Origin of the sequence: Micromonospora sp. CPCC 205739 (genome assembly GCF_036906795.1) — a bacterium.
Classification (GTDB): Bacteria; Actinomycetota; Actinomycetes; order Mycobacteriales; family Micromonosporaceae; genus Micromonospora.
This window is the reverse complement of sequence record NZ_JBAKHS010000022.1, coordinates 1-55,517: the sequence shown is the minus strand read 5'-3', so window position 1 is coordinate 55,517 and position 55,517 is coordinate 1. Positions and strand designations below refer to the sequence as shown.

Annotated in this window: 56 protein-coding genes and 3 pseudogenes (1 of these 59 running past the window's edge); 36 read left to right on the top strand and 23 right to left on the bottom strand. The window is 69.5% G+C overall.

Going from position 1 to position 55,517, the window contains the following annotated elements; all coding sequences use genetic code 11:
- On the top strand, positions 1-44 hold the end of the coding sequence (locus tag V6U88_RS25185) for a GerMN domain-containing protein (RefSeq protein ID WP_334456681.1). Its footprint begins 520 nt before the window's first position; only the last 44 of its 564 coding nucleotides appear in the window; its start codon lies off the left edge, out of view; its stop codon occupies positions 42-44.
- Positions 45-684: 640 nt separating this feature from the next.
- Here the strand turns inward: V6U88_RS25185 and V6U88_RS30370 are convergent.
- Positions 685-1,074, bottom strand: a complete 390-nt coding sequence (locus V6U88_RS30370; RefSeq protein ID WP_442934689.1) for a DUF2254 family protein — start codon at positions 1,072-1,074, stop codon at positions 685-687.
- A gap of 194 nt (positions 1,075-1,268) precedes the next feature.
- Between V6U88_RS30370 and V6U88_RS25175 the strand changes: the two genes are divergently transcribed.
- Positions 1,269-1,658 (top strand): hypothetical protein, encoded by a 390-nt coding sequence (locus V6U88_RS25175; protein WP_334456734.1) that lies wholly within the window; start codon positions 1,269-1,271, stop codon positions 1,656-1,658.
- A 153-nt stretch (positions 1,659-1,811) separates the two neighbouring features.
- On the opposite strand, the pseudogene V6U88_RS25170 reads toward V6U88_RS25175, so the two are convergent.
- Both V6U88_RS25170 and V6U88_RS25165 read right to left on the bottom strand, forming a co-directional pair.
- Positions 1,812-2,352, bottom strand: a pseudogene (locus tag V6U88_RS25170) (SPFH domain-containing protein); the annotation flags it as partial.
- 8 nt (positions 2,353-2,360) lie between these two features.
- Positions 2,361-2,948, bottom strand: a complete 588-nt coding sequence (locus V6U88_RS25165; protein WP_334456678.1) for a DUF5994 family protein — start codon at positions 2,946-2,948, stop codon at positions 2,361-2,363.
- A gap of 542 nt (positions 2,949-3,490) precedes the next feature.
- On the opposite strand from V6U88_RS25165, the gene V6U88_RS25160 reads away from it, so the two are divergent.
- The 4 genes from V6U88_RS25160 to V6U88_RS25145 all read left to right on the top strand — a co-directional run bounded on the left by V6U88_RS25160 (position 3,491) and on the right by V6U88_RS25145 (position 6,243).
- On the top strand, positions 3,491-4,222 hold the full coding sequence (locus tag V6U88_RS25160) for a GAF and ANTAR domain-containing protein (protein ID WP_334456677.1): 732 nt from the start codon (positions 3,491-3,493) through the stop codon (positions 4,220-4,222).
- 94 nt (positions 4,223-4,316) lie between these two features.
- Positions 4,317-5,045, top strand: coding sequence for a GAF and ANTAR domain-containing protein (locus V6U88_RS25155; protein WP_334456676.1), 729 nt, complete (start codon positions 4,317-4,319; stop codon positions 5,043-5,045).
- Positions 5,046-5,208: 163 nt separating this feature from the next.
- Positions 5,209-5,994 carry a SigB/SigF/SigG family RNA polymerase sigma factor gene (locus V6U88_RS25150; protein WP_334456675.1) on the top strand — a complete coding sequence of 262 codons (786 nt, stop codon included), beginning with the start codon at positions 5,209-5,211 and terminating at the stop codon, positions 5,992-5,994.
- A 63-nt stretch (positions 5,995-6,057) separates the two neighbouring features.
- The gene (locus V6U88_RS25145; protein WP_334456674.1) at positions 6,058-6,243 is read left to right on the top strand and encodes a hypothetical protein; all 186 of its coding nucleotides are present in this window, start codon (positions 6,058-6,060) and stop codon (positions 6,241-6,243) included.
- An 852-nt stretch (positions 6,244-7,095) separates the two neighbouring features.
- Here the strand turns inward: V6U88_RS25145 and V6U88_RS25140 are convergent.
- On the bottom strand, positions 7,096-7,518 hold the full coding sequence (locus V6U88_RS25140) for a hypothetical protein (RefSeq protein ID WP_334456673.1): 423 nt from the start codon (positions 7,516-7,518) through the stop codon (positions 7,096-7,098).
- Between the two features lie 604 nt (positions 7,519-8,122).
- Between V6U88_RS25140 and V6U88_RS25135 the strand changes: the two genes are divergently transcribed.
- The 4 genes from V6U88_RS25135 to V6U88_RS25120 all read left to right on the top strand — a co-directional run bounded on the left by V6U88_RS25135 (position 8,123) and on the right by V6U88_RS25120 (position 11,870).
- On the top strand, positions 8,123-9,316 hold the full coding sequence (locus V6U88_RS25135; RefSeq protein ID WP_334456672.1) for an NAD(P)/FAD-dependent oxidoreductase: 1,194 nt from the start codon (positions 8,123-8,125) through the stop codon (positions 9,314-9,316).
- Positions 9,313-10,230, top strand: coding sequence for an RNA polymerase sigma-70 factor (locus V6U88_RS25130; RefSeq protein WP_334456671.1), 918 nt, complete (start codon positions 9,313-9,315; stop codon positions 10,228-10,230). Before V6U88_RS25135 ends, V6U88_RS25130 begins: the two co-directional genes overlap by 4 nt.
- 36 nt (positions 10,231-10,266) lie before the next feature.
- Positions 10,267-11,538 (top strand): IS630 family transposase, encoded by a 1,272-nt coding sequence (locus V6U88_RS25125; protein ID WP_334456670.1) that lies wholly within the window; start codon positions 10,267-10,269, stop codon positions 11,536-11,538.
- Between the two features lie 77 nt (positions 11,539-11,615).
- Positions 11,616-11,870, top strand: coding sequence for a hypothetical protein (locus V6U88_RS25120; protein WP_334456669.1), 255 nt, complete (start codon positions 11,616-11,618; stop codon positions 11,868-11,870).
- 174 nt (positions 11,871-12,044) lie between these two features.
- Here V6U88_RS25120 and V6U88_RS25115 read toward each other — a convergent pair whose 3' ends face one another.
- Both V6U88_RS25115 and V6U88_RS25110 read right to left on the bottom strand, forming a co-directional pair.
- On the bottom strand, positions 12,045-12,272 hold the full coding sequence (locus tag V6U88_RS25115; RefSeq protein WP_334456668.1) for a hypothetical protein: 228 nt from the start codon (positions 12,270-12,272) through the stop codon (positions 12,045-12,047).
- 331 nt (positions 12,273-12,603) lie between these two features.
- Complete coding sequence (locus V6U88_RS25110) at positions 12,604-12,957, bottom strand: hypothetical protein (protein WP_334456667.1); 354 nt, start codon at positions 12,955-12,957, stop codon at positions 12,604-12,606.
- 603 nt (positions 12,958-13,560) lie between these two features.
- Here V6U88_RS25110 and V6U88_RS25105 point away from each other — a divergent pair.
- A complete protein-coding gene (locus V6U88_RS25105) occupies positions 13,561-13,908 on the top strand; it encodes a DoxX family protein (protein WP_334456666.1) in 348 nt (115 codons plus the stop codon).
- Positions 13,869-13,991 (top strand): annotated as a pseudogene (locus V6U88_RS30365) (transposase); the annotation flags it as partial. The gene V6U88_RS25105 and the pseudogene V6U88_RS30365, both read left to right, overlap by 40 nt.
- A gap of 23 nt (positions 13,992-14,014) precedes the next feature.
- Here V6U88_RS30365 and V6U88_RS25095 read toward each other — a convergent pair.
- From V6U88_RS25095 to V6U88_RS25080, 4 genes are all read right to left on the bottom strand, one after another.
- A complete protein-coding gene (locus V6U88_RS25095) occupies positions 14,015-15,481 on the bottom strand; it encodes a carboxyl transferase domain-containing protein (protein WP_334456665.1) in 1,467 nt (488 codons plus the stop codon).
- A complete protein-coding gene (locus V6U88_RS25090) occupies positions 15,478-15,630 on the bottom strand; it encodes a hypothetical protein (RefSeq protein WP_334456663.1) in 153 nt (50 codons plus the stop codon). Before V6U88_RS25090 ends, V6U88_RS25095 begins: the two co-directional genes overlap by 4 nt.
- A gap of 119 nt (positions 15,631-15,749) precedes the next feature.
- Complete coding sequence (locus V6U88_RS25085) at positions 15,750-16,775, bottom strand: LLM class F420-dependent oxidoreductase (protein WP_334456662.1); 1,026 nt, start codon at positions 16,773-16,775, stop codon at positions 15,750-15,752.
- 16 nt (positions 16,776-16,791) lie between these two features.
- Positions 16,792-17,208: a nuclear transport factor 2 family protein gene (locus V6U88_RS25080; RefSeq protein WP_334456661.1), complete on the bottom strand. Its 417-nt coding sequence runs from the start codon at positions 17,206-17,208 to the stop codon at positions 16,792-16,794.
- Positions 17,209-17,286: 78 nt separating this feature from the next.
- Here V6U88_RS25080 and V6U88_RS25075 point away from each other — a divergent pair, with 78 nt between their 5' ends.
- Positions 17,287-17,850, top strand: a complete 564-nt coding sequence (locus tag V6U88_RS25075) for a PadR family transcriptional regulator (protein WP_334456660.1) — start codon at positions 17,287-17,289, stop codon at positions 17,848-17,850.
- A gap of 591 nt (positions 17,851-18,441) precedes the next feature.
- Here the strand turns inward: V6U88_RS25075 and V6U88_RS25070 are convergent.
- Positions 18,442-19,032 (bottom strand): DinB family protein, encoded by a 591-nt coding sequence (locus V6U88_RS25070; RefSeq protein ID WP_334456658.1) that lies wholly within the window; start codon positions 19,030-19,032, stop codon positions 18,442-18,444.
- 431 nt (positions 19,033-19,463) lie between these two features.
- The gene (locus tag V6U88_RS25065) at positions 19,464-20,057 is read right to left on the bottom strand and encodes a TetR/AcrR family transcriptional regulator (RefSeq protein ID WP_334456657.1); all 594 of its coding nucleotides are present in this window, start codon (positions 20,055-20,057) and stop codon (positions 19,464-19,466) included.
- 104 nt (positions 20,058-20,161) lie between these two features.
- Between V6U88_RS25065 and V6U88_RS25060 the strand changes: the two genes are divergently transcribed.
- Positions 20,162-20,539 carry a DUF4267 domain-containing protein gene (locus tag V6U88_RS25060; protein ID WP_334456655.1) on the top strand — a complete coding sequence of 126 codons (378 nt, stop codon included), beginning with the start codon at positions 20,162-20,164 and terminating at the stop codon, positions 20,537-20,539.
- A gap of 30 nt (positions 20,540-20,569) precedes the next feature.
- The gene (locus tag V6U88_RS25055; RefSeq protein WP_334456654.1) at positions 20,570-21,037 is read left to right on the top strand and encodes an SAM-dependent methyltransferase; all 468 of its coding nucleotides are present in this window, start codon (positions 20,570-20,572) and stop codon (positions 21,035-21,037) included.
- Between the two features lie 231 nt (positions 21,038-21,268).
- Here V6U88_RS25055 and V6U88_RS25050 read toward each other — a convergent pair whose 3' ends face one another.
- Positions 21,269-21,535, bottom strand: coding sequence for a helix-turn-helix domain-containing protein (locus V6U88_RS25050; protein ID WP_334456653.1), 267 nt, complete (start codon positions 21,533-21,535; stop codon positions 21,269-21,271).
- 90 nt (positions 21,536-21,625) lie between these two features.
- Between V6U88_RS25050 and map the strand changes: the two genes are divergently transcribed.
- Together map and V6U88_RS25040 are read left to right on the top strand one after the other, a co-directional pair.
- Positions 21,626-22,444 (top strand): type I methionyl aminopeptidase, encoded by an 819-nt coding sequence (gene map, locus V6U88_RS25045; RefSeq protein ID WP_334456652.1) that lies wholly within the window; start codon positions 21,626-21,628, stop codon positions 22,442-22,444.
- 251 nt (positions 22,445-22,695) lie between these two features.
- On the top strand, positions 22,696-23,733 hold the full coding sequence (locus V6U88_RS25040; protein WP_334456651.1) for a DUF2332 domain-containing protein: 1,038 nt from the start codon (positions 22,696-22,698) through the stop codon (positions 23,731-23,733).
- 17 nt (positions 23,734-23,750) lie between these two features.
- Here the strand turns inward: V6U88_RS25040 and V6U88_RS25035 are convergent, their stop codons facing one another.
- On the bottom strand, positions 23,751-23,903 hold the full coding sequence (locus V6U88_RS25035; RefSeq protein ID WP_334456650.1) for a hypothetical protein: 153 nt from the start codon (positions 23,901-23,903) through the stop codon (positions 23,751-23,753).
- A gap of 155 nt (positions 23,904-24,058) precedes the next feature.
- On the opposite strand from V6U88_RS25035, the gene V6U88_RS25030 reads away from it, so the two are divergent.
- Entirely contained in the window at positions 24,059-25,483 is a 1,425-nt protein-coding gene (locus tag V6U88_RS25030) for a hypothetical protein (RefSeq protein WP_334456649.1), read from the top strand.
- Between the two features lie 310 nt (positions 25,484-25,793).
- Here V6U88_RS25030 and V6U88_RS25025 read toward each other — a convergent pair whose 3' ends face one another.
- Positions 25,794-26,357, bottom strand: a complete 564-nt coding sequence (locus tag V6U88_RS25025) for an AAA family ATPase (protein ID WP_334456648.1) — start codon at positions 26,355-26,357, stop codon at positions 25,794-25,796.
- 155 nt (positions 26,358-26,512) lie between these two features.
- On the opposite strand from V6U88_RS25025, the gene V6U88_RS25020 reads away from it, so the two are divergent.
- The gene (locus V6U88_RS25020; RefSeq protein ID WP_334456647.1) at positions 26,513-27,244 is read left to right on the top strand and encodes a hypothetical protein; all 732 of its coding nucleotides are present in this window, start codon (positions 26,513-26,515) and stop codon (positions 27,242-27,244) included.
- A 111-nt stretch (positions 27,245-27,355) separates the two neighbouring features.
- Complete coding sequence (locus V6U88_RS25015; RefSeq protein ID WP_334456646.1) at positions 27,356-27,880, top strand: hypothetical protein; 525 nt, start codon at positions 27,356-27,358, stop codon at positions 27,878-27,880.
- Between the two features lie 54 nt (positions 27,881-27,934).
- Here V6U88_RS25015 and V6U88_RS25010 read toward each other — a convergent pair whose 3' ends face one another.
- The 3 genes from V6U88_RS25010 to V6U88_RS25000 form a co-directional block, all read right to left on the bottom strand.
- Positions 27,935-28,567, bottom strand: a complete 633-nt coding sequence (locus V6U88_RS25010; protein WP_334456645.1) for a potassium channel family protein — start codon at positions 28,565-28,567, stop codon at positions 27,935-27,937.
- 28 nt (positions 28,568-28,595) lie between these two features.
- The gene (locus tag V6U88_RS25005) at positions 28,596-30,167 is read right to left on the bottom strand and encodes a TrkH family potassium uptake protein (RefSeq protein ID WP_334456644.1); all 1,572 of its coding nucleotides are present in this window, start codon (positions 30,165-30,167) and stop codon (positions 28,596-28,598) included.
- Between the two features lie 441 nt (positions 30,168-30,608).
- Positions 30,609-31,073: a GbsR/MarR family transcriptional regulator gene (locus tag V6U88_RS25000; RefSeq protein WP_334456643.1), complete on the bottom strand. Its 465-nt coding sequence runs from the start codon at positions 31,071-31,073 to the stop codon at positions 30,609-30,611.
- Between the two features lie 125 nt (positions 31,074-31,198).
- Between V6U88_RS25000 and V6U88_RS24995 the strand changes: the two genes are divergently transcribed.
- The 4 genes and pseudogenes from V6U88_RS24995 (at position 31,199) to V6U88_RS24980 (ending at position 34,512) form a co-directional block, all read left to right on the top strand.
- Positions 31,199-32,050, top strand: a complete 852-nt coding sequence (locus tag V6U88_RS24995) for an ABC transporter ATP-binding protein (protein WP_334456642.1) — start codon at positions 31,199-31,201, stop codon at positions 32,048-32,050.
- 37 nt (positions 32,051-32,087) lie between these two features.
- Entirely contained in the window at positions 32,088-32,945 is an 858-nt protein-coding gene (locus tag V6U88_RS24990; protein ID WP_334456641.1) for an ABC transporter permease subunit, read from the top strand.
- A gap of 349 nt (positions 32,946-33,294) precedes the next feature.
- Positions 33,295-33,408: pseudogene (locus V6U88_RS24985) on the top strand (IS5/IS1182 family transposase); the annotation flags it as partial.
- 249 nt (positions 33,409-33,657) lie between these two features.
- Positions 33,658-34,512, top strand: a complete 855-nt coding sequence (locus V6U88_RS24980; RefSeq protein ID WP_334456640.1) for an arylamine N-acetyltransferase family protein — start codon at positions 33,658-33,660, stop codon at positions 34,510-34,512.
- 306 nt (positions 34,513-34,818) lie between these two features.
- On the opposite strand, the gene V6U88_RS24975 is transcribed toward V6U88_RS24980, so the two are convergent.
- Positions 34,819-36,537 (bottom strand): hypothetical protein, encoded by a 1,719-nt coding sequence (locus V6U88_RS24975; RefSeq protein ID WP_334456639.1) that lies wholly within the window; start codon positions 36,535-36,537, stop codon positions 34,819-34,821.
- A 778-nt stretch (positions 36,538-37,315) separates the two neighbouring features.
- On the opposite strand from V6U88_RS24975, the gene V6U88_RS24970 reads away from it, so the two are divergent.
- A complete protein-coding gene (locus V6U88_RS24970) occupies positions 37,316-37,564 on the top strand; it encodes a hypothetical protein (protein ID WP_334456638.1) in 249 nt (82 codons plus the stop codon).
- Positions 37,565-37,919: 355 nt separating this feature from the next.
- Here the strand turns inward: V6U88_RS24970 and V6U88_RS24965 are convergent, their stop codons facing one another.
- Both V6U88_RS24965 and V6U88_RS24960 read right to left on the bottom strand, forming a co-directional pair.
- Entirely contained in the window at positions 37,920-38,582 is a 663-nt protein-coding gene (locus V6U88_RS24965) for a response regulator transcription factor (RefSeq protein ID WP_334456637.1), read from the bottom strand.
- Between the two features lie 74 nt (positions 38,583-38,656).
- Entirely contained in the window at positions 38,657-39,787 is a 1,131-nt protein-coding gene (locus tag V6U88_RS24960; RefSeq protein ID WP_334456636.1) for a sensor histidine kinase, read from the bottom strand.
- Positions 39,788-39,930: 143 nt separating this feature from the next.
- Between V6U88_RS24960 and V6U88_RS24955 the strand changes: the two genes are divergently transcribed.
- The 4 genes from V6U88_RS24955 to V6U88_RS24940 all read left to right on the top strand — a co-directional run bounded on the left by V6U88_RS24955 (position 39,931) and on the right by V6U88_RS24940 (position 46,797).
- Complete coding sequence (locus tag V6U88_RS24955) at positions 39,931-40,920, top strand: carboxymuconolactone decarboxylase family protein (protein WP_334456635.1); 990 nt, start codon at positions 39,931-39,933, stop codon at positions 40,918-40,920.
- 9 nt (positions 40,921-40,929) lie between these two features.
- On the top strand, positions 40,930-41,382 hold the full coding sequence (locus V6U88_RS24950; protein WP_334456634.1) for a DUF6220 domain-containing protein: 453 nt from the start codon (positions 40,930-40,932) through the stop codon (positions 41,380-41,382).
- Entirely contained in the window at positions 41,379-43,118 is a 1,740-nt protein-coding gene (locus tag V6U88_RS24945) for a multicopper oxidase family protein (protein WP_334456633.1), read from the top strand. Before V6U88_RS24950 ends, V6U88_RS24945 begins: the two co-directional genes overlap by 4 nt.
- Before the next feature lie 262 nt (positions 43,119-43,380).
- The gene (locus V6U88_RS24940; RefSeq protein ID WP_334456632.1) at positions 43,381-46,797 is read left to right on the top strand and encodes a family 16 glycoside hydrolase; all 3,417 of its coding nucleotides are present in this window, start codon (positions 43,381-43,383) and stop codon (positions 46,795-46,797) included.
- 214 nt (positions 46,798-47,011) lie between these two features.
- On the opposite strand, the gene V6U88_RS24935 is transcribed toward V6U88_RS24940, so the two are convergent.
- Positions 47,012-47,746 (bottom strand): VOC family protein, encoded by a 735-nt coding sequence (locus tag V6U88_RS24935; protein WP_334456631.1) that lies wholly within the window; start codon positions 47,744-47,746, stop codon positions 47,012-47,014.
- Positions 47,716-48,588 (bottom strand): hypothetical protein, encoded by an 873-nt coding sequence (locus tag V6U88_RS30360; protein ID WP_442934693.1) that lies wholly within the window; start codon positions 48,586-48,588, stop codon positions 47,716-47,718. The genes V6U88_RS24935 and V6U88_RS30360 overlap by 31 nt, the downstream gene beginning before the upstream one ends.
- Before the next feature lie 191 nt (positions 48,589-48,779).
- On the opposite strand from V6U88_RS30360, the gene V6U88_RS24925 reads away from it, so the two are divergent.
- The 7 genes from V6U88_RS24925 (at position 48,780) to V6U88_RS24900 (ending at position 55,424) form a co-directional block, all read left to right on the top strand.
- Positions 48,780-49,145: a hypothetical protein gene (locus V6U88_RS24925; RefSeq protein WP_334456629.1), complete on the top strand. Its 366-nt coding sequence runs from the start codon at positions 48,780-48,782 to the stop codon at positions 49,143-49,145.
- Between the two features lie 466 nt (positions 49,146-49,611).
- A complete protein-coding gene (locus V6U88_RS30355) occupies positions 49,612-49,878 on the top strand; it encodes a transposase (RefSeq protein WP_442934688.1) in 267 nt (88 codons plus the stop codon).
- 88 nt (positions 49,879-49,966) lie between these two features.
- Entirely contained in the window at positions 49,967-50,125 is a 159-nt protein-coding gene (locus V6U88_RS24920) for a hypothetical protein (RefSeq protein ID WP_334456628.1), read from the top strand.
- Between the two features lie 375 nt (positions 50,126-50,500).
- Positions 50,501-52,006: a hypothetical protein gene (locus tag V6U88_RS24915; RefSeq protein ID WP_334456627.1), complete on the top strand. Its 1,506-nt coding sequence runs from the start codon at positions 50,501-50,503 to the stop codon at positions 52,004-52,006.
- On the top strand, positions 51,997-52,329 hold the full coding sequence (locus tag V6U88_RS24910) for a hypothetical protein (protein ID WP_334456626.1): 333 nt from the start codon (positions 51,997-51,999) through the stop codon (positions 52,327-52,329). The genes V6U88_RS24915 and V6U88_RS24910 overlap by 10 nt, the downstream gene beginning before the upstream one ends.
- Entirely contained in the window at positions 52,310-53,245 is a 936-nt protein-coding gene (locus V6U88_RS24905) for a hypothetical protein (RefSeq protein ID WP_334456625.1), read from the top strand. The genes V6U88_RS24910 and V6U88_RS24905 overlap by 20 nt, the downstream gene beginning before the upstream one ends.
- Positions 53,246-53,852: 607 nt before the next feature.
- Positions 53,853-55,424: a restriction endonuclease gene (locus V6U88_RS24900; protein ID WP_334456624.1), complete on the top strand. Its 1,572-nt coding sequence runs from the start codon at positions 53,853-53,855 to the stop codon at positions 55,422-55,424.
- Positions 55,425-55,517: the final 93 nt, after the last annotated feature.

Below are 55,517 nucleotides of genomic sequence, written 5' to 3'. Positions count from 1 at the left end.
CGCTCGGAGCGGCCGATTACCGACCGCTGATGGCCTCCCGTTGAACGGCACAGCCGGCACCCGACGCCAGCTGCCGGTTCTCGGGCTGATCGACCTGCCCCGCCGCGAGGTGTCCGTACTGACGGAGGTCACCGTCGGTGCGTCCTGCTTCACACACCTTCAGGTAAGGAGCTTGGGAGTGTTCGCGGCGTCGCGGTGGACAGGCGGGCGGAGGAAGGGTGGCTGATCCAGCAGACGCGTGACGGGCGTTGCCGGCGGGCGGTTCTACGCCTCACGATGGCTGGCGAACGCCGGTTCAGTTGACGATAGCCGTCGTCGAGGTCCAAGGCCTCCTGGTCTTCAACCTCCTGCCGCGGCACAGCCCGTCGAGCGCGGCGAGACGCTGGCGGGCAGTCGACCGGCCGCCTGGGGATTCGTCCGATGTCAGCTCTTCGCCGCCGGCCTGCTCGGCCTGCTCGGCGGAATGGAGAGCGGCCCGGCCGGCGGAGCCTGACCGCCTCACGCTGGTGGCTGCCACCGCCGCGCGTCAGGTTGTCAGTGGCTGTCACCGGTTGGGCGATAGCCGACGCCTGATCGCAGTCCGGTGGGCGGGAAGCGCGACGGTCGCCAGGTCGCGGAGTACGGCGTCCAACAGTCGTGCCACGCGCGGCTGCTGACCGGAGACGAGTCGGATGTCGTCGACGATCATGGCCAAGAGAACCTCGTACGGGACTCCGCTGACCCGGATGCGGACCCGGTCCTCGTCGTCGCGGACGACGTGGACCGGGTCGGCGCGGGTGGCGAGTCGGCGGAGAAGGTCGTGTGCGCCTCCTGCACGGCCCGTACGGCGGTGGTGACGTCGTTGACCGCCGGGGACAGGGCGCGTTCGGCGATGTCGGCCAGCTGGCGAAAGCCGAAACCAAGGTCCTGCCCCGGGGCGCGCTCCACGCCGATGATCACGCCCTGATTGACTCGTTCGGCAGGGACCGTGCGAGCCGTGCTGCCGGCGATCTGGTGTACGCGCACCAGGGGTGCTCCCGCGACGACGAAGTCACCGGTGCGGGGACGACGGTGAAGGCGCAGTCGTACTCGCATGCCAGTCCAGCGAGCAGAGCGAGATCGACATTTCCGGGAGAGGACGACCTCCGCTCGCCCGCCGGGATGCCGATGATGAACAGTGGACGCGCGACACGCCCGGTGACGTGTCCGGTGGCGTAGGGTGAGAAGCGCAGTAGCCGCCCTGGTCCCTGGTGGTGCCCTGATCGCAGGCACACCACCAGGAGCGTCGGATGCCTGTCCCGCCCAGCTACGTCGTACCGGGCCCGGAGTCCGTCAACGATCTCGTCCAACGGATCGCCGACCGGGACCAGGCCGCCTTCCGCCGCTTCTACCGTCTTCTCGTCCGTGCCGTCTTCGCACAGGCCTGTGAGAGCCTCGGCAGCCCGGCGCTCGCCGTGGCGGTGACCCGGGCGGTGTTCGTCGAGGTGTGGCGGCTCGCGCCCAGGCCCGACTCCCGCCGACTCGACGGCATCGCCTGGGTGACCGCGATCGCCGCCCGCCGCGCGGCGGACCGGCTCCGCGAGATCAATGGTCCGGCGTCCTGCATCCCGACCGGCTATGACGATCTCCTGGGCCGCGAACTCGCGGTGATGCTGAAATCGGAGCGGCCGGCCGGATGACCAGCGGGTCCGCGGGCCGGCGTCATCCGCGGTCAGCTCACCGGCATCGGCGCGGCCCCGGGTTCGGGCTCGCTGGTCACGCGCCGAACGTCCGGCATCGGCGCGGTCTCCGAGACCCGGGTGCGGTCGGCGACGGCCGGTGCCGGCGCGCTCGGCGCGGCGTTCGCGTTCGGCCTCTGCCTGGCAGGACATGGACCGTTTCATGGATTCGGGCAGGGCGACGTCCTTGACCTCGACCCGTTCGACCTTCTACACCCCACGGCCCTTCGGCCGGTGTGTCGATGATGTTGGTGAGTTCGGAGTTGAGCTTGTCCCGGTCCGAGAGCAGTTCGTCGAGGTCGGCGCGGCCGATCACCGCGCGCAGCGAGGTCTGGGCGACCCGGGAGACGGCGTAGAGATAGTTCTGCACGTTCACCAGGGCGTTGACGGGGTCTACGACGCGGCAGTAGACGACCGTGTCGACGCGAACGGAGACGTTGTCACGGGTGATGCCGTCCTGGGCGGGAACGCTGAGGGTGGTGATCTGCAGGTTGACCTTCACCAGCCGGTCGACGCCGGGAACGATGAGGGTCAGGCCCGGGGTGCGGCTGCCCTCCTGCACCCGGCCGAAGCGGAAGACCACCCCGCGTTCGTACTGCTGCACGACGCGCACCGCGCGGGCGACGGTGATGAGGCCGATGATGCCGATCGCCAGGATCGCGATCACCATGGCTGTCTGTAGAGCGTTCGTGCGGGCACTCCGGTGGGAGACGGGGTGTGGCCCAGGTGGGTTCCGCCCGACGCGGGGCTGCCGCCCTCGTTGTCCCACACCGCGTACACGTCGGAGCCGGTCGTCGTGGTCGCGCCCCGCGGGGTCGGTTCGGCGGTGAGGATGTCGGGTGCGCGCCTGAGGTTGGCCGGGTCGGCGGCGGCGGCCATGGCCCGCTCGGCTGTCGCAGGCGCCGTGTCGGGTGGGACGACGAGCAGGTCGAGTTGGTCGTCGCGGCCGGTGGTGGCTACCAGCAGGGCGGGATCCAGGGTGTCGAACCAGCCGATTCGGACCACGTCCGACCCGACGGTCAGTCGACGGAACCGGCTGTCCCAGGTGTGGATGTTGAGCATGATGTGCCGGATCCGGCCATACCGTTCAGACAGGGCGAGGACGAGACCGGGGAGTTCCGCCGCCGGGTTCCAGGAGCGCGGCCACCACGCACCGTCCACGACCGTCCGGCCTTTGACGGGAGCGAGGGACAGTCGAGGTTGGGTGGGCGGCGGGGGAGGCGGTTGAGGATGGTGCTGTGGTGCGGTCATCACGAACCGCCGCCTTCCGAGGAGCAGCTGATATGCCTGAATGCGGTGGGAGCCAGCGCAGGCATGGGCGCTGGCGGGTGGGTGACGCGGCGTCCGGAGGCGTCGGTGCGACGGGACCGGCGACCGTCGGGGCGCACGAGGCGACCAGGTGGTCTGGTGCGTCGGGCGGCCAGCACGGGGACCTCGATCAGTGGGGTGCGTCCGTCAGCGCCGAACTGTCAGCCACCGGGGTCCCGAGCGACACCTGTCATCGTACGCTGCCGGACGCCCACCGGCGACCGTGCCGGCAGCCGCCGTCGGGGCTCGGCGCCGGCGGGTGCCACGTCGCGCAGTGGGCGCAATCCAGGAGTAGCGTGTTAGCGGTCGCCCGGGTTGCCGGTTGGCCACAGGACGAATGTCCGCGCAGGACGACGGGTCGGAGCCAATTGTGGACGATCTGACGAGCCATACGCCTCGCCGTTTCCGAGCGGCGTCCCGGTGGACGCGGGGCGCCCGCCCGGCTGGCGTCGCCGGGGCGTGGCCGTCCCCGTCAGGGTCGGCCGATGAACTCCGAACGTAGGGTCCGGCTGTGGGCACTGGTCGCCAACGTCGCCCAGGGCGGCACGGTCGGGGTTGACCATGTCTGCGCTGTGTCGGTGTCGGCCACCGGCGTGGACGCCGCCGCCGTTGCCGTGACGCTGCGCGCCACCCCACGCGAGGTGCTGTACGCCAGCGACCGCACCGCCTCGGACCTGGAGGAGCTGACCCTGACCCTCGGTGAGGGACCGTGCGTGGACGCGATCACCGGCGGCCCGGGTCTGGTCGCCGATCTGGCAGCCCCCCAATGTCGGGCCCGCTGGCCGGCGTTCGCCCCGGCGGCGGTGCTCGCCGGGGTCCATGCGGTGTTCGCCCTGCCGCTGCAGGTCGGCGGGATCCGCCTCGGCGTGCTCGACCTCTACCGCGCGCGCTCCGGCGGCCTCGACGGCGAACAGTTGGCCGACGCGCTGGCGTTGGCGGACACGGCCTGCGCGGTGCTGCTGGACGGCGGGGAGCGCGACCGGTCGGCCCCGGACGAGGGTCGGCCGGAGCAGGTCGGCTTGCAGCATCCCGAGGTACACCAGGCCACCGGTATGGTCACGGTCCAGTTGGGGGTGACCGCGGCGGTGGCCCTCATCCGGTTACGTGCCTTCGCCTACTCCCACGACCGACGCCTCCGGGATGTGGCAGGCGACGTGGTCGCCCGCCGGCTGCGTTTCGACCCCACGGACGACACACAGGTTGGCGGGGCGGGCTGAAGCCCGCACTGCTGCCGTCGCGAGGCGGGGCAGGGACCACGACCCGGGGCCGTCAAGGCGCCGACGGGACCATCGTAGGACGAGGGTGAGTGACATGGCTGAGATCCAGTTGTCCGACGTGTTCGTGGAAATGGCCGACACACTCGTCGACGATTTCGACGTGCTTGAGTTCCTGCACGTGCTGACCGAAAGATGTGTCCAGCTGCTCGGTGTCTCGGCGGCCGGGCTGCTGCTCACCGACCAGCAGGGCACCCTGCAGGTGGTGGCCGCGTCCTCGGAACGCACGAGGCTGCTGGAGCTGTTTCAGCTGCAGACCGACCAGGGACCCTGCGTGGACTGCTTCCGCACCGGCCGACCCGTGTCGGTGGTCGACCTGTCCGCCACCGGTCGGTGGCCCCGGTTCACCGCCGCCGCAGCCGAGGTCGGGTTCGCAGCGGTACACGCCCTGCCCATGCGCCTGCGCTCCGAGGTGATCGGCGCGCTGAACCTCTTCGACAGCCAGCCGGGCGCACTCGACGAAGGCAGGCTCTACATCGGTCAAGCACTGGCCGATGTGGCCACCATCGGCCTGCTCCAGCAACGCGCCATCCACCGCCGCGACATCCTCACCGAACAGCTGCAGACCGCGCTCAACAGCCGTGTCCTGATCGAGCAGGCCAAGGGTGTCCTCGCCGAGCGCCTCCAGGTGGACGTGGGGGAGGCCTTCGCGCTGCTGCGCAGCGGCGCCCGCAGCCACAACCGGCGACTGTCCGATCTGGCCCAGGCAATCGTCGACGGGTCCGAGCCGCTCCCGCCCCAACCGCCAGCCGGGCGACCTGGCTGAGTGCCGGCTCAGCACATCGCCGGTCGGGCGCCGTGCGGTGGTCCGGTCCCACCGTACGGATTCCGCGGTGCCCGCCCGGACGATTGGGCGTACAGTGAGGTTGTCGCCCGGGTCCCCGGTGGCCGCCGATCTCGCCGCCACCAGCCCATAAGGGGCTTCAACAATGGTCATCCCCCTTCCGGCCGTTTCCCGTACTCGGCTGCTTCAGGCACCGGGAACCCGCGAACAGTTGTTGCGTCGACTCGCGGCCCTGAACCGCGACGATCCCGCTCGCGCGAGGCTCCGGGCCCAGATCATCGAGAACGACCTGCCGATGGCCGGCCGACTGGCCCGCCGATACGTCGGACGCGGGGAGCCGTACGACGACCTGGCGCAGGTCGCCGCGCTGGCCCTGGTCAAGGCCGTCGACGGATTCGACGTGAAGCGAGGTCTGCCCTTCGCCGGCTACGCGGTCCCGACCATCCTCGGCGCCCTCCGCCGCCACTTTCGTGATACGACATGGGACATGCGGGTACCCCGCCAGGTGCAGGAACTGAACAGCAGGATGCGCGCCGTCACGGGGGAATTGACGCAGCGGCAGGGCCACCACCCTAGTGCCGCCGAACTCGCCGACCAGCTCGAGGTGGGCGTCGACGAGATTCTGGCCGCCGTCCTCGCAGGGCAGGCCTACCGGCTGGTGTCCCTCGACGCGCCACACCACCGCACCGACGACTTCGAGACCCTCGCGCTCATCGGGGCCGTCGATCCCGGTTTCGCCCAGGTGGACGAGCGCCTCGCGCTTCGGCCACTCCTCGCTGCCCTTCCCCTGCGTGAGCGTCGGATCCTCACAATGCGGTTCCACGACCACCTGACCCAGAAGCGAATCGCCAACGAGGTCGGACTGTCGCAGATGCATGTCTCCAGGCTGCTGAAGCAGTCCCTGACCCGACTCAGGACCCGGCTCGGCTGACCGGCCACCCTCCGGCGACACCCAGACAGGGGTCAGGCGCTCAATGATCCAGGGAGGAACACCATGGCTGCCGGCCCCGTCGTTACGACCGAACCCTCCACGATCCTCGCAGGGAGCTCCGCGCCCGCCCGGCTCGGCGTGTGGGTGAAGCGGGGCGTCGCACTGCGCGCCTTCCGGCTGAGAGTGTTCCTGCTGGTGGCCGCCCTGCTCCTGCCGCTGCTGCTCACCGTCGTGCTCGGTGACCGTTGACCCCTGCGGCGGCTCATGTCCAGGCCGGATCGGCCAACTGTCGGAGCCGCAGGATCCCGGTCAGGGCCAGCGGTGGGGAAATCGTTCGTGTCGCCCCTCGGACACCAAGGAATGTCTGACGGTGTGCGCTGGAATCCACATCAGCGCGCACCGTTCGCGTTTCCGGCTGGTAGCTGAGCCGGAGGCCGAGTTTCTCGGTATACCTTGGCGGGGTCGGCGTCCCACGTTGACGTCCGCCCGGCTGATGCGCGCCGGGTAGCCGGTGGTGTTCTGGGCCAAGCGACAGCCGCAGCCGGCTGCCGTCCGGGGTGTGGATCGGCCGGGTCACCGGCGCACCCGAGCCGGGGAGCCGTGGACGGTGCCGCTGGACCTGCCGATCCCCGCCGAGGCCGACCGGGTTCCCCGACAGCGGCTGCCCGCCGACCGGCTGGCCGCGCTGGAGGTGTTCGGCCAGCCGCAGGCGGCCCACCTGTCGTACCTGACCATGGCCCGGTGCCCCGCTCTCTACGACCACCGGCCGGCCCGAGTCACCCGATCTCGTCGTTCCAGTACACGAGGTTGCTGTAGGTGCGCTCGGCACACACCCGCGGCGCCCGGTAGATCTCCTGCGGGAACACGCTCATGCCGACCGGCACGTCCAGCTTGATCGTGACGAAGTCGTCGGCGTAACTCTCGGTGTACAGCCGCGCCGACGAGGCTGCCGTGTTCGTCAGCGCACCACAAGGGCTACCAGCCTCCCCGGACGGGGGCAAGGTCGTTCGGCTGTGAGGCGCTCCACCTTGTCCCCGTCCAGGGAGGCTGGACGGTCTGGCGACTGCCCGACGAGGAGATCCCCACTAACAGGCACGCTGACTACAGCTCACCTGCTGCGGCCACCAGCACGACTGGCAGTTCCGCATCCCACTGACCGACGGCGACACAGACGGTGCGGTCTTCAAAGCGCCAGGCAGACACGGACGGCACGAAGTTCGAGAGAACGTCGGCAAGGGCCGAAACCGTCTCCCCGCGCATCGCGCGATCAAGGACCGGACTCAGATCAACGCTTCCCGCCGGCCCCCACACTCCGCCAAGTGCCTCCGTGAGCCCCAGACAGTCTTGTGAGAACCGGTCCCACACCTCGTTGGCCTGCGATCGGTCCTCACAGAATGTCCCGCTGGTGCGGAGGTACAGGACCAGGTAACCAGGTCCTCCGTCCTTCGACAAAGTGGCGTCGGCGCGCGGTAACGGTGCGTTCCTCAGTTCGAGCACCCGCTCCAAGCAGTCAGCGAGATCCACGGTCCTGCACTGTAGGCGGGCCGGATCCCGCCGTGCCCGTTGCGTGCCCGTTGGCACGGGAGCCGAGGGTCAACGGCGGTCAGCTCCTGGACGTGGCTGCCGGCATGACGATGCAGGTCAAGCGAGGTCACTGCCGGGCGACTCTCCGCCGTGTCCACACTGCCTAAGTGGTCGGCTGCGGAAGTCCGTCGGGGGGTTGACTCCGGAGCCGGTCGTGGGCGCGCCGCTCAGTGTCGCAGTGATGAGGATCGGTGATTTGGGTGCGGTTCGTTTCGAGTGAAGCTCGCGATCAAGTGGTGAGGGCGTAGTTCCGCCGGTCGGTGGTGGTGGTGTAGGGGCGGTCGTGCTCGCGGGCGGCGTGGAAGCACCAGGCCCTGCCGCTGACCTGCGACTCCTGTTGTTACGTCAGTTCCCGCGCGAAGCCAGTCGATCATGATTGAATGCTGCGCGTCGCGGTGCTCGGGGTGCTGATGCCGCGCGCGCCCGCTCTCTCTTCGCAAGTGACGCGGGTCATATCAGCCCCATGTCACGAACGGAAGGGCAGCTTGCGTCTGGTGGTCGTCCGCACAGCGGGAACGACCGACACGAAAGAGACAGCAGAGCGATGAACGCGACAACAGCGCAGCAGCACGAGGTCCTGGTCCTGGGCGCCGGCTACGCCGGGCTCTCCGCCGCGATCCAGCTCGCGGCCCGCACCAGGAAGCGTGGGAACCTGCGAGTGACGCTGGTCAACCCCTACGACACCTTCACCGAGCGGCTCCGACTGCACATGACTGCCACCGGCCAGGAGACGGCCGAGATGAACATCCCGGAGCTGCTGGACGGCACCGGCGCCGGCTTCGTCCGCGGCTGGGTCACCGCCGTGGACGCCGAGGCGAAGACCGTCCGGATCGACGACGACCGGGTCCTGCGCTACGACACCCTGGTCTACGGCCTGGGCAGCATCGCGGACACCGTCGCCGTCCCCGGCGTGGACGACCACGCCTACACCCTCAACAGCCCGGAGGACGCCGCCCTCCTCGCCGACCGGCTGACCCGGCTCGACGGCGGGACCGTCGTGGTCGCCGGCAGCGGCCTCACCGGCGTCGAGGCCGCCGCGGAGATCGCCGAGCGGCACCCGGAGCTCCAGGTGGTGCTGCTGGGCCGGCAGGAGCCGGGCGCGAGCATGCACCCGAAGGCCAAGGCCTACCTGGACGCGGCGCTCGCCCGGTTCGGCGTGCGGGTGCGCAGCGGCGTCGAGGTGGCCAAGGTGCTGCCGGACAGCGTCGAGCTCGTGGACGGCTCCAGCATCCCGGCGGCCGCGGTGCTGTGGACCAGCGGCACCCGCGTCTCGCCGCTGGCTGCCGCCGCGGGCCTGACCGTCGACGAGCGCGGCCGCGTGGTCACCGACAGCGCGCTGCGCTCGGTCTCCCACCCGGACGTCTACGCCGTGGGCGACGCGGCGGCGATCCGTCAGGGCTACGGCGTGATGCACGGGACCTGCCAGGGCGGCATGCCCACCGGCGTGCACGCGGCCCTCTCGATCCTGCGGGTGCTGGCCGGCAAGGAGCCCAAGCCCTTCCGCTTCGGCTACTACCACACACCCGTCAGCCTGGGCCGGAACGACGCCGTCGTGCAGTTCACCCACCCCGACGACAGCCCGCGCCGGATCGTGCTGACCGGCAAGCGGGCCGCGAAGTACAAGGAGATGGTCACTGCCGCGCCGTGGCCGACCTTCGCCCGCATGAAGAAGATGCCCGCCTCGGGCGCGTTCTGGCCGCACGGCGGCCGCTACACCCGGATCCGGAGCGCCAAGTGACCCAGCCGCAGCAGGCCGGCCCCGACCAGCTCGCCTTCCAGCAGTACCGCACCCTGCTCTTCTCCGTCGCCTACCGCATCCTCGGCACCGCCGCCGACGCCGAGGACCTGGTCCAGGACGCCTGGCTCAAGTGGTCGGCGGCCGACCGTTCCCAGGTCGCCGACCCCAAGGCCTATCTGACCCGGATCGTCTCCAACCTGGCGATGGAGCGGCTTCGTTCGACCCGCCACCAGCGCGAGACCTACGTCGGGCCATGGCTCCCCGAGCCGATCCTCACCGGCCCGGACACCGCCGACGGCGTCGCCACGGCGGACTCGGTCTCCATGGCCCTGCTGGTGGTCCTGGAGACGCTGAGCCCCCTGGAGCGCGCGGTCTTCGTGCTGAAGGAGGTCTTCGCCTTCAGCTACGCGGAGATCGCGGAGGCGGTGGAACGCTCGGAGACGGCGGTTCGGCAGGCCGCGCACCGCGCCCGCGAGCACGTCCAGGCCCGCCGGCCCCGTTTCACCGCCGACCGCGCCCGCCAACGCGACGTCACCGAACGCTTCCTCGCGGCGACGACGGGCGGCGACATCAACACCTTCATGGAGTTGCTTTCCCCGGACGTGACGCTGTGGACCGATGGCGGCGGCAAGGTCCGCCAGGCCCTCAAGCCGGTGGTCGGCCTGGAGACCGTGGCCCGTTGGTTCGCCGCGCTCGGCACCGTGACCTACCAGGGCATCGAGCCCGGGCAGATGCGGGCAGAGCTCACCTGGATCAACGGCGGCCCGGGCGTGGTCTTTCGCGGCCCGGACCGCGTGGTCGCTACGCTGACCTTCGACTTCGACCCGGAGGGCCGCATCTCGACCATCCACAACGTGGCCAACCCCGACAAGCTCCACGCCGTCGCCGACGGAACTCGGCACGAACTCTCGTGAGCTGCCCGATCGTTGTCGACGCCCTCCAGAATCCCCGTGAGCGCCCGGTTCCGCTGCCCCAGCACGGCTCGGGCCCAGGTGGAAGCAGATGCGGCAGGCTGTGGCCGTCGTGATCCACTTCTGCTGATCGGCTTTCCTGCCTTGCCTGTTGCCGCCGCGCGCCCGATAGTCCTGACCGCCGCCGAGCGGTACCGGTTGAAGAAGGCGGCCTGGGGCCACAAGACCGAGCATCGGGCCAGGGTGCGGGCGCAGATCGTGCTCCACGCGGCTCGGGGCAGGTCCAACGCGCGTATCGCCGTTGAAGTGGGAGTGCACGTGGACACCGTGCGTACGTGGCGGGGCCGGTTCGCCGACCTGGGCCTGCCTGGCCTGGCCGACCGCAAGCGCCCTGGGCGGCCCGCCGGCTTCACCGCGTTGCAAGCCGCGCAGGTCAGGGCGCTGGCCTGCCAGCTTCCCTCCGAGGCCGGCGCGCCGCTGTCGCGCTGGTCGTGCCCGGAACTGGCCCGCGAGGCCGTCGAGCGCGGCATCGCGCCCTTCCTTTCGGCGTCCACCGTACGCCGCTGGCTCGACCAGGACGCGCTCAAACCCTGGCAGCACCACTCCTGGATCTTTATCACCGACCCCGATTTCAGCCCCAAAGCGGCCTGTGTGCTGGACCTGTACGCCCGTACCTGGCAAGGCAATCCGCTCGGGCCGGACGAGTACGTCATCAGCGCCGATGAGAAGACCTCCATCCAGGCCCGCTGCCGCTGCCACCCCACCCTGGCCCCCGGACAGGCCCGGGCGATGCGAATCAACCACACCTACGGCCGCGGCGGCGCCCTGGCCTACCTCGCTGCCTACGACGTTCACCAAGCCCGGGTCTTCGGCCGCACGGAGCCGCGCACCGGCATCGACCCGTTCATGAACCTGGTCGCCCAGGTCATGAGCCAAGAGCCGTACGCCAGCGCCGAGCGCGTGTTCTGGATCGTGGACAACGGCTCCTCCCACCGCGGGCAGAAGGCCGCCGACCGGCTGACCAGCGCTTTCCCAAACGCGGTGATGGTTCACACCCCCGTCCACGCCTCCTGGCTCAACCAGGTGGAGATCTACTTCTCCGTCGTCCAGCGCAAGGTCGTGTCACCCAACGACTTCACCGACCTTGCCCAGGTCGGGGACCGGCTCCGAGCTTTCGAAGGCCGCTACAACGCCACAGCACAGCCGTTCCAGTGGAAGTTCACCACCTCCGACCTGGACGATCTGCTGGCCAGGCTCGACCGGCACACCGCCGATCATTTAGAAGAATCCTCCGTCGCACTGGCAGCATGATCAACCCCCGAAGGACTTCCGGAGCCGACCACTAAGCCGTGTGGCACCCTGACGGATGGGCGACCGAACGGGGACACATGAGCAAGAAGAACCGATACATCGGTCCCAGCGTTCGCAGGCCGTATAGGGGAGCGCCTGAGCAGGCCGACCGCTTGACGCTGATTACCGAATGGCACAACTTCGTGCCCGAGCGCCCTGTCCTGCTCCAAGCCGGAGAGACGATCTGGATCGAGGACCACCGACCAGCTGAGCACCGCAGGCGGCAATATCACCTCATGGTGAAGCGGAACAACGGCCAGCTGGACTCGTACCCCGGCGAGCTGTACCGCTGAGGTGCTGCGGCCAGCGCCGAAGCGCACGCTGCGGACGCCGATGGCTATACAGCCAGCGGTACAGCCAAGCCACCCGATCCGGGCCGGTATCCCCAGACGCCGGCAGACACTCTGAGCAGGGGTACGGCCTCCCAGCAGGCCACCGCCGTCTTCTTCTAACCCCCAGGCCGTAGCTCAGTCGAGCAGTCCTGGAACCCGCTCCTGGAGCTTGGCCATCACCCGGGATAGCCCGGCGTCCAAGTCGTCGCCGTCCCACCGCACGAGTTCCCCGCCCAGGGGCTTGCCCGACACCAGCACCGTCCACCGGCCCCGTTCGCGTTCGCCGTCCATCTTGACGATGGCGACCAGGCCGTGATCCCCGAGCTGGACCAGCAGTTCCGTCAGGCACTCATCCGACCCCATAGCCGCGTATTCGACCACGACCGCTCAGGGACCCGCAGTCCGCATCTGGTCCGCAAGAGGCCGGTGGACGGTGGGGGAGTGATGAGAGGTGTCGAGAGGTGTTCCGCTGCTAGACCACCATGCGCCCAGGTCGGCGGGACGGGCAATTTGATCTCATAATCCCTCGGTCGCGGGTTCGAGTCCTGCCCGCCCCATCACGCAAATCCCGTGGTCAGGCATGCCGTCGGGGGCCTCGGGCCACCCTTGACCCCGGACGGGCGCCGGCACCAGTCCGGGGATCGCGGCAGAGGGGTCCGGCTACCTGCCCCACCTACGTTCGTCGCTCAGAGACCTACTTGGTCTTCCTGCTTGGCCTTCGCCGCGACAGTGCTATCGACACGAGCACGATGAGTCCGCCGATGCCTGCCAGGACCAGAGCCCCTTCGGCCCAGTCCCACCGGTTCAGGGACACCTCGGTGTAGAGCCCACCCTGGTAGTCGACGCGGCAGACGCCCTCGCGAGGGATCCCGACGTTGTAGCCCTCGGGTGTCTCAGCAACCTTCTGCTCAGGCACGAGCAGCTCGACGCCACGCTCGGTACAGGTGCGGCCGGCCGCGTTCTCACCGATGACGTAGGTGGCTCCGGCGACGCAGAGGACGAAGACACCGAGGATGAGCAGGCCCCAACGCGGTCGGATCACGGGCACGAGCCGCTCATGGAGAATCCCCCACGTGTGAGATCAACTCCTAACGCTCCGGAATCCGTACAGCCATTCGTACAGCCAAGATCGCCAGCCCAAAGCAGACAAGGCCCGACAGTGATGGACGGTCCAGGCAGCGACAGCCTACCCCGACCAGGCACCTAAGATCTTCTCCTAGTCCCAACGCCGCCGCCTGGTCGTGGCAGTCCGCATCCAGTCCACAAGAGGTCGGCGGGTGGCGGGGGAGTGGTGTGAGATGCCGAGAAGTGTTTCCGCTGCTAGACCCACATGTGCCCAGGTCGTCTGAGCCAGCATCTTGATCTCATAATCCCTCGGTCGCGGGTCCCGCCCGCCCCACCACGCAAATCCCCTGGTCAGACATGCCGTCGACGGCCGGTCGGGTTCGGGTCAACGCCGTCAGTTCGCACTGAGTCCGTAGTAGCACGACCCGCCGCCCGGTCCAGCCGGTCCGCCACCTGGTCCAGGTCGTCCTCGATCAGGTCCGCGTAGACGTCCAGCGTCATCGCGAGCTCGTGTGGAGTCACCATCCAGCAGCAGTCACACCGCACAGCGCCAGCTCGTCCTTGCAGCAACCACGAAGGAGAGCTGATGTTCGCCGCTTACGTCACGGTCACCATCCTCGCGTCGGTCTTCACCGGCATCGCCGCTGTCACCTACCTGATCGGCCACGACTATCCAAAGGCCCAGGCGGACATGAAGCGCGTGCCACGGTCGTGGGTGCCGGTGTTGGGCATGTTGCTGGCGGCGGGCTCCTTGGGGCTGCTGGCCGGGTTCGCCGTGCCACTGCTGGGCACCCTCGCCGCCGCCGGCCTCGTGCTGTACTTCCTCGGCGCGCTCGTTGCGCACCTGCGCGTCGGTTCCCGCCAGCTTGTGGGATGGGCGGTGTTCTTCTCCACTGCGGCGCCGGCTACGGACAGCGCAGCGACGAGCGGATGAACTTCCGTAACGGCTACCGGGCTCGGGAGTGGGACACCCGGGCCGGGACCATCGAACTGGCGATCCCGAGGCTGCGGCAGGGGCTCCAGTCGGCAAGAGTTTGCGGTCAGAGTCGACGGTAGCGGACCCGGCGGGTCTGGAGGCGGTCCGCCGGGTCGGCGTCGAGCAGAGTGGCCAGTTCGTGCTCCAGCACCGCCCCCAGCCGGTCGAGGAACGCCGCGGGCTCGTCGGCGGCGTCGGGTTGCTCGGCCACGATCCGGTCCACGATTCCCCTCGCCCGCAGGTCCTGCGCGCGGATGCCCTGCGCGGCGGCGACCTGCGGCGCGCGCTCGACGGTGCGATGGAGGATCGCCGACGCGCCCTCCGGGGGCAGCGGCGAGAGCCAGCCGTGCGCTGCGGCGATGACGCGGTCGGCCGGCAGCAGGGCCAAGGCGGCGCCGCCGCTGCCCTGACCCAACAACACGCACAGGGTCGGCACTGGCAGGGTGACGAGATCGGCAAGGCAGTGGGCGATCTCCCCGGCCAGGCCACCCTCCTCGGCCTGTGGCGAGAGCGCGGCGCCCGGCGTGTCGACAACGGTGACGACGGGCAGGCCCAACTCGGCGGCGAGCTTGAACCCCCGCCGGACGGCCCGCAGGCCGGCTGGGTCGGGCGGGGCGTCGCGCCGGTCGTGTCCGACGACCACGGCGGGGGCTTGCCCGAAGCGGGCCAGCGCCACGATCACGCCGGCGCCGGTTTCACCGCTCTGTGTGCCGTGCAACGGCACGACGTCGCGGCCGGCGTGTCTGAGCAGCCGGCGGATTCCGGGACGGTCCGCCCGGCGGGATCGCCGGACGGCGTCCCAGGCGGTGCGTTCGCCGGGCGGGTCTTCCACCGGGATCGGCGTACGGGGGATACGGCGCGGCGCGCTGAGAGTGGACAGCGCTCGCTCGGCCAGCGGCGCCACCTGCTCCGGCGCAACGACCGCGTCGATCAGACCGTGTTCGTGGAGGTTCTCGGCGACCTGCACGCCGGCCGGGAACGGCGAGCCGGTCAGCGCCTCGTGCACCTTCGGCCCGAGGAAGCCGATCAGCGCGCCCGGCTCGGCGACGGTCAGGTGCCCGAGGGACCCCCACGACGCGTACACGCCGCCGGTTGTCGGGTGCCGCAGATATACCAGGTATGGCAGTCCCGCGGCCTTGTGCGCGGTGATCGCCTGGCTGATCTTCACCATCTGCAGGAACGCGATCGAGCCTTCCTGCATCCGGGTGCCGCCACTCGCGGGCGCGGCAAGCAACGGAATCCGCTCGGCGGTCGCCCGCTCGACGGCCCGGGTGAGCCGCTCGGCCGCCGCGACGCCAATCGAGCCGCCGAGAAAGGCGAACTCGCCGGCGATGACGGCGACCGGCCGGCCGCCGAGCCGGCCCGCGCCGGTGATGACCGCCTCGTCGAGGCCGGTAGTTCGGCGCGCGGCGGCCAGGGCGGCCGCATAGTCGGCGTCGAGCGGGGCCGGATCTGCGACCGGCTCGTCCCACGACACCCAACTTCCAGGGTCGATGACCAGTTCGATCAGGTCCCGTGCTGATCTCCTCACACCCGGTCGACCTCCCCGTACGGGCGGCCGCGGGAGAGCCGTCCACAGCCCGGACCGGGGTTGAAGAACGGCTCCTCACCGGTGCGCTGGCTCGGCAGCGTCGCGCGGAGTGCTTCCGAGGCGGTGTCGTCAACCTGGTCGCCAGCCATGATCACACCATAGTCGGCGCGGGCCCCGGCGATGGAGAGAGAAGATGACCTCGGAAGATTGGTTCCCGGCAAGGGAGGTCCCGCGTAGGGGAGGTGCCTTCCAAGGTCGACGCGTGTCGTCAGTCGACCAGCTCGGCGATCTGACGCAGCTGCCGTGGGCCGGCCGAAACCAGCAGGGTGGTGATCACGCTCTCACGCCACCGCTGCAGCTCGTCCTTGATCTTTGCGGCTGGCCCGATCAGCGCGATGTCCTCCACCAGTGCGGTCGGCACGGCGGCGATGGCCTCCTGCTTGTTGCCCGCCAGGTACGCCTCGGTGATGAGGTCGCACTCCCGCTCATATCCGAGGCGGGCGATGACGTCCCGGTGGAAGTTGGCCGACTTGGCACCCATGCCGCCGACGTACAGCGCGACGAACGGCCGGATCCGGTCGGCCGCCCGCTCCACGTCGTCGTCGACGACGATCGGCACTGTCGCGGTGATCTCGAACTCGTCCGGGCCGCGGCGGGCGCCCGGTCGGGCGAAGCCCTCGGCCAGCGCGGCGCGGTAGAAGCCGTCCGCCTTGGGGGAGAAGAACAACGGCAGCCAGCCGTCGGCGATCTCGGCGGCCAGCGCCACGTTCTTCGGCCCTTCGGCGGCGAGGAAGATGGGGATGTCGGTGCGCAGCGGGTGGACGGTGGACTTCAGCGGCTTGCCCAGGCCGGTGCCGCCGCGATGCGGCAGCTGGTAGAACTCGCCGTCGTACTGGACCGGGCCGCTGCGGGCGAGGACGGCGCGGATGATTTCGATGTACTCCCGGGTGCGGGCCAGCGGCCGGGGGTACGGCTGGCCGTACCATCCCTCCACGACCTGCGGGCCGGAGGCGCCGAGCCCGAGGATGAACCGACCGCCGGACAGGTGGTCGAGGGTGAGCGCCGCCATCGCGGCGGCGGTCGGCGTGCGGGCCGAGATCTGCATGATGTTGGTGCCCAGCCGCACGCGGGAGGTGCTGGCGCCCCACCAGGCGAGCGGGGTCAGGCAGTCCGACCCGTACGCCTCGGCGGCCCAGACCGAGTCGAAGCCGAGGCGGTCGGCCTCCGCGATGGCCTCCGTGACGCCGGTGGGCGGGCCGGAGGACCAGTAGCCGGTGGTGTATCCGAGTTTCATTGCGGGACCTTCCGTGTCACGGGGCGATGCCGTCGGCGGCGAGACCGGTGACTACCGCCTCGCTCAAGGTGTTGACGGCGGACAGGGGGCGGACCATGACCGTGAACTCCTCGATCAGACCGTCGTCGCCGAGCTGGAGCAGGTCGAGGCCGTGGATCTGCTTGCCGCGTACGGTCGCGCGGAAGATGAGGATGTGCGACTCGACCGGCCGGCCTGCCGTGCCGACCTCGGCCTCGCCGGCCAGCTGCCCGACGTAGCGGAAATCCTCGAACGTGCGGAGGAGCACGCGGAGGAGCCCGTGGACGGCCTGCGCCCCCTCGAACGGCGTGAACTTCACCGGACTGAAGAAGCGAACGTCCGGGCTGAACAGCCCGTCGAACGTGTCCAGGTCCCGGGCCTCGACGGCGGCACGGAACCGCTCGACGGTCGTCACGGCGGCCTCCCCTATAGTCAACGATAGGAATAGTCATATCACTGACTATGCAGCGAGGGAAGTGGGAGGTGTGGCCCGATGGCGTTGCGCCACGCAGTGCTGGCGGCACTGCTCGACGGCGAGTACAGCGGATACCAGCTGGCCAAGGCCTTCGATGTGTCGCTGTCGAACTTCTGGTACGCGGTGCCGCAGCAGCTCTACGCCGAGCTGGCCAAGCTGGAGCGCGAGGGGCTGATCGCCGGCCGGCAGGTCATCCAGCGGGACCGGCCCAACAAGCGACTGTTCACGGTCACCGACGCCGGCCTCGCGGAGCTGGCCGCGTTCGCTGCGACGCCGTCGAAGCCGTCGTCCATCCGGGAGGATCTGCTCGTCATGGTCCAGGCCGTCGACCGGCTGGACCCGGCCCCGGTCATCGCTCAGCTCGAGGAGCGTGCGGTCACGGCGGCAGCGAAGGTGGAAATCTTCGATCGGATGCTACAGCGGCTGCGTGGCGAACTGGACGAGGAGACGTTCCTGCGCGAGGGCGACCGCATCGGGCCGTACCTGACATGTCTGCGCGGCCGCCGGTTCGAGCAGGAGAACCGCGAGTGGTGCGAGCAGGTCGCGGCGCTGCTGCGCGCCCGGGCGCCGCTGCCGAGCTGACCCCGCTATCGATGCTAGACGGCGTCCCTGTGCGCTCGTGTGCGATGCTGCGCGCGACGCGTTGACTCGCCTGCTGGAGACACACATGGACATGGCATGGATCGCGGCCGATCCTGGAAGTGGCGACCGGGCCTCCACGGAAACCCGGTCTGACGTCGACGGCTTCATGTCCCGGCTCCAGCACCTGCTGAGCGCCGGGGAGGGATACACGGAGGTATGCCGCCTCGAAGCGGACCATCCCCTGTTGAACGTTCTCGTTCAGAGGGGACTACGCAGTCATGCACCTGTTTGAGTCCCCAGACGACTGCCGCCTTCTTCGTGGGGATGGCGGGCTGCCCGCGACGAAAACCGTCGAAGTCCCGGTGCTCGGCGACGAATGCACATTCTCGGGTGACTTCGTCTCCAGCGTGACCATGGCAACGGCGACGATCGCCGCCTTCGTCGATGGTGCTCGAGCCGAACGACTCGGAGAGTGGGTTCGGCTCTAAGCCCGCGCGGTGCCGTTCTGGTCGTCACACCGCTTGATCAGGTGCGCGCTCGTGCGGAAGAGCGGATGCTGAACCGACCGACTGTACCGACGGGACCGCGCGGCTATCCGACGCGGTCAGCCAGCTTCGTCAGCTTGGTGACGTACGCCGGCCAGTCGTAGTCGTCGGGGATGTTGGTGCTGTCCCGCCGCAGGCCGATAGCCGTGTCGTGCTGCTCGCGCATGATGTCGGCGTGACCGGCGTGACGGGCGAGGTCGCAGGTCACGTGGACGATGATCCTTTGCAGGGTCACGTCCTGTCCACCTGGCCGCCACCACGGCACCTGTCCCGGCGCGTCGAGCGGTAGCTGTTCGACCGTCTGGTCCGCGAACACCCCGACACGGCGATACAGGTCGATCAGTCCATCCTTCGTCTCGTCCTCGCGCGCGTACCAGTCTGCCTGCGGGTCCTCCTCGAACGCCTGCATGGGGACCAGTTCCTCAGGCGTCGGGAATTCGCGCCCGAATGTGGGCCCGAAGTAGCCGGCTTCGACATTGAGGCAATGCTTGAGGACTCCCAGCAGATTGTTGCCGGTCGCGGTGCGGGGGAGTCTGGCTTCGCGTTCGCTCAGCCCGTCGAGCTTCCAGATCAGGTCTTCGCGAGTCGCCTGGAGGTAGTGGTGCAGCGCAGCCTTCGCATCGCCCAAGTCAGCCATGCCCGCCAGTCTTCCTTATGCGCCGAGCCATCGTGCGGGGGGTGTCGTCTGCAAGATCAGCGCCCGGCTGGAGCGGTCGGCATCCTCCTCTGCCGCTCGGGGCGTGCTGGCGTTGATCGCCGCTGAAGGACGCACGGTGATGTATGGCTGTCTTTCCTGCTCCCGCTTCCGGTGTCGTACCTGCCGCCCAGCTCGTTTTGCGCGCCGCGGTGTCCGCCTTCCTGGGCCGCTACCGTGGCCAGACGCGCCACGCGATCCGACGTGACACTCAACAGGTCCTCCCGATGCTCGATCCACCTGGTTCGTCGAGCCGGGAGGGCAACGCTACTTCGAGCAGAGCAACCCCTCTTGAGCCTCTCCCCGCCCTTGGGGCGACGTCCGGGACTGCGCAGGCCTGAGAGCCACACGACCAGCGTGGGCAGCCGATGCTTTTATGGCGTGATCGGCTTCATCGGGGCGTCGGCGATCTGGGTGACAAGGAAGTCGAGTCGGTCCTCCTGTCCGTCCGGGGGGATGCGGCCGCTTTCCGACAGGACGGCGATGCCGTGCAACGCGCTCCAGAGGACTTCGGCGAATAGTTCGCGTCGCTTGTTGTCTGGGCGGAAGCAGCTGACGAACTCGTCGAAAGAAGCCCGCAGCGGGGGTGGTGTCTCGGCGCTCGCGAACTTCAGGTCGGTGGGCAGGATGAACATGGCCTGGTACAGGGCAGGTCGCTCGGTCGCGAACTCCAGGTAGGCGCGGCAGACGGCGCGCAGGGCCTGTCCGGGCTCGGCGGCGGCCTGCCGTGCGCGGCGCAGGTGGGCGGCGAGTTCGCTGAATCCGTCCAGGGCGACGGCGCTGACGATGGCGTCCTTGCCGTCGAAATGGCTGTACAGCACCGGCTGGCTGTACTCGACCCGTTCAGCCAGCCGTCGTGTCGTCACCGCCTCCCAGCCTTCGGTCTCCGCGAGTTCGCGCGCGGCCGTGATGATCATCTGATGACGGTGGGCGCGTTCACGTTCGCGGCGTTCGCTGATGGCGGACATGACGGCATCCTAGCAATGCTAGACATCCTGTCGGGGGCAAACTATCGTCGCTACCGAACCTAGCGCCGCTAGAAGGGCGCCGCTGTTATCAAGGGGGACAACCCGTGCTCATCAACGTCGCCAACGTGCTCGCCGGACTGATCGGCGCGGGCATCATCTTCGTCGGCGCCCGTGAGATCTGGGCGCCACAGAGCGCCGCCGGCTTCGGCATCCCCGGCACGCCGACCGAGGACTGCAACTTCCAGGCCTGGCTGTCCGTCAAGGCCGTGCGCGACATAGCCTCGGGGATCTTCATCTTCATCCTGCTGGCTGGAGCGACACCCCACCTGCTGGGCTGGTTCATGCTGGCCGCCGCCGGCATCCCCTTCGGCGACGCACTGATCGTGTGGCGTAGCAACGGGCCCAAGGTGGCCGTTTACGGCATCCACGGGGCCACCGCCGTGGTGATGCTGGTGATCAGCGTGCTCCTGCTCGTCGCATAACCGTTTGCACCCCGGAAGGAGCCTCTACTCATGCGCAGCTTCGAGATCACCCCGATAGGTACGGTCCGGAATGACAGGACGGATGTCCAGCACACCGACAACTGGGGTGCCGTCCGCAGCACCATCACCATCGACGAGCGCTTCGGCGAGGCGTGCCTCCAGGGCCTGGACGGCTTCTCCCACGTGGAAGTCCTCTTCATCTTCGATCAGTTCCCGGAACACGGCGATTACCGCGAACCGCGTCCCTACCGCGGCCGCTCCGACCTCCCGCCCGTTGGCGTATTCGCCGGCCGCGGCCCCCGCAGGCCAAACCGCATCGGAGTAACGTGCTGCGCCATCGAATCCGTCCACGGCCGCGAATTGACGGTGGTGGGCCTCGACGCGGTCTCGGGCACCCCCGTCATCGACCTGAAGCCGACGATGGCGGAGTTCCTCCCGGTGAACGTCAAGCAGCCGGAATGGGTCAGCCGCCTGATGTCGGAGTACTTTCAGCCGTAAGCGCGGGTTTGGGGCGAAGCTCAACGCTGTGCTGGGTAGGAGCTTTCGTTGAGATGGCGGTGGTGCCCAACCAGAGTCAACGGCTTTCCGAAGGGAATCCGGAGCCGGTCGAGTGGCTCTTCCACGCCTGATCATCGACCCGGCACGCCGGGCCGCCGACGCCATCGCCTGGTCCCTCTTCCGACGCAGGCATCAAGCCGCCGCCTACTGCAGTACTTGGGCGGCTGGTCTCTAGGACGCCTGGCGGATGGGCAGGTCGGCCAGCCAGACGTCGGCCAGGTCGCTGAGGGGGACGTCGAGAGCCTGGCTGAGGCCGACCACGGTGCCGAACGCCGGTGCAGGAAGGCGGCCCGCCTCGATCTTGCGCAGGGTCTCGGGGGAGATGCCGGCTGCCAGGGCCACCTCGACGAGGCTGCGGCCGGCCCGCGCGGCCCGGAGGGCGGCTCCGAGGCGCTGGCCCGCTGCGATCTGTTCGGCGGTGAGTGGTTGGCGAACCATGCGTGCAGGATATCCCGCCGGAGCCTCCCCGACCCGGCGTGGTATAAAAATACCCGGTATAAAAATACCGCATCCGGAGAGGGAGGCCTCGTGATCGAGCTCAAGTCCGCCGAGGAGATCGGCCGGATGGCGGTGACCGGCCAGTTCGTCGGCGAGCTGCTCGCCGAGCTGAGCGGTGTCGCCGCGGTCGGCGTCAACCTGCTGGACCTCGAACACCACGCCCGCCGCAGGATCACCGAACGCGGCGCCGAATCCTGCTACTGGGACTACGCCCCTTCGTTCGGCCGCGGCCCGTTCCGCAACGTGCTGTGCCTGTCGGTCAACGACGCGGTGCTGCACGGTCTGCCGCACGACTATGTTCTGCGCGACGGCGACCTGCTCAGCATCGACATGGCAGTCTGCATCGACGGCTGGGTCGCCGACTCGGCGCTCTCCGTCATCGTCGGCACCCCCGACCCGGCCGACCTGAAGCTGATCGAGGCCACCGAGGTCGCACTGGAGGCCGCCATCACCGCCGCCCAGCCCGGCGGCCGCCTCGGCGACATCTCCGCCGCGATCGGCGAGGTCGCCCACTCCTACGGCTACCGCGTCAACGCCGAGTTCGGCGGCCACGGCATCGGCCGCACGATGCACGAGGCCCCGCACGTGGCCAACAACGGCCGCGCCCGCCGCGGCTTGAAACTCGAACCCGGCCTCACCATCGCCATCGAGCCCTGGTTCTGCCGCTCCACCGACAAAATCAAGTTCGACAACGACGGCTGGACGATCCGCTCCGCCGACGGCTCCCGCACCGCCCACTCCGAACACACAGTCGCCATCACGGCTTCCGGCCCCCAGGTCCTGACCCGCCGCCCCACCCACGGCGCCACCTCGGCCGACGCCACCAAAGAGCCCGCCACAGCCTCCTGACCCACTGCCCGCCTTGGGTCGTGACTCAGGGCGTTGCGGGGATGCGGCCTGCCGCAGCTTCCTGAGCAAGTCCCAGCCGCACGCCTCAGCCCACCGCTCAGGCATGCGTGCCGTCCGGCCGGCCCCTTCAGCGGCCAGCTGTGGAGCCAGCTCGTCGCGCGGCCGTTTGCTCCCCTCCTAGAATCGTCGGGATGCCAGGGCCGACCGCAGGAAGCGCCGTACCCGGGGGTAGGGCCCGCACACTCGCTCAGGTGTACCGACGCTTCGGTGAGGTCGACGCCGCCGGAACATCGCCGCTGTATGAGCGCGTCGCCGTCGCCCTGAGTGAGTCCGACGAGGCGCTGCGCGCCATCGAGGCGGCGCCGGCGCGCAGGCGGCACCCCACGGTGATCCTCGCCGCGCTGCACGACCTCGCCCTCGCCGGTCGCGCCCCGGCGCTTGCCGCGGCCTATGCCGCTGCGGACGGCGACGCTGCCGCCGGCGCGGCGATCGACACGCTGCTGCGAATGAGCGACGAGGTCGTGGCCATCGCTGTGCGCCGGAAGACGCGGACCGACGAGACCGGACGCTACGCCGTGCTGTATCCGGCCATTGCCGAGGCGGCACGCCGGGTGGGCGCGGATGCCGTTGGGCTGATCGACGTGGGTTGTTCGGCCGGGCTCAATCTCAATGTGAATCGCGTTGGCATCACGTACAGCGACGGACAATCACTGGGCGACCCGTCATCTGCGGTGCAGCTGTCGTGTTCGCTCGTGGGGGACCGCCCCGTCCCGGCGCGGGCGATTCCCGAGGTCGTCGCCCGGGTCGGCGTCGACCTCGATCCGGTCGACGTGACCGACGCGGATGACGCCCGATGGTTACGCGCCTGCCTGTGGCCGGATCAGCCGGAGCGACTCGCGCGGCTCGAAGCGGAGATGGCGTTGGCAGCGACGGCCCCTCCGCTGCTGCTGCGAGGTGACGCCGTCGAGGTGCTGCCCGATGCCTTCGCCCGAGTGCCCGCGGACGCCCTACCTGTCGTCACCACGACGTGGACGCTGTCGCGCTTCCCGCTCGAGAGCCGACAGCGGTTCCTGCACCGCCTCGAGGAAGCGGCGGTCGGACGGGCGGTGGCGTGGGTGTCAGCGGAAGGGGTCGGAGTCGCGCCGACGATACCCACATTTGGTGATCGCCGCGCCTCTGGCCACAGCATCATCGGCCTGGCGGTGTCCGATCGGTCGGCTCTGCACGCCGAGGCCATTGGCCGCTGCTGGTCGAAGGGCCGCTTGCTGGCGTGGCTGGCGGACTCCTAGCTGGGCGCCTACCGCGGTCAGAGTCCGAACGCGCCGCCTTCGACCAGGATCGTCAGACCGAAGCCGACCAGGACTATGGGCAGGATGAGGTGGCCCCAGCGGGAAAATGTTCTCGCGATCAGGGCCGGGTTGCGGGTGCTGCCGATTTCCGGCCGTACTCGGGCCAACATCACCTTCGCCGACCCGGACGGGCATCGTCACCAAGACCTCTTCGGCGTGCCTGATACCGGCCACAAATGGACGTCGATTCGGCGTCCAGCCAGGGATGCCCTCCTCCAAGATGACAGATCTAGGCCAGTGATGACGGGCGGACGAAGGGGGAGTGGTGAGCAGTCGTGCCGGCACCTTGCCCGTGGTTGCCTCGTGCGTCCTGTTCGCCAGCGCTACGGCGGTGATGGTGCCGGTGACCCTCGGTCTCGGCTGGGACGAGGTGGTCTACGTCAGCCAGCACGAGCCACACGGCCCGGCCGCGTTCATGAGCGCCCCTCGCGCGCACGGCGTGACCGTGCTGGTGTGGCCGGTCGCCTCGTGGCTGGATTCCATCGTCGCACTGCGGCTGTTTCTCGTGACGACGGCAGCGGCGTCGCTCGGTCTCGCGTTCTGGGTGTGGAACCGTCTGCTGCCCCACTCGGGCGTTGCCTCGGTGGCGGCAGCGTTGTACGCGAGCCTGTGGATCGCCCTCTTCTACGCGAATGCGGCGATGCCCAACCACTACACGGCGATGGCGGCGGTCGCGGCCGTCGGGTCGTACCTGATGGCTGCCTCCGACCGTGCCGGACCCGGCGTGTACCTCGCGCTGGCCGTGTCCCTCGCGGTGGCCGCCCTGATGCGTCCGGCGGACGCCTTCTGGCTCGGGCTCCCGCTCCTCACGGCCAGCCTCGCGGTACGGCGGTTTCGGCGGTGGCCGCTCGCCGCGGCGGCGGTCGCGGGCCTCGCCGCCGGCGGTGTGCCCTGGATCGTCGAGGCCGAATCGCGTTTCGGAGGGATTGCCGAACGCCTCCGGCAGGCCAGCGCAGTACAGGGCGGAACCACGCCCAGGTTCGCCCTCTGGCAGGTGATGAGTACGCTCGACGGGCCCATCCTGTGCCGGCCCTGCGACAGCCCGTTGCGGTGGCCGGCGGCTCTGTGGTGGGTGGCCGTCGCCGTGCTGGTGGTGATCGGCCTGCGGGCTGCGCGCCGTACGGGTGCAGCACCGGCGGTGTGGCTGGCGTTGGCGGTGAGCGCGTCGATGGCCTTCCCTTACCTGTTCCTGATCGGCTACTCGGCGCCCCGGTTCCTGCTCCCCAGCTACGCGCTCGCACTCGTGCCCGCCGCATACGGGCTGCTCGTGCTACTCCGGGCCGCACCGGCTCACCGACGCGTGCTGGTCTTCGCCGCCGTGGTGGTGGCACTCGCCGGCCACGTCGCCATCCAGGTCGTGATCCTTCGACACGTGGTGTCCGAGCAGCAGCGCGGCCGCAGCGACTGGGCCCGCATCGCCCGGACGCTGCATTCCCACGGAGTGCGGCCACCCTGTGTCGTCTCGGGACACGAGGCCATCCCCGTCGCCTACTACGCCGGCTGCAGGGCCGTCGAGGACCAGGGGAACAACCGCAACGCCACCAGCGAAGAGCTGCAGCACACCGCCGCCACGACTTCCTTCGCCTACCTGACCAGAAACGGCGCCCCACCCGGTTGGGCCCGAAACTGGCAACGCGTCCCGGTGCAGGAGGTGAGCCACGGTTTGGCGCTGTACCTGCCACCGCGGTGACGCGTAGCGGTAGAGGAGTCTTGAGCAGGCGTTTCTGGTTGTGCGGCTGGGGGCCACCGTCCGCCGCGCGGAGCTCGGTCCCATCACATCGGCCATCAGTTAAACGTGCAGCCGGTCCGACGGCGTCAGCAGAGACAGCGGCGAGGGTGACGCCGTCGGAGGCGACACCGGCACCGGCGGCCGTGGCCTGCGATTCCCGACGTGCACGGCCGGCAAGAGGACAGGGCGCGGGCCCTATGTGCGCGGCCAGGAACCCGAGTCGGTACGACGACGGCAGAGTCTGCGAGTAGGAAGGCTGCTTTGGGGATGGCTAGCGCTTGGGCCACTGCCAGGCCGGCTGGTCCAAGCGCGCCTGGCCGGCCACCCGGGTCTCGCCGAACTCCTTTATCGGCTCAATCCTCGTCAGCTCCTCCGCGTCGTGCTCCAAAGCGGACAACAGCCCACGGGCGTGGCTGACCACCACGACCTGCGTGCGGGTCGCACCGGCGAGGATCAGCCCGGCGAGGGGCCTCAACAGGTCCGGGTGCAGGCTCGTCTCCGGCTCGTTGAGCACCAGCAGCGCGGGCGGCCGCGGGGTGAGCAGCGCCGCGACCCACAGCAGGTACCGCAGGGTGCCGTCGGACAGCTCGGCGGTGCCCAGCGCCCGTAGCAGGCCCGGCTGTCGCAGCCGCACCTCGAAGCGCCCCGCCTCGGCACCGATCTCCAGCTCGCTGCCGGGGAACGCCGCGTCGACGGCAGCCGCGAGCGCGGCATGGTCACCGATCTCCCGGATCGTCTGCAGGGCGGCGGCGAGGTCCGCGCCGTCATGGCCGAGCACTAGGGTCCGCGTACCGATCTGTGCCCGGCGGGCCGGCGCGTCCGCGTCGGCGCGCATGTGGTCGTAGAAGCGCTACGACCGAATCCGTTCCCGCACCGTCAGCAGTTCGGGGGCGCGCTGCGGGTCGATGTACTCGCTGAGCATGCTGTCGAACGGATGAACCGCGCCGGGCACCGTGAACCACGAACGGCCGAGGTCCGCGCGGTCACGCTGTGGCAGGACAGGAAGAGCAGGACATCCCCCGGTTCCGCGACGAAACCGCCGGCCTGCACCGCACCCTGCTGGCGCTGCTGCACGGCCCGCTCGGCGGGACCTTCGAGGGGCAGACCACCACCGCGATCCGCCTCGACACCCCGGCGGTGTGCGTCGACATCTCCAGCATCGACGACACCGACGAGCTGCGCACCGCCGCCACCCTGCTCTCCACCTGGAGCTATGGCTTCGCCCAGGTGGAGGCCGCGCACCTGATGTCCGACCTCGGTCTGGCGCCGCCGAGAACGTTCTTCACCGTGCTCGACGAGTTGTGGCGGGCGCTGCGCGTCGGCCACGGCCTGGTCGGCCGCGCCGACGGCCTCACCCGCCTGAACAGGCAGAAGGGCACCGGCACCGCCTTCATCACCCACTCCCTGGCCGACCTGGAAGCGCTGCCCACCGCCCACGACCGGGCCAAAGCCAGAGGCTTCGCCGAGCGGTCCGCGGTGCTGATGATCGGCCCCTGCTCCGAGCAGGAACTCGACGCCGTCGCCCGCGTTGGGCCGCTGTCGCAGGCCGAGCGGCGCGAGATGCTGTCCTGGTCGGCGCCGCCGTCGTGGACGGCTGCCGAGGGCAGCGAAACCGTCGGCCGCGGCAACTTCCTGATCAAGGTCGGGTCGCGGCCAGGCATTCCGGTGGACCTGGAGCCCACGGAGGTGGAGAAGCAGCTCGGCAATACCGACTTCCGCTAGACGATGACATGAGCCGGCCCGCCGGTCCGCGCGGTGGCCACGACGACGCTGGCCTGATCGCCGGGGGCATCGCCGGCGCATCTGCAGGTCGGTACCCAGCTCGGTCTGGCCGTGCACGTCCTGATGGCCCACGGGAATCCGGAGATGACCGGCGGCTGGCGGCAGGCTGCCATCGCCGCTGCCGACCTGCGCGCCACCCCGCCGACGGGGCTCGCTCGGGACGCCGCCGCGGAGCTGGGCGAGGCCCTGCGGTGGACCCGCTCTCTGCTGAACCCTGATGCTCACGACCGTGTCCAGCACATCGGGGACCTCGCGCGCCTCGGTACTGAGCTGCCGCTGCTCGCCGCCACCCTGCACCGGGGACTGCGCAGCGCTGTGCAGCGCCATGACCTGTTCGTCCGGGGAGAGTCTGCCCTGCAGCGTCCCGCCGGGTCGTTGGTCTACCGTGCGGCCCTGCGCTGGCGGCCGGCGACCGCTGACGATGACCTGGTGCGCGACCTCAGCCGAGCGTTGTCGCAGAGGCTCAAGCCGAGTGCCCGCCAGCGTTGCCGCCCAGGCGTTCCCACGCCCGGCACGGCCAGGAGCGCCGGCAGCGGACAGCCGTCCGAGCCGGGCGCTGCGGCCTTCGCCCGGTAAAGCGGCTGGGCAATCACGGTGATGCACGCCGCCGGAGACCGACATCCGACCGTGTCAGCTCAGGTTGGCGAACGCTTCGACGTTGCGGGTCCTGCCGGCGACGATAAGGATGTCGCCGGCGTAGATGACTGTGCCGGCGGTGGCGTAGGTGAAGTCTTCACCCGGCCGCTTGATCGACACCACCGTGATGTCGTGCTTGGAGCGTAGCGCCGAGTCGGCGAGGGTCTTGTCGAAGGCCTCCTCGGGGGCGCGAGTTTTGGCAATGGCGTAGTCGTCCTCGAACTCGATGAAGTTGAGGATCTTGCCGGTGACCAGGTGGGCGACGCGTTCGCCCATCTCGTGCTCGGGAAGCACGACGTGGTGGGCGCCGACGCGCTCGAGGATGCGGGCGTGTTGCCGGTTGACGGCCTTGGCCCAGATGTTCGCTACGCCGAGGTCGGCCAGCAGGGCGGTGGTGAGGATGCCTGCTTCGAGGTCGGTGCCGATGCCGACGACGGCGTGGGTCATCTCGTGCACACCGAGCTGCCGCAGGGCGACCTCGTCGGTGGTGTTGGCGACGGCTGTGTGGGTGAGCTGGTCGGTGTAGGTCTGCACCACGGCAGGGTCGGCGTCGATGCCGAGGACCTCCCAGTCTTGGCGTATGAGCTCGATCGCCATGGAACCGCCGAAGCGGCCCAGGCCGAGCACGGCGATGCGGTTGCTGGTCGCGGATTTCCTAGCCAACGATCGGTCGCTCCTCAGGTAGTTCGTAGCGGCGGGTGCGCTCGCGCAGCGCCAGCGCGGTCGCGGCGGTGATCGGACCCAACCGGCCGACGAACATCAGCATGATCAGGATGACATGCCCCGCGGTGCCCACCTGCGCGGTGATGCCGGTGGACAGCCCGACGGTAGCGAACGCCGAGGTGACCTCGAAGAGCACCTGGTCGAGCCGAAACGGGGTCAGCGCCAGCAAGGCGGCGGTCGACGCAGCGACGGCGGCGACGCTGAGCAGCGCGATGGTCAGTGCCTGACGCTGCACGCCGGCGGGTAGCCGACGACCGAGGGCGTGCACGCTCGGCTGGCCGCGGATCTCGGCGAGGATGACGAAGCCGAGCAGTGCGAACGTGGTGACCTTGATGCCGCCGGCGGTGCCAGCGCTGCCGGCGCCGATGAACATCAGCACGTCGTGGATGAGCAGCGTGACGTCGTTGAACTCGGCCACGTTGAGGTTGTTGAACCCCGCGGTGCGCGGCATCACCGCGGCGACGAATCCCGCGAGCAGCTTGCCGCCGATCCCGAAGCCGCCCAGCGTGCCGGGGTTCGACCACTCCGCGACGCTAATCGCCAACCAGCCACCGGCGAGCAGCACGACCGTCATCCCCACCGTAATCTTGGTGTGGATCGACCAGCGGCGCGGCGTGCGGAACTGGCGGCGCAGCTCGAACAGCACCGGGAAGCCGAGCCCGCCGATGATCACCGCGGCGGCGATGGGCAGGCAGATCAGCGGGTCGTCAACGAACTGCATGAGGCTGTCGGCATATAGGCCGAAGCCGGCGTTGTTGAACGCCGAGATCGCGTGGAACACCCCCAGGTACAGCGCTCGGCCCGTGCTGTGGCCGTAGCCTTCGGCAAACCGCCAGGCCAGCGCGGCCGCCACGACGGCCTCGACGATGAGACTGACCCGCATGACACCCAGCACGACCCGGCGGACCTCACCGACCCCGATCGCCTTCGTCTCCGTCTGGGTACCCAGCTGCAGGCGCATCCGCAGCCGGCGCGCCACCAACAGGCCGAGCAGCGACGCCAGCGTCATGATCCCGAATCCGCCGATCTGGATCAGGCCCAGGATCACCGCCTCGCCGAACCCGGACCAGAAGGTGCCGGTGTCCTCGATGACCAGCCCGGTCACGCACACCGCCGACGTCGCGGTGAACACCGCCGTTACCAGCGGCGCGCTGCGGCCGCTCTCGGTGGCGAACGGCAGCGACAACAGGGCGGACCCGGCCAACACCGCCACCGCAAAGCCCAGCACCACCAGCCGAGCCGGATGCCGCACCGTATCGGTCAGCCGTGTGGTCACCGCCGACGGCACGCGGAACCGACGTACCCCGGTCCCTACGAGGGTTGTCAGCCGTCGAGCACCTTCGCGCACGCCACGTGCCACCGAGCGCCACCGGCCGTGCGCTTTCGCCGGATCGCGGCCGGTCATCGGTGCCCAGGCCAACAGCGCCGCGCCCAGCGCTGCCGCGACGAAGACCGCAACGACCGCAAGCAGCCCCACCAGTAGCTGCACCCAGGTCGACTCCACCACGTCATGATTCACCCTATGGGCGTGCCGCCCGCCGCGGGCCTCCCACATCGCGCGGGCGCCGCCTGCTGGACCGCCCGGTACACCGTCGCCCGGGCCACACAAAACAGCTCCGCCATCTCGCCGCCGGGCGCGCAACGCCACCAAGTGGGCCTCCTGCCGCGGTTCAGCTTGGGCTGTGCCTGCCCCGTTGGGCGCCCTTGGCCCTGGCCACTTTCGTCCCCTCGCGGGTCATTCCCGGCGTCGCACTGCTGACCATGACCCCCACTGTCATCACGTCGACTGTCACCATGCCGCAAAGCCCTCGACCGCAGTGGTGTGGGGGATGGTTGGCGGCGGGTAGTGGAGCGGCGCGCACCACCAAGCACGCGTGCCTGCCCTCGAAACTGAAGAGATCAGGCAGCCGCACCCGGTACCCGACGCCCACCACCGCGACTGTCGTCAAGGCTGGCGGCCTGGGGCGCGTTCGGCGCGCCACCGGTCGATCAGGGCGGGCAGCTCACGGAACATGAAGCCGTAGAAGTCACGCATCTCGCCCAGCCGCCGGGCAGCGGGACTGTCCGGACCGGCCGCCTCGATGCCCTTGTCGGCGGCCTCGAACATGGCCTGCACCATGCCGTTCTGCGACGACATTAGGGTTGCCCAAGCCCCGTCACGCAACCGGTAATGCTCGCGGCGGCTGCCCGGCGCCGGGACCCGTTCGATCACCCCCACCGTGGACAGCATCTTGATCGCGCCGGACACCGACCCGGAGCTGATGCGCAGCTGCTCGCCGAGCTCGGCCGCAGTGACGCTGTCAGTGTCGGCAAACATGAACGCCGCCATCACCCGCGCGGTGGCCTTCTGCAGCCCACCCTGAGCCAGGGTCAGCGCCATCCGCTCGGCGGCCTCGGTGGTATCGGCCAATGGTCCATCCCCCTCATCAGCGATCTTGACCAAATTCTAGCATCTTCGAGTCTTCAGAAATCTCTGAACACTCTGATAGTATCGAGGGCATGACAACGCCGATCGAACTGACCGAACTCACCAAGATGTACGGCACCCGCCGCGGCCTCGCCGGCCTGACCCTGACCGTGGAGCCCGGCGAGGTGTTCGGCTACCTCGGCCCCAACGGGGCGGGCAAGTCCACCACCATCCGGCTGCTGCTCGATCTGATCCGTCCCACCTCCGGCACTGCCCGCGTCCTCGGTCTGCACCCGCGCACCGACGCCGTCCAGTTGCACCGTCGGATCGGTTACCTGGCCGGCGACTTCGTCGTCGACGGCCGGCAGAAAGCCGGCGAGTGCCTCGCCTTTCTCGCCAGCCTGCGCGGCGGTGTCCCAGCGACGCGCATCATCGACCTCGCCGATCGCCTCGACCTGGACCTGAACGCCCGCGTCAAGAGCCTGTCCAAAGGCAACCGGCAGAAAGTCGGCCTGGTCCAGGCATTCATGCACCAGCCCGAGCTGCTCATCCTCGACGAGCCCACCTCGGGACTCGACCCCCTAGTCCAGCAGACCTTCCTGGACATGGTCACCGAGGCCAAGGCCGGCGGGCAGACGGTCTTCATGTCCAGCCACATCATGAGCGAGGTCGAGGCCGTCGCCGACCGCGTCGCGATCATCCGCGAAGGCCGCCTCGTCGCACTGGACACGGTCGCCGACCTGCGTGCCCGATCGTTCCTGCACGTCCGGATCACCTTCGCCGAGCCAGCGCGTGCCGAGGAGTTCATCGCCCTGCCGGGCGTCACCGACGTGCGCGTCGACGGCAACACCCTTGGCTGCCGGGTCGATGGCAGCCCCGACGCGCTGGTCAAAGCCGCCGCCCGGCACACCATCACCGGCCTGCACGCCGACAGTCAGGACCTCGAAGAGCTGTTCCACACCTACTACGCCGCTGCATAAGCCCTCGACACCACGCGACCCACGAAACGGCAGGATCATGACCACCACTACCGCCCGCACGGCGACCCCCACCACGCCGACCATGGTCCCCGGCGGCTCGGCCCTCGCCCGCGCCTTCGGCCGCACGATGTTCACCAAGACCCTGTACGACAACCGGCGAATCTTCGCCGTCTGGGCCATCGCCACCGGCCTCCTCGCGATGATGTACGCCAGCTTCTACCCGCAGATCTCCGCCGACGCCATGGCCAACGTGCCCGAGGCCATGCGCGGGTTCGGCTTCGACGACACCGGCACCGCCGCCGGCTACCTGCAAGGCGCCGTATTCGGACTGCTCGTACCGCTGCTGGTCACCTTCTACGGAGCCGCCACCGGCGCCCGCATGATTTCCGCCGACGAGGACACCGGCTACCTGGACCTGCTGCTGGCCCACCCCATCAGCCGCACCCGCCTGCTGCTGCACCGCTACGCCGCCCTCGCCGCCGGCGCTCTCCTCATCGCCGCCGCGACGCTCGCCGCGGTCCTGGCCGTACGCAACAGCGCCAACCTCGACACCATCACCGTCGGAAACTTCGCCGCTCAGGCGGTCAACCTGGCGCTCCTCGGGCTGCTGTTCGGCGCCGTCGCCACCAGCATCGGCGCCGCGACCGGCACCAGCCGCGCCACCGCCTTCGGCCTCACCGCCGGTCTCGGCGTGCTGTCCTACGCCCTGCACGGCTTCGCGCCCCAGATCGGCGCCGACTGGCTGCGCTACCTCACGCCGTTCCACTACTACATCGGCGGCGAACCCCTCCGCCACGGCCTGCAGGTCGCCGACGCCGCCCTCCTGGCAGCCGCCACCATCGCGCTCATCGCGGCCGGCGCCTGGCGGCTCAACCGCCGCGACCTTGGCCGCTGAACCATACGGATGGGACTGCGTACAACCTCGATCGGAGTGTGGATCTAACGGCACCTCTCTGTGTCAAGGCGTTGACAGCAGAGAGGTGCCGTTAGCTAGGCGGCGGCGCTGCGCCACAGCGTCCTGCGCGTGTACGGCGTCCGCGAGCCCTGATCAGCGGCGGCCCTCTGCCACTTCCGGGTCCATTCGATGTTGATCGGTGCACCCAGCCCGCCAGCATACGAACCTCATTGCCGTGGTCGAGGGCCAACGCATCGTGGTGGCCGCCACTCACGCTAATGTCCGCCGCGACGGCTACCGAGGCCCGCGACAGATAGCTCCAGAACCCGCTGGCCCCCGCTAACCTCGCAGAGCCGCCTTGCATCGGCGCGGAATCCGCCACGTCATTCGCGAGCGATCCGACCAGGTCGACCGCCGGGCGGCCAAGGGCAGCGCTGGCGGACGGCCACCAACTTTCGACAAATTTCGCTCCCCGGGGAGAGTCGCTGCGGAAGTTTCGGCGGCGCTAGGTATTGCGGCAGGCGTGCCCCGATACACCCGTCACGGCCGGCGAAGGAGCAGTAGGCGTGGACTGCTCAATGTCCACGCCGACACGATGCGGTAGTGAGTGAGCGCCGGACATGCCGCACACCCTGCGGGCGCCGGCCTGGGTCCGGTGGTGTGTCAGCGGCCGGCTTGACCTCAAGCGCACTTTAGGTTGCATGTTGGGCCCATGGACACTGCGATGACCGGGACCGAATTGCGTGCTTACCTTCGGCGGATCGACGTGGCCGACGTACTCGAGGCGCGTTCGGGGCCGACCTTGAAGGAGTTGGAAACGGTGGTCGCCGGGCACAACCGCAGCATCCCGTTCGAGACGCTGGACCCGGTGCTCGGGCGTCCGGTCGCCGATCTACGTACCGGGCCACTGGTCGACAAGCTGGTGCATCGTCACCGGGGCGGCTATTGCTACGAGCAGAACGGCCTGCTCAGCGGGGCGCTGCTCGCGCTCGGCTACGACGTCACCCCGCTCGCCGGGCGAGTTGTCTGGATGCAACCGGACGACGCCCCGCCGGCACCGCGAACGCACCTTGCCCTTGCCGTCGCCGTCCCGCCCGCCGGGGAGCGGTACCTCGTCGACGTCGGCTTCGGAGGGCAGACGCTCTCCTCACCCATCCGGCTCGATGAGCAAGCTCCGCAGTTGACCAGGCACGAGCCGTACCGCCTGGTATCGATGCCGGACGGCTGGCGCCGGCTCGAGGCGGAGATCCGCGGATCGTGGCAGCCGCTCTATGTCCTCGGGCCTGACGCCCAGGAGCGCATTGATCTCGAAGTAGGCAGCTGGTACGTCTCGACCCATCCCGACTCGGTTTTCGTTCGAGGTCTGAGCGTTGCTCTCACCGCGGACGACGCCCGGTGGAACCTGCGCGGCCGCGTCCTCACGGTGCACCGTCGCACCGGCGGTAGCGATCGGACCGTGCTGAGTTCGGCGGCGGAGGTCATGGAGTTGCTCACCGGCCGCTTCGGTATCGACATCACCGGCCTCGGTGACGTCGAGGCGCACGTCGCCCGGGTGCTTGACAACTGAACGAGCGCGATGGCCGTCACTCCCGGCTGGGTGCCGCTGGGGTCGCTGCGCGCCCGTAACTGCCAGAGCCGCAGCGCCGCAGAATTTGACTCACCGCGTCACGACCGTTTCGTTCGACACTTCACCGGTGTGAGCGTCTCTGCGCGAGCAGCGGCGGGCTACCCGGGCGGTTGGGCCTCCGCCGCCGCACGAACGCGCCGATCACGGCGAGCACCATGAAGGCGGACCTGGCAGGCATCGAACTGGGCGAAGGGCGCAGGTATTCCCGGGTGGCCTTCGAGGTGTACGCCTTGTCCGCGACCTGGGTCAGGTCTTGCGGACTGCGCCGGTGAAGCCGGCAATGAAGAGGGTGGCGAAGGTCCAGGCGAGTAGTTGCAGGACCCAACCGGCGACGGTGAGGGTTTGGCCGGTCGGCGTGCTGGTGGGTTGGCAGCGGTCGCGGGCACCAGTCTTGATCAATGGCGTGCCGAGGTCGAGGCCGACGCCGACCTGGTCGGTGGTGGTGCAGGCGGTGGCTGCGACTGCTCCGTTGCTCGCCGGCTTCTGGGCGAGGCCGCCGTGGTGGCCGCCGATGACGCTGAGGGTGACTGCGGTCGCAAGCGTGGCGAGCAGTAAGAGCAGTGAACGCCAGGGCTGGTAGCCGTAGCCTAGGGCGATGCCGGTGAGGCGGCCCCAGGAGCGTTCGGCGCCGGACAGTCCGGCACGCTGAATCTGGTCGCGGCGTTGGGCGATCAGAATGGTGCGGGCGTCGCGGTCGTGGCCGGCGGCGCGGTACGCGGCGGCGAGGTGCTGGTAGGGCTGGGCGGCGTAGCGGGGGGTGTGCTCACGCAGCAGGGTCAGCCAGCGCCGCAGTGACGCAGGCCGCGGCAGCCCGCTGTAGGTGAGCCCGTCCAACTCGATCAGCGATCCCTGGCCCGATGCCCTGCGCGTCACCCGATCTATGTCGAGGCGGAAAGTCCCACCAATCCGCGCACCGGCTAACACCAGCACCACCTGACCATCGGCGCTGTTCGCGGTGAAACCGTCATCCAGAATCACGTCCTGGTCGACCTGAAGGCCGTTCGCGTCGAGGGCGGGTCCGGCCGTGTTCTCCAACCGGGCCCCACCGCAGACCAGAAGGCCGCCAATGCGGGCACCGGGCAGCCGGATCGTGCCCAACTCGCTGGCGCTGGTGGCGGTGAACCCGTCGTCTAGGAAGACGTCTCGGTCGACCTGGAAACCGTCGGCGTCGAGGACCGGTCCGACGGTGTTCGTCAGCCCCGCACCACCGCAGCTCAATGAGCCGATGTGGGCGTCGATCAGCCGGATCGTGCCCTGCTCGCTGGCGCTGGTGGCGGTGAACCCGTCGTGCAGGAACACGTTTCGGTCGACCTGGAGGTTGTCGGCGTTAAGGGCGGGTCCGGTGGCGTTTTCCAGCTTGGCGCCTCCGCAGTTGAGTTGGCCGCCGATGTGGGCACCGAGCAGCCGGACCGTGCCGCGCTCGCTGGCGCTGGTGGCGGTGAACCCGTCCTGCAGGAACACGCTTTGGTCGACCTGGAGGCCGTCGGCGTCAAGGGCCGGTCCGGTGGTGTTCTCCAGCCGCGCCCCGCGGCAGTCCAACGTGCCGAGGCGGGCGGCGGCGAGACGAACGGCGCCAGCGGCGGCATCAGCGGTGACCGTGCTCTTGTCGAGCGAGAGCACCCGCGCGGCAAAGCGGGTGGCGTCGACTGGTGCGTCGTCGGAATCGGGCGCCTGCTCGATGCGGCACCCGGTCAGGGCAACCGCCAATAGTTGGGCGTTGCGGAGATTCAAGCCGCCGGGCAGTAAACAGTCACGCAGCTCCAGCGCCAGGCCACTGGTGATGTTCTCCAAGTCGATCTGATCGGTGATCCGGGCCCCACGGAGCCGCAGGCCGTGCGGGTCGGGCTCGCTGACCAGACGACCGCGGACGAGCTCACGGATGACTGAAGCCGAAACCGTCCGGTCAACGCCCCAGGACCGCATCGCTGCCTCGTCGACTGGTCCGTCCCCGGCCAGATCGAGCACCTCGCCGCAGGCGACGGACTTTATCAGTCGCTGCTCGACAGGACTGTGCGCTCGAGCGCCCGCACCCCTGACCCGCCGGCCGCCTACTGACCTCATGTCGCCAATATATTGACAGCCACGTCGCTTACAGCGATCACGGACCCGAGCGGCGGCGGCTTCTCGATGGACGAGGCGCTTGACGGGTGTCTGCCGCCAGTACTGTGATTCGGTTGCTCAGTAGCCGGCTACGTCTCCGGGGCGCCCTTGAGCACCGTGGTACAGCCGTATCGGTGGTCGACCCGGACCGCTCCGGTGAACAACGCCGCGCCAACGCGGAACCTTCTCCTCGCCGGCGCCGTCATAACAGGTGCCGGCGAGAGTCTTCTTGAGGCGAGGGTGGAAGAGGTCAGCGCTGGAGCCGCACCGTGTCACCGTCCAAAGGAGTGACGTGCCCGCCCGCGAACATGGCCGAAGATGAATGAACGCCCGTCCGAGCTGAGGCCGACACCCGCGTCATCGGCCGTCAGCAACGACGTTGAGCCGAACCGTTTGCGCACAGGGGCATGCCGATGAAAAGGAATGAACCACGGTCGCGATTGCGCTCGTGGGAGGAATCGCCGCGTTGATCGCAGTGGTGTGGTCGCCGACCCGATCCGAGACGGAAGCGGTCCCGGCTCCGCTGAGCGCCGCAGCGCCGGGCGTGTCTACGTCGGCGACGTGGACCGAGCCTGCGAACTACGACTTCGTCCTCGACGGGGATTGCCATCGAGGACCAACCGCAGGGCGGTGGCATGTCACCGTGGCGAACCGGAAGATCGTCGAGGTCGTCCCGCTGAGCCAGGGCCTGGAGCGACCGACCTCGGTAGGCGACTTCCCGACCCTGGGGGAGCTGTTCCGTCGAGCGGACGAGGCGAGGGCCGACGGCGCCGAAGTTGTCCTGTCCGTCGACGCGCGAGACGCGCATCCGCTGCGCGTCACCTTCAATGGCTCCGCCGCTTCTGTGGACGGAGCCATCTGCTTCACGGTCACCGAGTACCACCTCACATGACTGCGCCGCGGTGGCCGTACCGGTGATACGCCCACCGCGCGTTACGGGCTGACGATGTGGGCCGGTTGCGTCCTGATGTTCGTTACTCCGCCCCCACGTCACGGGCACCATCAGGAGCGAACTGACCACGGTGATCAGCGCGGTCGCGGTGGCCGGCCCGGACAGTGGCAGCATGGCGGCGAGCCCGCCGCCGGTGGCCAGGACCCCGAGGATCCGTCGTGGCCATGACTGTGCAACCTGCCGCGACGGCCGTTGCCTACCGTGCTGCGCTTCCCCGTGCAGTTCGCGCGGCCCGTCCAGGCCCGCTTACCTACCAGCGCCGAAATCAACTTGCTGGCATGCCGCGGACCGGCTGTCACCGGCGACGCGGCGTGATCAGCCCCGACTCGTACGCCCACACGACCAGCTGGGCACGGTCGCGGCAGTGCAGCTTCGTCATCGCCCGGTTGACGTGTGTCTTGGCGGTCAACGGGCTGATCACCATGCGCAAGGCGATCTCGTCGTTGCTCAGCCCCCGGGCGACGAGCTCGACGATCTCCCGTTCGCGGGCGGTCAGCACGTCGCGTCCGGCCGCCGGCTCGGCCGGCGGCGGGCCGGCCACGAACTCGTTGATGAGCGTACGCGTGACCGCCGGGGCGAGCAGCGCGTCGCCGCGAGCCACGACGGCGACGGCCTGCAGCAGGTCCGCGGGGTCGGCGTCCTTGAGGAGGAACCCGCTGGCACCCGCGCGGAGTGCGGCGAAGACGTAGGAGTCGAGCCCGTAGTTGGTGAGGATGAGGACGCGGACCGCGGTGAGGTCGGGATCGGCGGCGATGCGCCGGGTGGCTTCGATGCCGTCGAGTCCCGGCATCTGCACGTCCATCAGCACGACGTCCGGCCGCAGGCGTCGCGACAGCTGGACGGCCGATGCGCCGTCGGCGGCCTCGCCGACGACCTCCAGGTCGTCCTCGGCGTCGAGCAGTGCCCGGAATCCGGCTCGCATCAGCGCCTGGTCGTCGGCGAGCAGGACCCGGATCACGCCGGCTCCTCCCTCCGGTCGGCCGCCACGATCCGTGACGGACTGAGCTGGTTGGACCTCGCGCAAGCGCTCGGTCATGCTGGACCGACCAGCGGGAACGTGGCCCGTACCGCGAACCCGCCGCTGTCACGGGCGGCGGCCTGCAGTGTGCCGGCCAGTCCGGTCACCCGTTCCCGCATGCCGCGCAGGCCCACCCCCGGTGTCAGTGGCCGGACCGGCGATGCCTGGCCGTCGTCGGTCACCGAGACGGTCAGCTGTGCCGGGGCGTACTCGATGTGGATCTGCGCGGTGGTGGGGCCGGCGTGGCGGGCCACGTTGGTCAATGCCTCCTGGACCACGCGATACGCGGCCTGGTCGACCTCGGCGGGTAGGTCCTGCGGCTGACCGGTGACGGTCACCTGCACCGGTATTCCGGCCGCCCGGGTCCGCTCGGCGAGTTCGCCCACCCGAGCCAGTCCGACGCAGTCTCCGTCGGTGGGTGAGCGCAGGACGTCCAGCGTCGTGCGCAGTTCCCGCATCGCGGCGCTGCTGGCCTCCTGGATCGCCAGCAGCGTGGCCGACGGTTCCTCGCCCTGTTTGCGGGCCAGGTGCACGGCGATCCCGGCCTGCACCTTGATCACGGAGATGCTGTGGGTCAGAGAGTCGTGCAGGTCCCGGGCGATGCGCAGGCGCTCCTCCCCGGCGCGGCGCAACGCCATCTCCTCGCGGGTGCGTTCGGCCTCGATCGCCCGCTGCTCGACCTGTTCCAGGTACGCCCGGCGCTGCCGGGCGACGAGCCCGGCGACGTTGGCCGCGAAGAACCAGCCCAGCAGCAGGGCGGTCCGCTCGGCGATCTGCTGGCTGGGCCGGTCGGAGGGCGCGACCGAGACGTCGCGGGCCAGGAAGCCGCCGAGGAAGACGAGGCTGGCCAGAGCGGCGGCCGCTCGGTGCCCTCGCCAGGCGGCCAGGTAGACCGTGCCGAGGACGGGGAACGCGGCGGACACCCCGGCGTGTACCCGGACGTGGAGGGCCAGCATGGCGGCGGTCACCACGCTCAACGCCACCACCGGGTAACGCCGGCACACCGCCAGGGCCGCCGCCATGACCAGGACCAGCGCGACGTCGATCGCCCGAACCGGTGCGGCGTCCGGCGCGAGCGCGGCGTTGCCGAGCAGGAGGGCGCCGAGGGCGAGGCCACTGAGGGCGTACGGCAGATCGCGGCGCATGGTCGAACTGTAGAACGGGCCGTCATCAGGGAGCATCTGGCGGCTGCGGTAGAAGGGCGTACTGCGGACGCGGCATCGGCGGCCGGGCAAGTGCCTGCGGCAGCACGACGCCTTTCCGGCCCGCCGAGGCAAGCATCGAGCCCATGACATACCGCTTCTTCACCCCCGCCCCGGCGAAGGCTGCGACCGGCCTGACCGCGGAGGTCTACCGGCAGCTGCAGGACGAGTTCCTCGGGCCGGTGCCCACCTTCCAGGCGCTCTCGGCCGTGCCGGAGGTGCTGGCCGCGACGTGGGCGCTGATGCGTGAGGCCCTGCTCGCCGGGGACGTGTCCCGGGTCGACCGAGAGCTCGTCGCGTCGGCAGTGTCCCGGGCCAACCGCTGCCGGTTCTGCGTCGACGCCCACGTGATGCTGCTGCACGCCTTGGGCGAGCACGAGCTGGCCGAGGTCATCGCCCGGGGCGGGACGCCACCGGAGCCGAGGCACGTTGAGCTCGTCGGCTGGGCCGAGGCCAGCCGGAACCCTCGGGCCGCCGCCTGGACCAGCCCGTACCGCCTCGAGGTCACCGGCACCCTGCTCGCCTTCCAGTTCATCAACCGGATCGTCTCGGCGCTGCTCGACCCGGATCTGCTCCCCGGCGGCCTGCAGCGCTCCCCGCTGGTGAGGTCGGTCGGGGGCAGGCTCTATGCCAGGGCGGCCCGGGAGCCAAAGGAGCCCGGCCGCAGCCTGCCGCTACTCGACGCCGCCACAACGGCGCCACCGGCCTGGGCCGGGGACAGCCCGGTCGGCGTCGCGTACGCGTCGCTGAAGGACGCCGCCACGCGAGGCGGGGACCTCCTGGGCGACGTGGCTCGCCAGACCGTCACGGCCACCGTGCGGTGGGAGGACGGACGGCACCCGGCCCGGCCCGCGGACTGGGCCGTCGATCTGGTCCGGGACGTACCCGCCACGGACCGCATCGGCACGCGGATAGCGCTGCTGGCGGCGTTCGCGCCCAGCGCGATCAGCCCGGGCGACGTCGCCCTCTGGCGGCTCTCCCATCCGGACGACGCCGACCTCGTGCGGCTGGTCGCGTACGGCGCGATCACGGCCACCGATCACGTCGCCCAGGCCCTGTCCCCGACTCATCACTAGGAGCTCACCATGCGCAAGGCCTTCGTCGTCTTCAGCGCTCTGTCGCTCGCCGCGTTCGCCCTGCAGTTCATCTTCGCCGCCGTGGGCGCCTTCACGAAACCCGCGGGCGACGACGCATATACGCTGCACAGCGTCAACGGGATGGTGGTCATCCCCGTTCTCACCCTGCTCACCATCCTGTTCGCCGTGCTGGCGAAGGCGCCGGGCCGGATCGTCGGACTGGCGGCCCTGCCGCTCGGCCTGGTCGTCGTGCAGGCGCTCATCGCCGGGCTTGCGAACGGCTCCACCGACGCCGCGGGCGCCAGCACCCCGTTCGGCCTGACCATCGCCGGGCTGCACGCGCTCAACGGCATCATCGCGGTGCACGTCGTGGTCAGCGTCCACCAGGCAGCTCGAAAGCTGGCCAACCCGACGCCGGCCGACGCCAGCCCGGTGGCCGTCCGCGAAGGGGAGCCGGCATGACCACCGGCTCGCTGCTCGCGGCCGACCTGGTGATCGCGCTCCTCGCGGCCGCCGGGTGGCTGGGCGGCGGCGCCGCGTCGGCCGCCCGGCGCCGGCCGCTCGCACTGGGACTGGCCGCCTTCGCGCTGCTCGCCACGCTCGCCCGGGCGATCACGATCACCGCGCTCGCCCGCGCCGGTTGGTGGTTCGCGGCGGAGAAGGTCCTCCTCGCCGCCCCACTGTCACTCGCGGCGGTGGCCGTCGCCGGGCCGCGGCTGCTGCGGGCCTCGGGCGACATCCGCTCCGCCGCGGTCCCGCTTCTCTTCGCCGGGTACGCCGGAAGCGCCGGCCTGCTCGTGACGGTCCTGCACGGCTATCCGGCCTCGGCGGGAGTCGGACTGCTAGCGGTCGCCGGGGTCGTCGCGGCGACCGCGGTCACGTGGCGCGTCCTCGACGCGCGCCCTTCGCCGACGGTGTCCCGGGCGGCCCTCGCGGTGGCGGCCGCGGCGCTGGTGACCGGAACCGGCCTGGCCGTCACGCCGAACGCCGCTCCCGGCGTACCCCATGACCATGGTTATCGGGATACGCGGACCGCCGGCGAACCGACCAGGCGGTTCACCCTGACGGCCGGAACCGCCACGGTGAGCGTGAGCGGCCGCGACGTCGCAGCGTGGGCGTTCAACGGGCAGGTTCCCGGGCCGGAGCTGACCGCCACCGTCGGCGACGTCCTGGAGGTGACGCTGCGCAACCGGGACATCGCGCGGGGGGTCACGCTGCACTGGCACGGGTACGACGTACCGAACAGCCAGGACGGGGTGCCCGGCGTGACGCAGGCGGCGGTGCTGCCCGGACAGGAGTTCGTCTACCGGTTCCGCACTGACCAGGTCGGGACGTACTGGTACCACACGCACGCGGTATCCGACATCGGCGTGCGGAAGGGGCTCTACGGCGTCCTGGTGGTGCGCCCGGCGCCGGTGACCGGCGTCGACGTCACCGTGCCGGTGCACACCCTTTCCGGTCTTCCACTACCCGCACCGAGGACGGAGCCGGTCGAGGCGGGGATGCCCGTGCGGCTGCGGTTGATCAACACTGACCGCACGACACACCGGTACGCCCTGGCCGGGACCCCGTTCCGGGTCGCCGCGATCGACGGATCCGACCTGCGGAACCCGACGCCGCTCGTCGACACCGCTGTGCTGATCCCGGCGGGCGGACGCTACGACCTGGTGTTCACCGCGCCCGCCACGCCGGTGGCGCTGTTCGTCGACGGACGCCAGGTCCATTCGACCGGACCGGTGTCGGCGGCGACCGGCGCATGGCCGGTGCTGGACCCGCTCAGCTACGGCGTCGCCTCGCCGGTGCCGTGGTCCCGGTTCGACAAGGAGTTCACCCTCGTGCTCGACCGCGGCCTCGACCTGCGCGGACTGCTTCCGCGGTACGCCCACACCGTCAACGGCGCGGCCGATCCCGACATCCCGTCTCAGGTCGTACGCCTCGACGACATCGCCAAGTTCACGATCGTGAACCGGTCCCAGGTCGTGCACCCGTGGCACCTGCACGGGCATCACGTCCTGGTATTGACCCGCAATGGACGACCGCCGACCGGGAGTCCTTTGTGGCTGGACTCCTTCGACGTACGGCCCGGCGACGTCTGGGAGGTGGCGTTCCGGGCCGACAACCCGGGGATGTGGGCCAACCACTGCCACAACCTGGCCCACGCCGACGCCGGGATGACGCTGCACCTGATGTACTCGTGAGCCTCGGCGGTGGCGCCGGTGGGGAGCAACCGGCTGCCTCGTCGCGTGGGACGTGCTCTAGCTTCTGCTGTCGCAAGAGAAACTTTTGCTACATCGTTCAAAAGATATCGATGTTCCTAACAAAGTCCTCTAAGGTGAGGCTACGTCATGCATCGGGACTGGTCGATCGTCGGCGTCGACGGCTCGTCCCATGCCTGCTCCGGCGGCCCAGCTCCTCCGCAACCGGCCGCCGCCTCCGTCCCTCACCTTCCTTGGAGGAACCATGGGCACACGGCTGCTGCGCCGATTCCGCAGCCCTGTCCTGGCAGCGCTCACCCTCACCCTGGCCGCCACCGGTCTCTGGGCCACTCCGGCCGGTGCCGCCCCCGAGCAGGAACCGGGTGTCACGCTGCGCGTCTTCGACGTGCAGGTGCCGCTGAACGAGATCTGCACCCTCAAGCCGGGGCAGACGCCGAACGTCGACAAGCTGATGCCCACCATCAACTGGACGTCGACCACCGACTTCGGCTTCGACCAGTACTTCGTCTCCCAGGTGCTCGGCAACGTCAACATCAGTCAGGCCGGCAGCTACACCTTCCGGCTCACCAGCGACGACGGGTCGAAGCTGACCATCGACGACACGGTCGTCGTCAACCACGACGGCCTGCACGGCCCGACGGCCAAGGAGGGCAGCGTCACCCTCACCGCCGGGCTGCACCCGCTGCGCATCGACCACTTCGAGCGCGACGGTGGGCAGCAGATCACCCTGGAGTGGAAGACCCCGGGATCGTCGTCCTTCGTCGTGGTGCCCAACTCGGCGCTGAGCACCGACGCCGGCGTCGTGCGGGTCACCGCACCGGGTAAGAAGGAGTGCGAGGGGGTCACCGACTCCCCGGGCGACGGCCTGCCGCTCAACGCGGTGCACCCCGGCTACACGCTGACCAATCTGCGTCCCAGCGGCTTCCAGCCCCAGGTCACCGGCATGGACTGGCTGCCCGACGACCGCCTGGTGATCACCACCTGGGGCGGCAGTGATCAGACCAACGGCGAGGTGTACATCCTTGACAACACCGGCGGCTCGACCGGGCCCGGCAGCGTGACCACCAAGAAGATCGCCGGTGGTCTCAAGGAGCCGATGGGTCTGAAGGTCGTCGACGGCGTGGTCTACGTGTCGGAGAAGCAACGGCTGACGAAACTGGTGGACACCAACGGCGACGAGGTCGCCGACCGCCTCGACACGGTCGCCACCTGGCCGTTCGGGGGGAACTTCCACGAGTTCGCCTTCGGCCTGCTCTACGACGAGGGGTTCTTCTACCTGAACCTGTCGGTGTCCATCAATTACGGTGGCGCCACCACCGATCCCCAGCCCGCGGCGAACCGGGGCACCACGATCAAGGTGAACAAGGACACCGGTGCGGTCTCCTACGTCGCCGGTGGTCTGCGTACGCCGCACGGTATCGGCTGGGGCCCGGAGGGCGGCATCTTCGTCACCGACAACCAGGGCGGCTGGCTGCCGTCGTCGAAACTGGTGCACGTCAAGCAGGGCCGGTTCTTCAACCACTACATGAACCCGGCCGGCCCGTTCGACGCCAACCCGGTCACCGCGCCGGTGCTCTGGATGCCGCAGAACGAGATCGCCAACTCGCCCAGCACCCCGCTTTACCTGAAGTCCGGCCGCTACGCCGGGCAGTTCGTCATCGGTGACGTCACCTACGGCGGCCTGCAGCGCGCGTACGTGGAGAAGGTCAACGGCGAGTACCAGGGCGCCCTGTTCCGCCTCACCCAGGGCCTGGAAGCCGGCGTCACCGAGGTCAACCTCGGCCCGGACGGCGCCATCTACGTCGGCGGGCTCGGCTCCGGCGGCAACTGGGGCCAGGAGGGCAAGCTGACGTACGGCCTGCAGAAGCTCACCCCGAACTCGACGAACACCTTCGAGATGCTGGCCATGCGAGCCACCGCAGGCGGCTTCGAGGTGGAGTACACCCAGCCGGTCTCCGCCGACACGGCCGCCAACCTGGCCTCGCACTACAAGGCCAAGCAGTGGCGCTACGTGCCGACCGCCGGCTACGGCGGCCCGAAGGTCGACGAGGAGACGCTGAGCGTCACCTCGGCCACCCTCTCCGCCGACCGGAAGAAGGTGACCCTCGCCGTCGACGGCCTCAAGACCGGGCGGGTGGTCTACCTGCGCTCGCCTCGCCCGTTCACCTCCGACAGCGGCCAGTCGCTGTGGAGCACCGAGGCCTGGTACACGCTCAACGCCATCCCCGGCGGCGGCACTCCGCCGCCCACCGGCGGCGGCAACCTGGCCCTGAACAAGCCGGCCACCGCGGACAGCTCCTGCGCGACCACCGAGGGCCCGGCCAAGGCCGTCAACGGCAGCGTGTCCGGCGGCAACAGCGACAAGTGGTGCTCCACCGGCACCAGCAAGTACCTCCAGGTCGACCTCGGCTCGGCACAGGACGTGAACCGGTTCGTCGTCAAGCACGCCGGCGCCGGGGGAGAGAACGTCGCCTGGAACACGAAGGACTTCACCATCGCCACCAGCACCGACGGATCGAACTGGACGACCCGCACCACGGTCACGGGCAACACCGCGAGCACCACGACGCACGACGTGACCACCCACTCCGCCCGGTACGTCCGACTCGCGATCACCGCCCCGACGAACACCACCGATCAGGCCGCACGCATCTACGAGCTGGAGGCGTACGGCCCGGCGGGCGGCGGATCGGGCACGATCACCGGCGTCGGCGGCAAGTGCCTCGACGTCAGCAACGCGGCCACCGCCGACGGCACGAAGATCCAGCTCTGGACCTGCAACGGCACCAACGCCCAGAAGTGGAGCCGCGTCGGCGACACTCTCCGGGCACTGGACAAGTGCCTGGACGTGTCCAACGGGGGCACTGCCAACGGCACGAAGGTGCAGTTGTGGACCTGCAACGGCAGCGGCGCGCAGGTCTGGCAGCCGCAGACCAACGGCTCGATCCTCAACCCCCAGTCCGGCAAGGTGCTCGACGCCGCCGGCGGCAGCACCGCCGGCGGCACCCAGGTCCAGATCTGGGCGTACAGCGGCGGCGACAACCAGCACTGGTCGATCAACAGCGGTGGCTCCGGACGCATCACGCTCTTCGACGGCGACGACCTGGACGCCTGGCAGAGCACCGGAGGCGGGGCGGCGACCTGGCCGGTGGCGAACGGGTCGATGGAAGCCGTGGGTGGCGATATCCGCACCAAGCAGAACTTCGGCGACTTCCAGTTGCACGTGGAGTGGTACGAGCCGACCTACCCGCCTGACGTCACGGGGCAGGCGCGCGGCAACAGTGGCATCTACCTGCAGGACCGGTACGAAATCCAGGTCCTCGACTCCTACGGCGACACCTCGCTGGACAACACCGAAGCCGGCTCCATCTACAGCCGCAAGGCGGCCGACAGTAACGCCGCGACCGCCCCCGAGACGTGGCAGACCTACGACATCACCTTCCGTGCCGCCCGCTTCGACGGCTCCGGTAACAAGACCGAGGACGCCCGGGTGAGCGTCCGCTGGAACGGCACCCTGGTCCACGACAACGTGGCGATCTCCAGCCCGACCGGCGGCGGTGCGGCCGAGACCGCGGCCCGCGGACCTGTTCGCCTCCAGGACCACGGCGACCCCGGCGCCAACGTCCGATACCGCAACATCTGGATCGAACCGCTGAACTGACCCGCACCGGCCAGCGGCAGGACGCGCCAGGCTGGCGGTGAGATGCGAGGGCCCCAGCCCTTCATCTCGCCGCCAACCTGGCGCAGCCATGACAGCGACAGGTACATCGTCCATCCCGCGGGACCGGGCCCTGATCGTCGCACCGCTGGGTCGACCAGGGCGCGTCGCAAAGTCCAGGCTGGTGGCCGTAGTGAGCGGCTGACGAGGGTTCGGGTCAGCCGGGGGTGAGGAGGCAGAACTCGTTGCCTTCCGGGTCTGCGAGGACCGTCCACGGGACATCGTGGTCCAGGTCGATGGCGGTGGCGCCGAGAGTCCGCAGTCTGGCCGCCTCGACCTCCAGGTCGTCACCTGGGTATGGGCGGACGTCGAGATGGACGCGGTTCCACCCGGTCTTCACGTCGGGTGTGCGGAGGAACTCCAGATACGGGCCGACGCCCTTGGCGGAGCGCAGTACCGCGTGGTGGTCGGTCACCTCGTGCACGGTCCAGTCCATGGCCTTGCCCCAGAAGCGGGCCATGGCTCGCGGATCCGCGCAGTCGACCACCACCGCGGCGATCGGTCCGGTGTCTCGGTAGAGCGGTCGGGGGTCCAGCACGCAGAACTCGTTGCCCTCCGGGTCGGCCATGACCGTCCATGGCACGTCGCCCTGGCCTACGTCGGCAGGTGTTGCGCCGAGATCCTTCAGGTGCGCCACCACCTCCGCCTGATGGGCCGCCGAGGTGGTGGCGAGGTCGACGTGCACGCGGTTCTTCACCGTCTTGGGTTCGGGGGAGACGATGAGGTCGAGGCAGACAGCGACGGGGTCGGGGTAGACGAAGCCCTCGGGTTCGAGGTTGGTCACGCCGGGTCCCTCGCTGGAGACTCCCCAGCCGAGCGCCTCCGCCCAGAAACCGCCCAGCGCGGAGTCGTCCCGAGCCTTCATGTTGATCTGCACGAGCCGTGTTGCCATGCCGGCGATGTTAGGGCCTGTCGAGTCGGCGGTGGTGCCCGAACTGAAGTGATCTTTCGGCCTGTCGAAGATCGGCACACGGACCTTCCCGGATGTCGTCCCGCCCAGCCGCCGCAGGCCACGCCGGCGCATCCCAGGTGCGACACGTGACGCACCTGGCGACCCTGAGCGCTAGGAGTGGTGTGGACCCGTGGCGGTGCTGGAGCTGCGGCCGGTGGTGGCCGATGCCATGGGCCTGCCGACGGTGCCGGCGCGACCGGCGGCGGCTGCGCCGGGACTACCTGCGCCGGGCCGCCGCCCAGGACGCGCTCCGCGACATGACCCGACCAGACCGCGACCAGACGTAACGCCGCGCACCCGACCGGCGCATGTAGACCGGATGCCGGTGCGAGCGTCCAGACGACAGGGGCGGAACACCCGACCCCTCCCGGCCCGCCGGAGGGTGGTTCCGCCCCTGTCGTACCTGGTGACCATTGACCAGCGCGAGTGCGTTGCCCGGCATGGCGACCCCAACCGACCCCCGCGACGACCAGGCGCGCATCCCCGCCCAGCCCACCCCCGAGGCGCCCGCAGGGTCCACCGCACCCGAGCCGGCCAGCCCACCCCGCCGGTCGCGGCGCCGCCTGTGGATCGCCGCCGCCGTGGTGATCGCGCTGGCCCCGGTCGGCGGGGTCGTCTACCTGCTCGTGCCGAGCGACGAGGAAGAGGCGTCCGAGCGCTGCCACGATCCTCCGCCGCAACCGGCGCAACTCCTCCAACTCAGAGGTGGTCGGCCGGTCGTCACGCTGACCCCGGTCGGCTTCATCCTGGCGGATCCAGTTGCGCAACGCCTCGTGATGCACACCAAGCTGCCGCGTCAGCTGGCGGATCACCGGCTACGGGTCCGACTCCCGATACAAACGCACCCCACTACCGGGGGAACCTCACGCAGCTAGGCACCCTCATCTGCCGCGCGCTTATGTTGGTGGCGTAGGGATCGGGTGTAGCCGGTCGGAGTGGTCGGCCGAGGAACGAGAGCAGTGCCGCAGGCGAGATGACGCTCGACGAGATGGCGGACGTAACGGTCGCCGTCCAGGCCGCCCGAATTCGCGACGAGCTCGCCGACGCACTCAAGATCAGAGTCACGGACCTGAAGGTCGCGCCGCCTCGCCCCGGCGACCTGTGGCTGCTCGCGATCGCGTTCGTGCTTATGGTCGGGGCGACCAGCGCCGCCGAGGGCGGACGTTCCTTCCTGATGATGCTTCCCGGATTGCTGCTCATGGCGACGGCGGTCTACCGTCTCAACCCGGATTTCGAGCGTAAGCCTAGGGTCCTCTCTGCCGTGTTGATAGCCCTGGTGACGATCTGTCCCGCCGGCGTGCTCGGCGGTGCGATCCAGGTCGAGATCCTTCATAACTGACCCCGGTGATGAACGACTTGAGCCTCACCCGTTTGGACGGATATCGAAATCTCTGGGCTGACGGCCCGCGAGAGAATGTTCCATTATGCACGGCGGGCAAGGAGGGTCGGCCGCGTCGGGCGTTCACGTTGAAGTTCACCGTCGGATTTCAAGGCGGAGGTCGCCGAGGTGTGCCGGCAGGGAGACCGGAAAATTGGTCAGGTCGCGCGGCACTTCGATTTGACCGAGACCGCGGTGCGAAAGTGGGTGTGGCAGGCTGACCTGGACGCCGGCACCCGCAGTAACCGGCTGACCGAGGCGGAGCGAAGGAATCGCGACGCTACGGCGGGAGGACCGGCGCCTTCGTGAGGATGTGGAGATCCTGAAGCGGGCCACGGCTTTCTTCGCGAAGGGCAGCCCCGGTGAACGTGTATCCGTTCATTGAGGCGGAGAAGGTCGCGCGTCGTAATGTCGCCGGTGCGCGACGTTGCAGGCATCCAGGTCAGCCTTCAACGCCGAACGGGCCGCCAGCCCGTCCCCTCGGGAACTGGACGACGCTGAGCTGACCGAGGCGATCGTGGCGGCGCACGACGAGTCGAACGGCGCCTACGGCGTGCCACGGGTCCATGCCGAACTGGCCAGCCGGGGACGCCCGCATCCTCGAGCGGTGCGAGCATACGCGGCGGCGAGGGCGTCGAACTCGGGCAGCGCGCACAGTGGTCGCTTGACCTCGCCGATTGGGTATTGCTGGTGAGCGTCGCCAGCCGAAGCGTGCTGTCGGGTCTTGCCAGTCGGACGGCGGCCGGCGGCTGATCCTGCGCATGTTGGCCGAGGAGGACCCAGTGACGCTGCTGCGCGACGTGACCGCCGAGTACCGCACCGGCGCTGGTGCGGTCGAGCTCGGTGGCGCAGTCGCGCTGCCAGTGCCGGGAGGTCACGCGGCCCTGGTACTCAACGGTCGACATCCGACGGTAGAACGCAAACCGCAGGCACCTCGCTGACGGGTATGCGGTGGCTGAGAGGTCCGCGGCTGGCTGTTAAGCCATTGGGTCAGAGATCCTCGCGATCGTCACTCTGGTTGTCCGGCACGCCGACACTTCTACGAAGGATCTTCGCGGTCGAGTCGGACAGGCAGTCCGCTGGCGCTGGTTGAAAGACTGTCGGGCCGGAGCCGGTGGTAGTCGGTTGCGCGGGCTGCTGCGGTGCTTCATGATCTGGGTCGTGTCTGATGTGAAGGGCGGTCTCCGCCCCATTCGATGAGCGGGCCAGCGCCGACGGGTGGATCGGCTGATCTGGCTTGGTTGGATGACGCTCTCCGCGCAGGTGATGTCAGTAGTTGTGGTCCTGCTCGGTCGAGGGCGTTCGAGGCGGTCGAGTTGGACCGCGGCGGCGAGGTGGTACGGCATCTGCTGGCCCGCGCTGTCGATCCTTCTCCGAATATCCGGCTGACGGTCCTGGCGTTCCTTGCCGACCTGTGTCCGCAGTTGGATCTGTGGCCGGCGGCCGCTGATGCCACGGCGGTTGCCCTCAGCGACCCCGATGAGCGGGTGCGACGTGCGGCGGCTTGGTTGTTCGCGGCGGCAGCCGGCGCGGACAAGGCGATCCGGGTTCTGTCCAGGTCGTCTGATCCGGTCGTGCGGACGGCGTTGGCGGAGGCGTTGTGGCTTCGGGTGCTGCAGCGAGGCGACCAAGGCTACTGGTGGGTCGACATGGTCGAGCAGATGCGGCGCGATGAGCTTCCGGCAGTGCGTTTCCTCGGCGCCTGCGCAGCCCTGCTGGCCGCAGACCCGCCCGATTGGCCGATCCTGGACGCCGCAGTTCGCGCCGACCTGGTGCCGGCCGCCGAAACACTCGGCGGGGAAGGCGGGCGGATCTCGTGGCGCGCCGGTGAACGATGGGCGATCGTCCTCAGGCGTAGGGATCGGGAGCAGGACGCCTACGCGGCGGTGGCGCAGTTGGTTGGCGCAGGCGAGGGGGAGTCGGTTCATCAGGCGGGTCTGGCAATCGCGGCGGAGGCGATGCGGACGTGGCGGGCTGCCCCGGCCCGGCTGGCGCCGGTGCTGTCCGCCGTGTTCACGGAGCCGGTCTCGACGGTGCGGACCGCAGCTGTCGCCATGGTGTGCGCATCGCTGACCGCGACGCGCCTGGTCGCCGATCAGCTCACGCGGATGCTGGCCGAGCCGGCCTTGTCGGCGACGGTCGCGGTGGCTCTGGGCTGCGTCGGGGATCCTCGCGCGGTTCCGGAGTTGCTGCGTCTGCTACGCGGTGCCGATCCGCATCCCCGGCTCGCTGACGCGCTCGCCACGGTTGCGACAGCGTCACCCGATCCGACGAGCCTGGTCCAGACAGCGCGGCAGGTGCTGGCCGAGCACCAAGCGCCCTGCCACGAGGAACAGCACTGGCACCGCTGTCCCGCGCTCGTGGCCGTGCACTGCCTGTCCGCACTCGGCCCCACCGCGGCCGACGCGGTGCCCGATCTGACTGCCAGGCTCGCCCACGCGATGGAGCGCGGTGTCCTGGCCGAGGGGCGGTCGGCGGTCTGTGCGCTCGAAGCGATCGGTTCTGCGGCCGCGCCAGCCGTGCCGCTCCTGCGACCGTTCGCCGCCTCGAACGATGCCGCGGCGGACCTCGCCGTACGCGCGTTGCTCGCGATCACTGGGGACCGGCGCATCGCGGACGACTACCTTGATGCCCGCCCGGAGAAGATGCGCCGTTGTCGTATCGCCTCGGACCTGTTCGACTGGCTGGCCCAGCACGGTGGCCTCACCGATCGGCAGGTCCGGCAACTGAACCACCTGTTCACCCAGCGGGGATGGGCCAGGTCAAGTTGGCGACCGCCTACTGGCGCCACCACGGCCCGTCAGTCGCTCCGATGCTCCTGAACACGCTTCCCGAGTACCTCGATGACGAAGCGTACGCGCAGCCCGCCATGAAAGCCCTCGCCGCGATGGGTCCACACGCGCAGCCGGTGATCCCCGTACTCGACCGTCTGATCGCTTCCCGGCACCGCGCCGCGGTGTACCTGGGCGACGTCGACGCCGAGATGCGCGCCGATGAGCAACTGCTGCAGCTCGCCCTGGCCACCCGCGCCCAGATCACCACCACACCCCACGTGACCGGTCACCGCGGCAGCCGCGGCCCGTCGACGCGAACCGATCCGTACAACGACCAGGAGGAACATCCCTGTGCCCAAGACCAGACGTGAGTTTGAACAGGAGAGGCTGCGCCGACGGCTGGAGGTCCTCCGGCTCCCCGTTACACCGCTGCGCCACGCCGGCTACCTGACCCCGCACCGGACCGACCTGCAATGGGAGCGGGTACCCGAGACGGTCGGTGTGGGTCCGGACAATCACGCCTTCGCCGTCTGGGCCAGCCGGGAGCATCCCCAACGGCGTCTGATCACCATTCATGACGGCAGCCGACAGCCGGTCCGGTCCGTGCAACTCGACGGGTGCATCCAACCCTGGTTCGTTCAGCCGCTACCCGGTGACCGCATCCTGCTCGTCCGCTCGCGCAACCGCGGCGGCGCCAACGCCGAGGTGTGGACCGCCGACGGGCATCGTGAACGTCGGGGTGACCTCGGCGACGCGATCGAGCACATGCTGACCACCCCCGCCGGCGCGATTTGGGCCGGCTACTTCGACGAGGCCATGGCCGGCAGTGGCCCCCAGACACACGGCCTCGCCCGCTTCACCCCAGACCTCGAACCGGACTGGCTCTACCCGCAGCAACCAGCAATGCCGGAGATCTTCGACTGCTATGCCCTCAACCTGGCCGAGGAGACAGCATGGACCTGTGCGTACACCCCGTTCCACCTCGTCTCCGTCACCGGCGACACGCCAACGGACCACGGCCCGGCCTTCTACCGCGGCGCGCACGCCCTGCTGACCGACGGCACCATCGGCGCGTTCATCCGGGGTCACGGACCCGAGTACGACCTGGTGACTCCGTTCCAGCTCGATGCCGCAGCGGTGACAGCTGCCGGTGAGCCGATCCGGCTCGTCCTGCCCGACGGCATGGAGGTACGTGGGGCTCGGACTTTCTGCCGCGGCCCGGAACTCCACGTCATCATCGGAGCGTCCTGGTACCGCACCGATCTCGGACTTCTCGGCCAGCGTTAGGGCTACCGCCGTGCCGACCTCATCGACTGTTGCCTTCCGGGCTCGGTTCGTAGGTCACGCGAAGGGTGTCCCGGATGGTGCACCAGTTGCGGCGCGTGAACGGCAAGCCATAGTGACGACGGCCGGGGTAACGAGTATGGCGGCAATCTTGGCGGCCGTGCTCCACTCCCGCGATCCAGTTCTGCGCGACCCTGGAGGCAAAGCCATACTCCTCGACGTGGCCGGTCCGGCGGAAGGGTTGGCCAGAAGGGCCAGATGCTGCGCAAAGTCGTTGACGGGATAGGGCACGAGGTTCGGGCCGATACCATTGATGATCTTGTCTCGTTCGGGATCGTCTTGTGGAGACCATCGGTACCCATGGCTAACGAGTAGTCGAGCATTCGCCGTACAGCAGCAGGCCCAGCCACACCGGCTTGGCCCGAGCGGCCGGGTCGGCTGCACCACCAGCCGCGCAGCCGCCGAAACTTGCACAGCCGGATCCGGCCGCCGCCCCTCCGCCATGCGCTCCTGACCGAGTCACCTTGCACCCGCCAGCCCATCCCAGACGGTCACCCGCCACCGTAGCCGTTGGCCCCACGGCATCGCCCCGGCATGCGAGGATCAGGAGATGGCGCTGGTCTCCGTCGATGCCCTGGCCGGATATCTTCTTGAGGAGGCTATCGCCTTCCTGCTCAGTTCGAACGGATACCGGCTCCTGGAGAACTCGGACGCTGACGAGCAAGCCTTGCGCCAGGCGGGACACGGTTTGCTCGTTCGTGGCCGGGGTGCTGACCACCAGGCTGACGTGCTGGGTGACCTGCTGATGCCGACACCGTTCTCGCTGCCGGTCCGGCTATTTGTCGAGGCGAAGAACCGCGGCTCGAAGGTCGGTCTAGCGGAGGTGCGCAACGCCCACGGCGTCATCGATGACGTGAACCAGCAGTACTCGACCCAACTGTCGACGTCCTACCGGCATCCGCTTCGCCGGTACCAGTACCGCTATGCGTTGTTTTCGGCGGCCGGTTTCAAGAAGGAAGCGCAGAGCTACGCGCTCGCTCAACAGATCTCGCTCGTCGACCTGTCCGGGCCCGCGTTCGAACCCCTCATCGCCACGGTGGAAAGGGCCGCGAGGCTGATCCGTGCCGAAGCAGTGAAAGCGGACCTCACCACCTTCCCTGTCCGGCAAGTACGACTGGCACTCCGAACTGCCTTCGACAGCGCAGGAGCCGAGATGACGGCTGCCGGGGCGCCCACCGACGGCGCGAACGGCGGCCTGCCCGCGGATGTGCTGGCGTCCTGGGCGGCCCGGGTGACCGCAGAGCTGCAAGATTCGGCCACCGGTGAAGGGCTCATCCTGGGCTTCCCCGCAGCACCGTTCATCCTGGCCATGCACCCAGACAGCCTGGAGGAATTCGAGGCTTTCATTGCCGAGCACGGCTCTGACATCCCGGTGGATATCCGTTTCGGCCGGGAAGGGGCTCGTGGGGACTGGGTCATCACCCCCGTAGAGGACCCTGAAGCTTTCCGGCTGTCGTTTGGTCTGCCCGGCGCGCTTGAGACCTGGCTGTTGTCCGTGCCCGAGCAGGAACGCCGGCGTGCGGCCGATGCGAGACGAACCTTGCTGTCGACGATCAGCCTGTTCCTGGAGGATCGGCTGGTCCAGTTGCGGTATGAGCCGGTGCAAGCGCCTCCCCGGCCTCCATCAGAAGACGAGGAGCAGGTTCAGGGTAACGCGGGGATTGACGCAGCCGATACCTCGTTCCTGCGACGCACCCTTCCGGCACGGCCGCGGCAGCGGAGACGTCCCGAGCCGCATATCGCGGTGGAGGGTCGGGCCGAGCGGGTGCCACATGACACTCGGGGCTGGTCGGCACGGGCAGCCGAGGAGCTGATGACCGCGCTTGACGACTCCTACCCGATCCGTGCAGCACTGATCCGTACCGCGGCGCGCCAGCACGGTCGGCTGGAGCGCGAACAGGTGTACACAATCGCCGAATTCACACCGGATCGGACGCTGCGCGGTCTGACGCGTCCTACTAATCGGATCACGGCCGCTCTTATCGAGCAAGGCCGTCTTCCCGAGAAAGTGGAGTATCCGTTCCAGACGGGCTACGACCACGGGGTCCAGGCGACTCACTTCACCGTGCCGCCCGACCTCGTGGCAGCACTTCGAGCGCTCGGGCCGCCACGAGGCATCTGACGAAACCCCCGCTACGCGCTGAGCCGGCAGCTAGTAGTGCTTTGTTAGGTCGGCGTGTCGTTGGGGTGCGCGAAGTGGTCCGGGTAGTTCGAT

Bases quoted from the DNA above. Each gene is read 5' to 3' on its own strand.
- V6U88_RS30370 (WP_442934689.1), bottom strand. From the start codon at position 1,074: ATGCGAGTACGACTGCGCCTTCACCGTCGTCCCCGCACCGGTGACTTC.
- V6U88_RS25025 (WP_334456648.1), bottom strand. From the start codon at position 26,357: ATGCGCGCCGACGCGGACGCGCCGGCCCGCCGGGCACAGATCGGTACG.
- V6U88_RS24940 (WP_334456632.1), top strand. From the start codon at position 43,381: ATGGGCACACGGCTGCTGCGCCGATTCCGCAGCCCTGTCCTGGCAGCG.
- V6U88_RS25165 (WP_334456678.1), bottom strand. From the start codon at position 2,948: ATGACCGCACCACAGCACCATCCTCAACCGCCTCCCCCGCCGCCCACC.
- V6U88_RS25055 (WP_334456654.1), top strand. From the start codon at position 20,570: ATGCGCAGCTTCGAGATCACCCCGATAGGTACGGTCCGGAATGACAGG.
- V6U88_RS24960 (WP_334456636.1), bottom strand. From the start codon at position 39,787: ATGCGCCGCGATCTGCCGTACGCCCTCAGTGGCCTCGCCCTCGGCGCC.
- V6U88_RS25115 (WP_334456668.1), bottom strand. From the start codon at position 12,272: ATGGGGTCGGATGAGTGCCTGACGGAACTGCTGGTCCAGCTCGGGGAT.
- V6U88_RS25105 (WP_334456666.1), top strand. From the start codon at position 13,561: ATGTTCGCCGCTTACGTCACGGTCACCATCCTCGCGTCGGTCTTCACC.
- V6U88_RS25075 (WP_334456660.1), top strand. From the start codon at position 17,287: ATGGCGTTGCGCCACGCAGTGCTGGCGGCACTGCTCGACGGCGAGTAC.
- V6U88_RS24900 (WP_334456624.1), top strand. From the start codon at position 53,853: ATGGCGCTGGTCTCCGTCGATGCCCTGGCCGGATATCTTCTTGAGGAG.
- V6U88_RS24980 (WP_334456640.1), top strand. From the start codon at position 33,658: ATGGACACTGCGATGACCGGGACCGAATTGCGTGCTTACCTTCGGCGG.
- V6U88_RS25120 (WP_334456669.1), top strand. From the start codon at position 11,616: ATGAGCAAGAAGAACCGATACATCGGTCCCAGCGTTCGCAGGCCGTAT.
- V6U88_RS25065 (WP_334456657.1), bottom strand. From the start codon at position 20,057: ATGTCCGCCATCAGCGAACGCCGCGAACGTGAACGCGCCCACCGTCAT.
- V6U88_RS24955 (WP_334456635.1), top strand. From the start codon at position 39,931: ATGACATACCGCTTCTTCACCCCCGCCCCGGCGAAGGCTGCGACCGGC.
- V6U88_RS25135 (WP_334456672.1), top strand. From the start codon at position 8,123: ATGAACGCGACAACAGCGCAGCAGCACGAGGTCCTGGTCCTGGGCGCC.
- V6U88_RS24925 (WP_334456629.1), top strand. From the start codon at position 48,780: ATGACGCTCGACGAGATGGCGGACGTAACGGTCGCCGTCCAGGCCGCC.
- V6U88_RS24950 (WP_334456634.1), top strand. From the start codon at position 40,930: ATGCGCAAGGCCTTCGTCGTCTTCAGCGCTCTGTCGCTCGCCGCGTTC.
- V6U88_RS24935 (WP_334456631.1), bottom strand. From the start codon at position 47,746: ATGGCAACACGGCTCGTGCAGATCAACATGAAGGCTCGGGACGACTCC.
- V6U88_RS25070 (WP_334456658.1), bottom strand. From the start codon at position 19,032: ATGGCTGACTTGGGCGATGCGAAGGCTGCGCTGCACCACTACCTCCAG.
- V6U88_RS25145 (WP_334456674.1), top strand. From the start codon at position 6,058: ATGGCTGCCGGCCCCGTCGTTACGACCGAACCCTCCACGATCCTCGCA.
- V6U88_RS25085 (WP_334456662.1), bottom strand. From the start codon at position 16,775: ATGAAACTCGGATACACCACCGGCTACTGGTCCTCCGGCCCGCCCACC.
- V6U88_RS25150 (WP_334456675.1), top strand. From the start codon at position 5,209: ATGGTCATCCCCCTTCCGGCCGTTTCCCGTACTCGGCTGCTTCAGGCA.
- V6U88_RS25090 (WP_334456663.1), bottom strand. From the start codon at position 15,630: ATGGCTGGCGACCAGGTTGACGACACCGCCTCGGAAGCACTCCGCGCG.
- V6U88_RS24995 (WP_334456642.1), top strand. From the start codon at position 31,199: ATGTACGGCACCCGCCGCGGCCTCGCCGGCCTGACCCTGACCGTGGAG.
- V6U88_RS24910 (WP_334456626.1), top strand. From the start codon at position 51,997: ATGCTCCTGAACACGCTTCCCGAGTACCTCGATGACGAAGCGTACGCG.
- V6U88_RS25035 (WP_334456650.1), bottom strand. From the start codon at position 23,903: ATGTTGGCCCGAGTACGGCCGGAAATCGGCAGCACCCGCAACCCGGCC.
- V6U88_RS24990 (WP_334456641.1), top strand. From the start codon at position 32,088: ATGACCACCACTACCGCCCGCACGGCGACCCCCACCACGCCGACCATG.
- V6U88_RS24945 (WP_334456633.1), top strand. From the start codon at position 41,379: ATGACCACCGGCTCGCTGCTCGCGGCCGACCTGGTGATCGCGCTCCTC.
- V6U88_RS25050 (WP_334456653.1), bottom strand. From the start codon at position 21,535: ATGGTTCGCCAACCACTCACCGCCGAACAGATCGCAGCGGGCCAGCGC.
- V6U88_RS25160 (WP_334456677.1), top strand. From the start codon at position 3,491: ATGAACTCCGAACGTAGGGTCCGGCTGTGGGCACTGGTCGCCAACGTC.
- V6U88_RS25175 (WP_334456734.1), top strand. From the start codon at position 1,269: ATGCCTGTCCCGCCCAGCTACGTCGTACCGGGCCCGGAGTCCGTCAAC.
- V6U88_RS25155 (WP_334456676.1), top strand. From the start codon at position 4,317: ATGGCTGAGATCCAGTTGTCCGACGTGTTCGTGGAAATGGCCGACACA.